This window comes from Paraburkholderia ribeironis (assembly GCF_900019265.1).
Taxonomy (GTDB): Bacteria; Pseudomonadota; Gammaproteobacteria; order Burkholderiales; family Burkholderiaceae; genus Paraburkholderia; species Paraburkholderia ribeironis.
On the sequence record NZ_CYGX02000053.1, the window covers coordinates 1 to 57,671 of the forward strand.

Here is a 57,671-nt window from a genome sequence, read left to right on the forward strand (position 1 = left end):
TCCTCCGCGCCCACGCGCAACAGCACGAGAAACCGACCACTGTCAGATTTAGTCTAGGCTATTCCAATTCATTCTTCATATGCCGGTGGGAAGCCTCCTGCACCTGCACGGGCGAAGTCTCGCTCAATAAGTGCCCTCTTCTCCATATCGACATGGTTTCGCACTACGTTCGACGCGCGCTGCCTCGGCGATATGCCTCCGTGCACAGTGATCCGACCGTGGCCATCAGGCTCCATCGAGGCCCAGTGATGCGCCGAAGTTTATGCGCATAAATTTCTCGACCCAGGCAAAGCATTCGTTCAGGATCTACCGCCCTGCGGTAATCATTCAGTCAATAACCTTACCTGGCGCGCTGACACAGTCATTCGAAGTAACGCCAACTTTAGCAACGCCCGATACCCGCGCACAGACATCGATCAACGGCAAACCCCGTTACGGTCATCTACCGCCGTTGTGACGTGACGTTCCCCTCTCGCGCACCTCCCACCACGCGCGCTTTCTCAATCACGCCCGGTCGCTTCTTCAGCTCTGTGCTTTATGCGCATAAACCTATCCCGAACGGCTAATTCTTCTCTCAATTACACAAAATGATTGAAATGAGATTTCATCCAGGTAAAATCCAACTGCGTCTAAAAGAGGAGGTGAAATTTGGCGGCAGAAATCATCGCGGTAACTCAGCAGAAGGGTGGGGTCGGGAAGAGCACAATCGCGATGCATCTCGGCGCTGCGTTTCATGAGAAAGGCAAACGCGTCCTCGTCGTAGACGCAGACGGCCAAAACACGCTGATCCACTGGGCCAGTGCATCATCAGATGGCGACACGGGCATTCCTTTCCCGGTCGTCAACCTCTCCGAAGCGGGTAGCCAGATCCATCGCGAGATCAAGAAGTTCGTGGCTGACTACGACATCATCGTTGTCGACTGTCCCCCTTCCATTACAGAAAAAGTCTCCGGCGTCGTCTTGCTCGCGGCGAGCGTCGCGGTGATCCCGACGTCGTCATCGCCTGCCGACTACTGGTCGAGCATCGGTCTGGTCAAGCTGGTGCAGCAGGCTCAGGTGATGAACGAAGATCTGCGTGCCGTTTTTCTGCTCAATAAGACCGAAGAAAAGCGAATGTTGACGCGCGAGCTGAAGCGCGCGTTGGAAGAACTCGGCTTCCCGCTGCTCAAGACCCAGATCCCGACACGCGAAGCCTACAAGCAGGCCATGGCGTTGGGGCAGACGGTACTGCAAATGAACGACCGCGGCGCCAAGCTCGCCGCAATCGAAGTACGGGCGTGCGCTAATGAGATCGCCGCGTTGCTCCCGTGAAATTTATGCGCATAAAGGACCCTGAATGAAACCCTCCCAATTCGCCAAAGGCTTTCAAGCACGTCCTGACACGACCAGCAGCGAAAAGCGAACCGCGCTCGACCGTCTGAATGCCATCGATGGTCTGGTCAAGAACGACGCCAAGCTCAATAGCGCCGCTGGCCGCGCCATGTCGGTTGTCGTACCCCAGAGCGAGCCGGAAGTCGACACTGCAGACACCGCCAGCGAATCGGCGGCCTACCGTGCATGGAGGATCGAGCACGGTTATCGTTCCGGCCAGGTCATCGAGCTCGCGCTCAAGACCATCAAGCCGAGCCCATTCAATCCACGGCACTTCTATCTGAAGTCGTCGATTGCCGAACTCGCCGTCAATCTGGCCAAGCAGGGGCAGCAGCAGGCCATTCACGTCATTCCCGACCACGACAATCCCGGCACCTACTTTGTCAGCGACGGCGGCCGGCGCGTGCGCGCGCTGAAAGAGGCCAACAAGGAGTCGGTGAAGGCGATCGTCATCGATTTGCCGATCGGCATGCAGAGCTACAAGCTCGGCTACGACCTCAACGTCCAGCGCGATTCGCAAACGGTATTCGACAACGCAGTCGTCTGGAAGCGCTTTCTCGACGAGCGCCATTTCCAGAGTCAGAAGGAGCTTGCCGAGCATCTCGGACTCGACGAATCGACCGTGGCGGTTGCATTGTCCATCGCCAAGTTGCCGGAGCCCGTCATGCATGAGATGGTCGCGCGCCCCGACCGCTTTGGTTCGAACATGGCGTACCAGGTGGGTCGTTATCACACGGCGCGCGGCGCCGACGCGACGCTGCGTCTGATCAACAAGATTCTGTCGGACGATCTGAGCACGCGGCAGGTCGCGGACATCGTCAAGGGCAGGGCCAATGCGCAGGAAAGCACGAAACCGGCGGGGCGACAGCGCTATGCGCAGCGGCTGGAAATCAAACTCGACGGCGTGTCGGTTGGCGATCTCAAATCGTATGGAGATGATCGAATCGAGCTGCGCCTGAAGGGGCTCACGCGTGAGAAGCGCGACGACATCCTGCGGCAGATCGAGAAGATGCTGAAGTGACAGCGCAGCGCTAGCCGCAATACGGCGTCGAGCGGCACGAGATCGCGCCCGCTTGCCCCCTGACGATCAAGCCGCCCGCGATTGGCTCAGCGTGAAAGCCAGCAGATCACCATCGGTCGGCTCGCCCCAGGTCTTGCGAGCCAGCCAGTCGAAGAAGGCGGTTTCGACGATCTTCGAATCCAACCCACGGCGGCGCCAGTCGTCCCGCATGTGCGCGCCGAGCCCGGGCAGTTCGTCTTCCTCGAACGACTGCCGCGCGATCTCCCGCTCGGCATCACCCTGTTCGTTGTACAACGCGTACGCTTCCTTGCGACGATACGCCGAGTACTCGCCAAGCAGGCGGGCTTTGAGATCGTCGGCCGGCGCGGCAACCGCAGCCTTCCCGCCGCCGCCTGAGGGCAGCGCTTCGACGGGTGGCGCGTAGCCTTTTTTCAACGCGTCCTTGAACAACGCGGGCGCGCTGCGCACCGGCGGCAACGACGTGCTGCGCATGCGTTGCTCGGTCATTTGCAACGCGGCGCGAATGCGGTTTTCTTCGCTATCGGCATACAGCGTTTGCGCTTCTTTCAGCGGGATGCCGATCTTCACCATCCGGTCGACCAGCGTGCTGTCGAACACATTCGGATGTTCATCGAGTGCCAGCATCGGCTGCTTGCGCTCGGTCACGCGGAACTGGATCTCGGCGACACGCCGCCCTTCGCGGTGCTCGATCAATTCGACGAAGATGTTAGTGACAGCGTTGACCTCAGCGATCGCCGGGCGCAGGTAGTCGCGCTTGAAGTACTTGTATTCGCGCTTCGCTTCATCGCCCGCTTCCGTGTCCGGCGTGCCCGACAGGATCGGGCGCCACCATTCCCACGTTTCGCGCATCGTCAGATGACTCGGGTTGGTCAGATAGCGCACGCAAATTTCATACAGCGCGAGGCCCGCGCTACTGCGCAACTGGCTCTGGAACTGCAGGCTCAGGCGCGCATACTGGACCGGATCGAGCAGCTTCTTCTTGATCTTCGGCGCAAACGAAAATTCCACCCACACGCGGCGGGTGGTGGGGTCTTCGAGAATTTCCGCGTCGGCGATCAGCGTGGAAATGCCCCATTTGCGGCCCGGCTTCTGACTGGACGTGCCGGTGCTCCATTCGACCTGGACCGACACCATGCGCCGCAGGTGCTCCTTGACGAGCGCGGTGTCGTTGGAATCGAAAGCCGAATTGGCGACGATATCGGACAGCAGCGCCCGATACGTATCACCCGATTCGTCAGCCTGCTGAGCCACGGCAAGCAGCACGTTGAACAGCTTGCGGGTCAGCAGCGTGATTTTGCCGCTCTTGGGCTGAATGGCGATCGCCTCGACCGCCTTGCGCAATTCGGCCGAGCTCGGGCTGACTACATCGGTCTTCTTCGCGCGCTTCGTGGCCATGCGTCTGGTGGAGGAGGGATTTCGCGAGAGCATACCGGCTGTGGTGATACGCGTCTATAGCGTGAATCTCACCGTTGCCGGTGAAGTGAGTTTACGAAGCGTGACTCACCTCGAGCTACTCCCGAAAACCCTCACCTCAACCATTTCGCGCCAGGTTCGGGGCGTCCTTACAGGTCGCGGCCTGCGCCACTTCCGACTTTTGCGAGTCTCGCGGGAACGGGGAGTATTCGATCCCGAATCTTCTCACCTCAAAAAATTTCGTTGGTTTTGACGGCTGTGCGTAGAAAAGGGGACAGGGGGCGCGTCGAAATGAGCCGGTGGAAGGGCGTCGCTCATTCAGCTGGCAGCGAACGGCGAACTGCGGCATCGGGAATAGCATCAATGGGGCGGGTTGGCGCGCGCCTCCGAACAGGGGCCGCCAAGCGGGGTTACGAATCGTGCCTCACAAACAGGCGGCCATGAGCAGCAGTTGCACAGGCGAAGCTTCGCATAGAGCGCCGAATGAAACGTGGGGTCGGCCCCGCCGGTAGGGACTCTCACTACGCTGAACGCGCGTCTGCACGATCGCCCGGGCGCCGGCGACGCGCATTTCCGGCCCGCGTCCCCCAAGCCCTCACTCCACCGCGGTTCGCCGACATGTCGAGATAGGTGGGGCACAGCCTGGCGAGCTTCGCCGCAATTGCACGCGTCGCCTGAGCCGAGACCACCTGTGCAGCGGTTGTCCAAACCGCACTAGCAGTGCACTTGACGAACGAATGACGCATGGCCCATCGGACGCCCCCGAAAAAGCTCACCTTTCCGTCCCGCGGCGCTTGGCGCGACACGGGCTCCAGCGGTATGAGGCCCGACATCCACCGACAAAACTTCCCGAAAAGCCTCACCTTTGGACCGGGCGGCGCATTATGCGCACTGCTGAAAAGCATTCCCGAAAAGCCTCACCTTTGCGAAGATCAGTGCAATAACTCAATTATTTCAAAGACTTATCGCGGTAGAAACCACACCGTCGCAAGCCAATGCTCCCGTATATCCTCACCTTAAGCCGCGTTCTGGGTGAAATTCGACATGTCCATTTGCCGTCCCAACGGTCCCGAAAATCCTCACCGATCGAATTCAACGACCACCTGGTAAGCGCAACACAGGCTGCGTCGGTGGGGCTTTTCCGGCCGACATATGCAGTTATGGTCCCGCAAACCCTCACCTCAGCAATCAGATGCCGCGCCAAAGTGTCCCGAAAAACCTCACCTTTGGGCAAAATCGGGCGATCCGGCGATCCCCGGAGGGGATACATCGGGCAGCTCCCGAATTTCCTCACCTTTCCCGCCACCGCACCGCCAAACCAGTCGACGCGAAGCGTCAATTCTGAATCCGATACGTCTCCCGGCTCCCGCAAAGGCTCACCTTAGGCCCCGGATGTCCCGCAATGACAGTAAAAATGCCCTCTGGCCCCCGAAAAATCTCACCTTCGGTTCGCGTTTTCTCCCGACTTGACTCACCGATCGGGTTAACAGGCTCAAAATAAGGTCAAAAATTGGCGATCAGCACGATCCCGAAATCGCTCACCTTTGGCCCCGCGGCCATCCGAACAGTCCGTCGAGCGCTGCCGGGCACTTTACGGGAATTAGGACCCGTAAAATCTCACCTTTCGCTAAACCGCCTATTCGCGGTGTCTCCTGAACCCGCTCACGTCCTGTCCCGGACCTGCTCACCGAGCTCCCCGAACCTCATCACTCGACTTTCCCGCAAGACCTCACCACGTCTCCCGCAAAGTTTCACCTTGCTGGGCTGAAACCCTTGTCTGGTAAGGGTTTGCGGTGGCGTTAACGTTTTTAACAAGGGTTCAAGGGTGTTTACTTTTACTACTCTCTAGACTTTCCCCCGTGTGTCCTTCGGACAACGCCTTCAACCACGTCGCCATCACAGGTATCTCGTGAAACAGTGCGCAATCAGTCTATAAGGATTAAAAATCCTTTCACCACAATGACTTATTCGCTATTCTTCGTTTTGTTTCACGAACAGCAAGGGCTCGAACGACTCAAATGAGGTCGTTAACGCCCAAAAACACATCAATTCGCAAAATGCTACGCGGAGCGAACAAACAAGTAGCAAACGCTACGTAAATTGTTATGATCAATCCAATTCGAGCGACATCGAGGTTGACATGAATCTGGACCAGGAACGACAGGCCATCCGTGATGAGCTTGAAACGATGCGTGATCAAGGGGCCAGGCGACAGGATCTGTCGCTGCACGCATGCAAACGGCTTTTTTTCGACCTGGGGATCCGACCGTCGATGGCCGCAGTACGCGACCTGACGCAAACCGGCAGCGCAAGCGACATTCCGAAAGACATCGACCATTTTTGGGAACGCATCCGCAATGCGTCGCGTGTCAAGGTCGGCGCGGGTGCCATCCCCAAAGCGCTGGAAGATCGCGCCGGTGAGCTGCTGGGCGCGCTATTTGAAGAAGCCGTCGCACACGCGCGGGTGACACTCGACGGCGAACGCGAAGAAATCCGCGTGCAGGTCGCAGCTGCTGAGCAACGTACACGAGACGCGGAAATTCGTCGCGAGGCAGCGGACGAGACGATCAAGCGCAGCGAATTGCGCGCCGAAGCCGCGTGGGAACGGGTTCGCACGCTCGAAGCCCAGCTCTCGAGCGCCACCACGCACGGCAATGTTCATCAGGAAGGCTTGCAGGCAACGGTGCGTCGGCTCGATGGCGAAAACGACGCGCTGCGCCAGCGTCTCGACAGCGAACTCGCGAGCAACGCAACGCTGCGCGACCGGATCGACGCATTACACGTCGAACTGCGCCAGAGCACTGAACACTATGCGCAACAGATCAAGGACGCCGTCGCCGAAGCCGAGCGGCGCGTCAAGCCGATGCTGGTCGAACTCGATTCGTTGCGCAGTATGGCGGCCACCTATCAGTCGGGCGTGCGTGACGCGAGCCGCAAGGAATTCGACTTCATTCAGCAAATCGCCGCCGCCAAGGCGCGCGGCGATCGGCTCGACGCTCAATTGCGCGAACAATCCGACGAGGTGGATGCGTTGACCAAGGAAGTCGCGATCCTGCGCGGTCAGCGGGGGATCGACCCGGCGATTGGCAGCCTGCTTTGCTCGTTAGTCGAAGCGGGTCGGCTCACGAGCGACGAATTGAGGGTGATCGGCAGTGCGGCGGACGGCCATGTCACTTTGCCGGCGCGCTGCCCGAAATGTGACGAAGGTGAGCCGGAATTGTCGAAAGTCGATCACCGCTTCGAACTGCTCTGTCCGGAGTGCGAGCACTCGTCGGGGCTCGGCGAATCAAGGCTGGCGGCGCTTGGCCAGTTTCTGTCGGGCGACTCGAGCGTGTCCCCAGCACGCCGGGTCGACACGGTGCGATAGCGGTTCAGGCCTCAAAGGTGAGGAAATCCGGGACCTCAAAGGTGAGGTTTCTCAGGACTGATCCGCTCCCGGTTTCCTCGTCAAACGCCCATCGCGCCGGGGTGCCGGCAAAGGCTGGGCCGCCGGGTCTGGAGCCTCGACGACGGGCAAATCCTGCTGGTCCATCCACGTTTGCCACGCGCGATACAAACGGTTCGCCGACACCGCCTGCACAAAACCCAGCCATTGGCCGACCAGTTCCGCCTCCACCCCACTCTCGAACAGATCCGCAGCAAAAGTGTTGCGCAATGTTTGCGGACTGGCGCGAGACTTCCGAGATGCGGCAATGCCGGCGCCGTCGATCAACGCGTCGACCGCTCGCAGCATGGTGGCTTTGTGCATTGGGCGTCCGGAAGGTGACGCGGGAAAAACCAGATTGCCGGCCAGTTCCGTGAACCGCCGTTCGGCGAGCCACGCGTCGAGCACAGCCGCGGAGAACGGCGCAAGCCGGGTACGCCGCGTCAGCATCGGATTGGCTGACTCGATCGTGACCCAGGGCGACCCCGCGCTCACGCAACTAACTGTAAGCGCTGCCGCTTCACCGGTCTTCAGTCCGCCGCCGAGAAACACTGCGATCAACGCACGGTCGCGCCGCTCTCTCCAGCGCTGTGCAGTGGATAAAGCCGGCAACGGAGAAAACAGCCGCGCAACCAGCGCGGTCCGCTCGGCGTGCGTGAGAAACCCGGTTGGTTCGTTGTCGCTCGCGTTTCGCCAAGCTGCTTCGCCATCCTGAGCAATGAAGCGCGCGGGGTTGGTCGATGCCGATTCGATTTCGCGCACGTGATCGAGGACCCGTTCGATCAGCCGCAAATACCTGAGCCGCTGAGGTTTTTTGATGTCGAGTCCGGCGACGAATTCGGCGATCGTATGCATATCGACCGTGACCAGACTTTTCTGCCGCATGCCGAGCCAGTCGAGGAAGAGCCCCCATTGCGCCTGGTAGACTTCAGCGGAAGAACGTCTGAAATGCTGCTTCGCGAGCCACGCGTCGAAAGCGATTTGCGGGTCGCGACGCCAGTCCTCGCGTTGTTGATCGAAAAGATCGGTCAACGGCGCGGGACGCGGGACAGGGTCGGACAGATGAGGAGGCGACATGGGTTATCTTTCCGTTAGTTGCACTGATTGTAGGTGACAACTGATCGGAACGCACTGTTTTAGCCGCCCCAGGCTCGCGTGCGTTTCGGGGGCGCACCTTCCGGCGCCGGCGGTTGCGTGGCGCGCCGTGCAGCGGCCTCTTCGTATGCACTCACGGCGAACGCGAACACTGCCGGCAGCGCGGTGGACGTGCCGAAGTTCACGGCTTCGTCAGTTTCCGGATAAGGCAGATCGGATGGGCGTTGGAACAGGCCCAGCATCAGCGCGTCATGTCGGCTGGCAAATCCGAGGTCCGCGAGCGCCTCGGCTTCGATCGCATGCAGCAAACGCCACGTGAGCGGCACCTGCTGCACGATGTAGCGCGCGGCAATATTGCGCACGATATGTTCGAGATCGCGCGCCGCGGTTTGATAGCGCAGCGCGGCCAGAGCTTGATTGGTAGGGTCGGCTTTCAGATTGTTCATTATCGGCTCCAGTCGATACCCGATACTGTACAAACATACAGTATCGGGTGCAACCTCGGCAGAAGGGCCGATTCCGCCAACTGCTAGCCGCCATGCGCCCGCAGCCGTGCGCTGCGCCTAGCCGTGAATCACCACCAGCAGCGCTTTCGCCTCGGCCTTACCGGCATTGCGGATCGCGTGCGGTTCGTCGGCGACATAGCGGGCGGTGTCCGCAGCCTTGAGCCGTTTCGTTGTGCCGGCCGCTTCGATTTCGATCGAGCCATGCAGCACGGTCAGATGCTCGCGCGTGCCGGGCTCGTGCGCGTTCGAGACCAGCGCTCCGCCGGGCTGCAGCGTCAGTTCGTACCACTCGAACTTGCCGGCCAGTTCAATCGGCCCCCACACCCGCAACTGGTATTTGGCCTCGTGTCCGCTCAAGGTGGGAATCTCGTGCGGACCGGAGACAGCGATCGCCTCCGGCGCCTTGGGCGCGGCGAACAGCGAATCGAGGCTGACGCCGAGCGCATTGGTCAGCCGCCAGGCGACCGCGATCGTCGGATTGGCCTTGTCGCGCTCGATCTCCGAGAGCATCGATTTCGACACGCCGGCCGCACGCGACAGATCGTCGAGCGTCATGCGCCGTTCGGCGCGCAGCCGCTGAATCTGTTCGCCGACGCGCGGCGCCGCCGCGCTTGCCGGCACCGGGACTGCGCCCGAAGTGGATGCCGCGTTGGCCGCGGCGCGGCGGATACCCGAACTTGCCATTTCCTGACCCATCGTTTAGAGTTGTTCGATATATCGGATTTTAGTTCGAAAAAACGAAAATATCCGATAGAACTGACAGCCGACTATAACAGCCCGGTTCATTGCCTGGTTCATAGTCCGCTTCATAGCCCGCTCGCCGTCGCGCATCCCGAATACGCTGACGCGACGTCATCACCTCATCCAGGAGTCTGGTTCATGCGCGACCAATACCTTGCCCATCTGCGCGGCACGCTCGAGCAGATCCGCGCCGACGGCTTTTACAAGAACGAGCGCGTGATTGCCAGCCCGCAATCGGCCGACATCCGTCTCGTCGACGGCACCCACGTGCTGAATTTCTGCGCGAACAACTATCTCGGCCTCGCCGGCGACGCCCGGCTGATCGAAGCCGCGAAGCAGGGGCTCGACAACGATGGCTTCGGCATGGCGTCGGTGCGTTTCATTTGCGGCACGCAAACCGTGCACAAGGAACTCGAGCACGCGCTCGCAGCGTTCCTGCATACCGACGACTGCATTCTCTATTCGAGCTGTTTCGATGCGAACGGCGGCCTGTTCGAAACGCTGCTCGACGAGAACGACGCGATCATCAGCGACGAGCTGAACCACGCGAGCATCATCGACGGTGTGCGGCTTTCGAAAGCGAAGCGCTTTCGCTACCGGAACAACGACCTCGCCGATCTCGAAGCGAAGCTGAAAGAAGCAGACGCTGCCGGCGCGCGCTTCAGGCTGATCGCAACCGATGGCGTGTTCTCGATGGACGGCATCATCGCCGACCTCGCCGGAATCTGCGATCTGGCCGATCGTTACGGCGCGCTGGTGATGGTCGACGACTCGCACGCTGTGGGCTTCGTCGGCGAACACGGGCGCGGCACGCCGGAACATTGTGGCGTGCTGTCACGCGTCGACATCGTGACCGGCACGCTCGGCAAGGCGCTGGGCGGTGCCTCGGGCGGCTATGTCGCCGCGCGCAAGGAGATCGTGGAACTGCTGCGGCAGCGCTCGCGTCCCTATCTGTTTTCGAACACGCTGACGCCGAGCATCGCCGCCGCGTCGCTCAAAGTACTCGAACTGCTGGCAAGCGAAGAAGGCGCGCAACTGCGCACCCGTGTGCGGGAAAACGGCGCCCACTTTCGCCGCGCGATGATCGCGCTCGGCTTCACGCTCGTGCCGGGCGAACATCCGATCATTCCGGTGATGCTCGGCGATGCGCAAGTCGCTTCGAACATGGCCGATGCGCTGCTGAAGGAAGGCGTCTACGTGATCGGCTTCTCGTTCCCGGTCGTGCCCAAGGGGCGCGCCCGCATCCGCACGCAGATGAGCGCCGTGCATACGCCCGAACAGATCGACCGGGCCGTCGATGCATTCGCCCGCGTCGGCCGCGAACTGGGTGTGATCTGAAACGGAGGCGCAGATGAAAGCATTGGCAAAACTCGAACGCGCACCGGGCCTCACGCTCACCGACGTCGCGAAGCCCGAAGTCGGCCATAACGACGTGATGATCCGCATCAAGCGCACCGCAATTTGCGGCACCGATATTCACATCTGGAAGTGGGACGACTGGGCGCAAAAAACGATTCCGGTGCCGATGCATGTCGGTCACGAATACGTGGGCGAAATCGTCGAGATGGGTCAGGAAGTGCGCGGCTTCGCGATTGGCGATCGCGTGTCGGGTGAAGGACATATCACATGCGGCTTCTGCCGCAACTGTCGCGCGGGGCGTCGGCATCTGTGCCGCAATACGGTCGGCGTCGGCGTGGATCGTGAAGGCGCGTTCGCCGAGTTCCTGGTGATTCCCGCGTTCAACGCGTTCAAGATTCCGCCTGAGATTTCCGACGATCTCGCGGCGATCTTCGATCCGTTCGGCAATGCGACGCACACCGCGCTGTCGTTCAATCTGGTCGGCGAAGACGTGCTGATTACCGGCGCCGGACCGATTGGCATCATGGCGGTGGCGATCGCGAAACACGTCGGCGCGCGTAACGTCGTCATCACGGACGTCAACGACTATCGCCTCGAACTCGCGCGCAAGATGGGCGCGACCCGCGCGGTCAACGTCTCGCGCGAAACGCTGCGCGACGTGATGGCCGAGCTGCATATGGCCGAAGGTTTCGACGTCGGGCTGGAAATGTCCGGTGTGCCGAGCGCGTTCACCAGCATGCTCGAGGCGATGAACCATGGCGGCAAGATTGCATTGCTCGGCATTCCGCCCGCGCAGACCGCGATCGACTGGACCCAGGTGATCTTCAAGGGCCTCGAAATCAAGGGCATTTACGGGCGCGAGATGTTCGAGACCTGGTACAAGATGGTCGCGATGCTGCAAAGCGGTCTGGATCTGTCGCCGATCCTCACGCATCATTTCAAGGTCGACGACTACCAGCAGGCGTTCGCGACGATGCTCTCCGGCGAGAGCGGTAAAGTGATTCTCGACTGGACAGCCGTGTGAGTGAGTGAATGCGGTAGCGTGCCATTCACGCCGTTGCAGCGCGCGTAACTCGACCGGTCAGGAACGGCTAATGCAACGCACTGCGGCAACGCACTGCGCAACACGCGATGCACCACCAACGCCCGCAGCGCTCACGCGCCTGCGGGCGTTTTTACGAACTCGGCCTGAATGCGCACGTGAATGTCGTCGCCGACGGCCGGATACCACGTCGACAAACCGAACTTCGCGCGGCTGAAACGTCCCTCCGCCGAGAAGCCGAGCGTGTCTTTTTTCGTCAGCGGATCGGGCGCGAAACCATTGAACGTGACGTCGAGCGTGACCGGTTGCGTGACGCCGCGAATCGTCAGATCGCCGGTTAGTGTGCCGTGTGATTCGCCGGTTCGCTCGAACCGCGTGCTCGCGAAGCGGATCTCCGGATAGCGCTCCACGTCGAGCATGCTGGCGCTTTTCACCATTTTGTCGAGCAGCGGTACGTTCGTGTCGATGCTGGCCGCGTCGATCGTGATCGACGCCGTGCTGTGGTCCAGACCGCCGTCGTGCCAGTCGAGCTGCCCGTGCTTGCGACCGAAGCGCATCGTGAAGCGCGAATATTTGAAGTGATCGATGTCGAAGGTAATGCTGCTGTGGTCCTGATCGATTTCGTACGGGCCGGTCGGCACGCGCGCCTCGTTCTGGCTGACCGAATGCGTGAGCACCTGCAGCGGCGTGCAGGCCATCGCCGAGAGCAGGGTTGTGGCTAGCAGCGCGCGCAACAGCGCGGCGCGGACAGAAGACGAGCTCATGAAGTGCGTTCCGGTTGACCAATTGCCATCACGATAGCAGCTTGCGCATCCAGCCCGCCACAACGAAGACTTGACGAAGGAGAATGATCGTTCTACCTTTCGTCCATGACAGTCGAAACTCAAGCTGAATCGACCGCGCCTGGCAGTGCGCGCGATCGTCTGCTAGACGCTGCAGAAGCGCTGATTTACGCGGGCGGCATCCACGCCACCGGCGTGGATGCGATCGTCAGGCAGTCCGGTACCGCGCGCAAAAGCTTCTACGCGCATTTCGAATCGAAAGACGCGCTCGTGGCCGCCGCACTCGAACGGCGCGACGAACGCTGGATGAACTGGTTTATCGCGGGTACCCAGCGGCGCGGCAAGAGCGCGCGAAAACGTTTGCTCGGTATGTTCGAGGTGCTGCGCGAATGGTTTGCATCGGCGGATTTTCACGGCTGCGCGTTTCTGAATGCGGCTGGTGAAATCGCTTCGCCCGAGGATCCGATCCGGATCGTCGCGCGCCAACACAAGGCTCGTCTGCTCGACTTCGTGCGAACCCAATGCGATGCCTTTGCCGCGGAGTCGCAGATGCCGGCGCGTCATGCCGCGCGCCTGTCGCGTCAGTGGCTCGTTCTGCTCGACGGTGCGATCGCGGTGGCGCTGGTGAGCGGCAACGCCGACGCCGCGCTCGATGCGCTGACCGCGGCGCGCGCCTTGCTCGACACCGAGGCCAAGGCCGGCGCCGACGCCAAATCCGCCAGCGATTCAGGCCCTTCCACGCGTGGCGCGTCCAGCCGCTCTGCCGTCCGCAAGTCCACAAGTGCTTCCACAAGCTCTTCCACAAACCCGCGACCACCATCGCGGCGTAGCGCAACCTGACCGAGGAACCATCATGGCCGACCCGCTTGAAAACCGCCCGCCGCTGCCGCCGTTCACGCGCGAAACCGCGATCCAGAAAGTGCGCGCCGCGGAAGACGCCTGGAACACCCGCGACCCCGAACGCGTGTCGCTCGCGTACACGCCCGACAGCATCTGGCGTAACCGCGCCGAATTCGCGCATGGCCGCGCGGAGATCGTCGGCTTTTTGCGCCGCAAGTGGGCGCGCGAACTCGACTACCGTCTGATCAAGGAGCTGTGGGCGTTCACCGATAATCGCCTCGCCGTGCGCTTTGCCTACGAATGGCACGACGATTCGAACAACTGGTTTCGCTCGTACGGCAACGAGAATTGGGAGTTCGACGAGCACGGACTGATGGCGCGCCGTCATGCGAGCATCAACGATCTGCCGATCCGCGCAGCCGATCGTCTGTATCACTGGCCACTCGGCCGACGCCCCGACGACCATCCGGGCCTGTCGGACCTCGGTCTCTAACGTTCGTCAACGATGGCGGCCGGATGCGCGCCGCGCATTCACCGCTTTGCCATCGGTTCTCCGTTATCGTTCGTGGTTCGAGGCCGCGGCGCACGTCCTGTGCCTGGGCGTCCGAGCGCATCTACAACATCGCGTGGGCGGGTTGAGGTACAGTGCGCGGCGGGCGCCACGCGCAAAACCAGAACATAGCTGAACCCGGCGCTCGACCGGTGACGGAGAAGACATGCACTTTCGGCAGATCAAGAAGAACATCCGACGTACCATGGTGGCGCTCGTCGCGAGCCTGGCGGCGGCCTCGGCCGCGCAGGCGAGTAGCTGGTGCGGGGGCGGCGTGTGGGTCGATGCGATGCTCGGCTCGTATCACATCAACCCCGATCCGAATACCGATTTCGAACAGTTCAATCCGGGCCTCGGTGTCGAATGCTGGCTCAACAATCAATGGGCACTTACCGCGGGCGGCTTTCGCAACTCACTGCGCCGGCCTTCGTACTATGGCGGCGGTGTCTGGTCTCCGGAGTTCGCGCATTGGGGCATCGTGCGGATCGCGGCGATCGCCGGGATCATCTCGGGCTATAACTATGGCAACTGGGGACTAGGCCACAACCATACGATCGGACCGGTGGTCGCGCCAATCGTGATGGTCGAATACAAACGCGTCGGCGCGAACTTCATCGTGATTCCGCCGATTCCGTCGGACAATCTGCCGTTTACGATCGGGTTCCAGGTGAAGGTGAAGTTCTGATCGAGGTCTCACGACAGTTGGTCTCATGACACCGGCTTCTCGCCACCGTCTTCTATCCGATGCGCACGCATAAACCCCTTTCCCGATACCTCGAACTACCGCTCGACCAGGCTGGGAGTCCGGTTATGGTTCGAAATCAGGTTGAAAAGTCGGCTTGAAAAGAATGCCTTATACGTCGTGTTTAACGGCCCCGTTCGCGCCATGACGATGAGCGACAATACGGTTTCTTCCGAGCCGCTTCGCTTCATATAGTGCATCGTCTGCTTCTCGAAGCAGGCGCTCAGGTTCAAAGCCTTCCTGATTGGCAGTATGCGCGACGCCGATGCTGAGCGTGATCTTGCCAAAGGGGCTTGCCTCATGCTTCATCGAAGACGCCGCGACATTCTCGAGAATCCGTTCGGCGGTCGCGATGGCAGGCGAAATCTCGCAGTCTTGCAGAAGGACGACAAACTCCTCCCCGCCATAGCGAGTCAGAACGTCAATGCGCCGAATGGTGGTCTCTATGTATCGCGCGATCGCTCGAAGACATGCGTCGCCCTGTTGATGCCCGTACTTGTCGTTGTAATTCTTGAAAAAGTCCACATCGATATACAGGACCGCCATCTCCGCGTTGCGACCGCTCTGTAACGCTGCCTCGCATCGACGTCCGAACTCCAGGTCGAAGTAGCGTCGGTTTTTCAGGCCAGTGAGACTGTCGACATACGCCAGGTCTTCGAGCCGTCGTTGCTCGGCGTCGCGCTTCTGCTCAGCGCGGAACTGCTCGTCGATATCCCTCAGCGTGAACACCATGGATGGCTTTTCTTCGTTCGGCCCCACTGGCATGGAGGCGACATAGCTGCGCACCCATATCACGCGGTCGTCCTTACAGCGGATGCGATATTGAAGCGAGCCGCTTGCCTGCAGATCGGCTGCGTCCTTCATCGCGTGCTGGACACGCGCTCTATCGGCATCAAGCAAGAGGGCGGATATGCCAGCACCAACCAGTTCATCCGCATCAAACCCGAGAACCGTCTTCACGCGAGGAGACACGTACTCGAAGAGGCCATCCGCGCTCAGTTGCATGATGACTTCTTCCGCGTGCTCCGCAAGCGCGCGGAATCGTCGATGACCGTCGATAAGCATGGCGACGAGTCGATTGCGCTCGACTTGCGACGCTGTAATCGGAAGGACGATTGAGAGTGCGGCCAGCGTGAAAACCTGCAGTGCCAGGATGCGGTCTTGCATGTTCGCGAACTGAGGCAATGCGAGCGGGCCATGTCCCCGGACAGTGAACGGCACCGCTATCGCGATGAACAGGAGGATGCCGAGCACGACCGTCGACAGCTCCGCATTGAATGCAAGCAGCGCAAGCGGCGGCAGCGTCCAATACAGCAAGGAGGGGGCATGTTGAGCAAATATCAGCGTCGTGACGCCTCCGACGAGTCCGAGCAGAGCCAGCGACTTCGGACGGTTGCCCGGCGCGAGGAAACTGCGCCACTCGCCGGATATGACATTCAGGGTCACTGGCGTGAAGATGATGAAACCGAGAGAGTCTGAGATGACCCAGTTTGAAAACGTGGAAAAGGGATGCGTCGTAAAAACGCCCTGCAGAAGCAGTACGGCAACCGCACCCGAGGCAAGCGGCGCGATGATGCCGGCACAAATGATGAATCGCAACAAGGTCCTGGGGGCGATCAGCTCCTTCGCTGACTGAATCTGCGGCAGCAGCAGGGCCGCCGTGCATACCTCGATCATGCCGCTGCCAGTGTATGACAGCGATACATAGAGGCTTTCTCCGCCTATCAGATTCGCTATCAGCTTTCCCACGAAGCCGCCGGCAAACACGAAAGCCTTTTTCCGCCCGGGTACGGCCAGCAGGTGTCCCAACAGATAGCCATCGGCCAACCACACAGCGACAATTTCGCCGGCCATGGTTTTGAGTTGACCGCTCACGACGAGCAGAGCGAATGACGCGACAGCAACGGCGAATGCGAGGGCTAGCTCGTTACTTTGGATGGCACTGCGGGCGAGTCTGGTTATTCTGGTCGAAGGTGACCCGGATGACGTTGCCCCGTTTTTTGTATTCATTCTTGGTCAACCGTGAGTTGGCTGCCTGCACGGTGTCTCTCGTTTTTAGTTCTTTAAGCCGGCTGCGCCAATCAGTGAGTAACGGCATGGCCGTGCTTCTCTGAAGAGTGCCGGGGATGTTACTTCGACTGTCGCTGCATGCAGCGCAATAGACCGATCGAGTATACACGTGGCGATGCAACCTGAAACGCATCGCATCGCGTGCTCCCCTGTTAATCCTGTTTGCTGCAGCTTCATTGCAACCCGAAAGTGTGGCTCGCAACATTGACGCACTAATATTTTAGTGTTTTAATGCTTCGAACAAGGCCGCGGCCCAGCGTTGCGCGCGACGCCTGGCGCGTCATTCGAGGGACACCCGTCAATCCTGAGAGGAACTTCGCCCGCCCATACAGTCGGCGGGGGAGCGGAGCTGTCCGTCGTTTCGCTTGTCGCTTGCCGCTCGTCGTCAGCGCCTGCTCGCTCCTTGCCGTACCGCATCCTTCCCCGCATTTCAGACGTCACCATGAAAATCACCCGTGTCACCGTGACCCCTATCGCGTTCAAGGACGCACCACTGCTAAACGCAGCCGGAATCCACGAACCGTACGCACTGCGCTCCATCATCGAGATCGAAACCGACTCCGGCCATATCGGACTCGGTGAAAGCTATGGCGACGCGCCCGCGCTCGCGGTGCTCGATGCGGTCAAGCGTGAGCTGATCGGCCTCGATCCATTTCACCTGAACCGCTTGCGCGAGATAGTGCGCGGCGTCGTCGCGCGGATGTCGCCGGCCAGTGCCGCACGCGCGGAACTCGCGCCGGGCTCGCATGCGAGCAAGGCGGTCAGCAACGCTTACTCGGCGTTCGAGGTCGCGTGCCTCGACGCGCAGGCGCGCTACCTGAACGTACCGCTCGTCGACCTGCTGGGTGGCGCGGTGCGCAAGGAGGTGCCGTTTAGCGCGTACCTGTTCTTCAAGTACACCGAACATATCGACAGCCCATACGCGCCGGACACGTGGGGCGAAGCAATCAGCGAGGCGCAGATCGTCGAACAGGCGCGGCGCATGATCAACGACTACGGCTTCGAGAGCATCAAGCTGAAGGCCGGCGCGCTCGAGCCAGAGCATGAAGTCGCATGTATCAAGGCGCTCAAGCGCGCATTCCCGGGCGCGCCGCTGCGGATCGATCCGAACGGCAACTGGTCGCTCGACACCGCGTTGCGAATGGCCGAACTGCTGGGTAACGATCTGCAGTATTACGAAGATCCGACGCCGGGTCTCGAAGGGATGGCTGAACTGCATCGCCGGACCGGGATGCCGCTCGCGACCAACATGGTCGTCACCGATTTCGACGAATTCCGCCGCAGCGTCGCGCTGAACAGCGTGCAGATCGTACTCGCCGACCATCACTACTGGGGCGGACTGCGCGACACCCAGCAGCTCGCCCGCATGTGCGACACATTCGGGATTGGCGTATCGATGCATTCGAATTCGCATCTGGGCATCAGTCTGATGGCGATGACGCACGTCGCCGCGTCGGTGGAGAACCTGTCGTACGCGTGCGATACGCATTACCCCTGGCAGGAACCGGACGAGGAGGTCGTCAAGGGCGGCAAGCTGCCGATCCGGGGCGGCTGCGTGCAACTGTCCGACGCGCCCGGGCTCGGGCTCGAGATCGACCGCGACCAGCTCGGCAAGCTGCATGAGCTGTATCAGACCTGCGGCATTCGCCAACGCGACGACGTCGGCCAGATGCGCAAGTACCGGCCGGACTGGCGCAATGTGAAACCGCGCTATTGAGCGCGCTTGACTGCCTGCGCGAAGGCACCGCGGCATGCGTTAGTGCATGTCGCGGCAGGCGGCAACGCCATCGCGATCAATATCAATTCAACAATGGAGACAAGACGTGCACACACGTAACCCAGGCGGTGCTGGCGAGCTGTCGACTCGCTACCGCTGGACCATCTGCGCGATGATGTTCTTCGCGACGACGATCAACTATATGGACCGCCAGACGCTCGGTCTGCTCGCGCCGCTGATGCAGGCTGACATCGGTTGGAGCCAGGTGCAGTACGCGCAGACGGTGATGATGTTCACCGCGGCCTATGCGGTCGGGCTGATGCTTTTCGGGCGCATCGCCGACCGGGTGTCGACGAAGCTTGTGTACGGCGGGGCAATGGGGTTGTGGAGCGTGGCCGCGATGCTGCACGCGGCGGCCATGACGGTGCCCGGCTTCGGGGCGGTGCGCGGGCTGCTCGGCTTCTCCGAAGCGTCGAATTTCCCGGTCGCGCTGCGCACGACGGCTATCTGGTTTCCGAAGAAGGAGCGCGCGCTCGCGACGGGCATCTGGAACATGGGCGCGACCGTCGGGGGGGTGGTCGCTCCGGCCATGATCCCGGTCATGGCGCTGCTCTGGGGCTGGCGCGTGACGTTCGTGGTGAGCGGTGCGGTTGGTTTCGTCTGGCTTGCCGCGTGGTTGCTGGTGTACAGGTCGCCGTCGTCTCATCCACGCGTTGCGCCGGACGAGCTCGCGTATATCTCCGAAGATGTAGACCGTGTGCCCGATGAACAAAAAATCGGCTGGCTGTCGGTGCTGCGTTACCGTGAGACATGGGCGTTTGCGGTGGGCAAGTTCCTGACCGATCCGATCTGGTGGTTTTATCTGTTCTGGCTGCCGAAGTGGCTGAACGAGGCGAACGGCATCGACATGCAGCACATGGGGCCGCCGCTCATCGTGATCTACGTGATGGCCTGCGTCGGCAGCGTGCTGGGCGGCTGGGCGTCGTCGCGGCTGATTGCCCGCACGCAGCGCGTGAACTATTCGCGCAAGCTGACGATGGCTGTCTGCGCGCTGTGCGTGACACCGATTGCATTGCTGTCGCATTTCCACACGCTGTGGTTTGCTGTGCTCGCGGTCGGACTCGCCGCCGCCGCGCATCAAGGCTGGTCCGCAAACCTGGTCACGACGGTCTCCGATGTCTTTCCGCGGCGCGCGGTCGGCACGGTAATCGGCATGGGCGGGGCAATGGGAATGCTCGGCTCTTTCCTGTTCTCCGGCGTGATCGGCGAGACGCTGCAACGCACTGGGCAATACTGGGCGCTGTTCGCGATCGGCGCGCTCGCGTATCTGGTCGCGCTCGCCATCATGCACTTGCTGATGCCGCGCATGACGCCGGTCGTGCTGACGGGTTCGACCGTAGATTCGGGCGTGCGCGCACCTGTGTGAAAACGAGGCGGGCGGCGTGAGCCGTCGCGCAAAGCGACCGGGGTAGTGTCGATCTGGATGATGGGAAATACCAGGTCGAACCGGCCTCGGGCGTGCTACAACCAAGGCAACGGACGTACTAGTATCTTAGCGATGGGGTGCCTGGTAAAATCCGGCCCATCCCATCGAGTCGAGTCATCCATGAAGTTCAGCGATGCCCCTCCTATGCCGACCCGCCTGGACCGTTCGCGCCACGCCGCGCCGCAGGTCTTCGAACGGCTGCGCGAAATGATTGTGTCGCTCGAATTGGCGCCGGGCACCGTACTGTCACGCGCCGAATTGGCGGCACAGTACGGCTTGAGCCAGACGCCCGTGCGGGACGCGCTGACGAAACTCGGAGAGGAAGGGCTGGTCGACATCTACCCGCAGCACGCGACGGTGGTGAGCCGCATCAGTGTAGCGTCAGCACTGCAGGCGCATTTTTTACGGCGGGCGATAGAACTGGAAGTCGTGCGCTCGCTCGCCGAACGACACGATGATGAACTGATCGATCGACTTCGTTCCACGATTGCCGAACAGAAGCGGCTGAGCGATCTGGAGAGATACGAGGAGTTCTCGCTCATGGACCAGGCGTTTCACCGGCAGATGTACGAGGCGGCGGCCGTGCCGCAGCTGTGGGATCTGGTCCGGCGCCTGAGCGGACATATCGACCGCCTGCGTCGCCTGCACCTGCCCGTGGAAGGCAAGACGATGGCCGTCGTCGCCGAACACACTGAACTTCTCGATGCAATCGAAAAGGGCGACGCTGAGGCTGCGCAGGTCGCGGTGCGCAAGCATCTCTCAGGCACGCTGAGTCAGATCGATCAGATCCGCGAGAGTCATCCGACGTTTCTCACTGATCATTGAATGACGCCGAGCCGCGCCCGACTATCATTCGGCACGTCGGTTCGAGCGGGTCCCACTGGTTCCACGAGTTGACCGGGTGCTGTTTTCGGACGTCCGATCCGGCGGCAGCGGAACGGTGACGTCTGGCTTGACCTGGCTGTCCATCGAAGATTCTGTCGGTTGCTTCTCAGCGGAACGAACTTGCGGCAGAACATCAGATGCGGTTTCGTCGGCCGGCACGGATGCCGCCCGGCGGGTCGACAGCAGGTGACGCGTCTCGGTGAGATGCCAGGCCAATAGCCCCGGCAAGCCCAGCGCGACGTCGGGTACCCGCTTGATCAGCGACAGCGACAGCGCCAGCGCCACCTCCGCCGGCAGCCCGTAGATCTGGCCGAGGAGGAGGAAGCCGCCCTCCTAGACGCCGAGCGCACCCGGCACCGGGAAGGCCGCATCGCGTATCGCCTGGCCGAGGCTTTCCAACACCAGCGCCTGCGCGAAGGTCGGCTCGGCGCCCATGCATGCGAGCGCGATCCATATCTCCGCCACCCCGAGGAACCAGGCCGCGAGGTGGACGAAGATCGAACCCAGCATGGCCGTCCTGTTCGCGTGGATGCGCTGCAGGTTGTGGTGCAGCCTGAGCTCGCTGCCGAACGATGCCTTCAACCAGCGGGCCACAACCAGCATGCCGCGCTCGATCAGATCGAACAGCCCGAAGCGCTGCGCGACGTAGAAGCCGCCGAGAGCCGCCGCCGCGATCAGAAGACCGGTCGCGAGCCACTGGACCATCGTGCCGCCGCGGCCGCCCGCGACGAGGAGCCCGAACCCCGCGACGGTAAACAGGAACTGGGCAAAAGCCTGGATCAGCAGGTCCACGAGGATCGACGCGCCGGCAAGGCCGCCCGCCACGCCCCAGAAGGTCAGCAGCCGCGTGCCGATCAGGTCGCCGCCGAACGAGGCCACCGGCAGCAGCACGTTGATCGCCTCGCGCACCCAGCGCAGGAACACGAACACCCCGAAGCCTTGCTGCGTCAGCGGACGGACGAGCCGGCCCCAGGCTACACCGGTCAACCCCATGATGACGACACGGATCGCCACGATGGCGGCGATGCCCCAGCCGACGCGAGCTACGGCATCCAGCACGAGCGTCGGATCGTTGGCGACGACCAGCGCAATGGCCGCGACGAGCCCGCACGAAGTAGCGACGACCGCGCCGATCGCGATGCTGCCGTTCTTCCTTGTATAGCGAATGTTCACGGATGCTCCCTGGCTGACGTCTGCTGGAACGGGAACGCTGCGGTGTTGATGTCAAGAGTACAGCGGGACATTCTGCTCCGTGCGCGAAGGTCGAAACATTTTTGTTCCGGGATACGAGGCGCGGTCAATGCATCCAAAGGTGAGCCGTTCCAGGATGGTGAGGATTTCCAGGGAATGACGGCATCACGATGAACGGTGAGGACTTCCAGGAGATGAGGGCGTTAGCGGCAAAGGTGAGGAGTTCCAGGAGATCGCATCGCCTGTGACCCATAGGTGAGGACTTTCAGGAGACGGCTGCCGGTTCGCCAGAAAGTGAGTGGTTCGCGGCATCGAATCGCACCGTGAAAGGCAGCCCCCGACAGGTCACGGTGAGACGTTCCAGGAGAGCGTCGACCAAGGTGAGTGATTCCAGGAGGTGAGCGATTGCGACGCTGAGTCCGCACCTGCGGCGAGGTGAGTTTTTCCAGGAAGTCGTTCGACCCTCTCCAATCGGTTCACGGCTGAAATCGATTCACTGCTGGCACAGGCGGCTGAGCGTTCGCGCCGAGCGTATCGGTGCCGAATTTCGATTACGGCAGCAACAATGCGTCGCTCGATCTCGCGAAGATCGACAAGCAGATCGACGTGGCCGACTACGAAAGCGCGATTCAGACCGCGTTCAAGGAAGTGTCGAACGCCGTGACGTTGTACAAGGTGCTGGGCGACAGCTGGGCGCATGGCTGAACGCCGATAGGTGAGAAGATTCGGGAGCTGGCGAGGTGAGAATATGGCCACCGGTCGGCGCACTTCAGATGCAAAGGTGAGGAAATACGGGGGCGCGGTTGAGCGCGCCAGTCCGCATGTTTTTCCTGCGAACCTGGGTGGCCGAGCTGAACGAATCCGCACAGATGCTCGTTTTGGAACTGGCGCCACTGGCCGACCAGAATGACGGCGTTCGAGCCGCAAAATCGAAGGCCATCTTTTAACGGCCATGCGCACAAAAACTTTAGAACTAAATTTAACCCCTCGGGTGCGTGCGAAAACCGCGTAGTCATCGCTCAGTAATATGGGCGGGCAATACTCGGTAGTTGCAAGTCAGACCATGTTTCGCACATAACGCGCCGCTCCGATCGAGGGCGGACGCAAAGACCAGCACCCGGGGGTTCAAATGACGATCCGTCATCGGATTACGCTATTGGTAGTTTTGATGTTCGTCGCGTTGTCGGCGATCGGCGGCTATGCCGTCTACCAGACGCGCGGCAGCGCCGCCGAAGTGCGCAAGGTGACCGAGGGCGTGGTGCCCAGCGCGCTCGCCTCTGCTGATCTCGTGTCGCAAGTCAAGGACGTGCAGCTCGCCACGATGACGCTGGTCGTCGCGCCCGACGCCAACATGGTCGCCCAGGCACAGGACGAGTTGAAGAAGAAAAAAGCCTCGCTGCAACAGGCGCTCGCGTTGCAGGCAGGCCAGGCCGCGAGCCACGCGCAGCAGGGTCTCGTCGCGCAGGCGAAGGACAGCCTCGAGAACTATTTCGCCGCGATCGCCGAGACCGCAAAAATGAAAGCGGACGGCAAGAACGAACTGGCGCAGGCGTATCTGTTCGCCAACGTCGCGCAGTATCGCGACGAACTCGAAGGCATCGTCGAGACCTTGCGGGTCGAGAAGAATCGCGAGAAGGACGACGCAATCACTTCGCTGAACGCCACGCTCGCGACGACGACCACGGCGATTGCCGTCGTCACCTGCATCGCGATCGTCCTGCTGACGTCGATCGGCGCGCTGCTCTATCGCCAGATCACGCGCCCGCTCAGCCGCATGCAGGCCATGATGAGCGAAATCGCGTCGAGCCAGGACTTCACGCGCCGCGTGCCGGTCGGTCGGCTCGATGAGATCGGTCACTCCATCGTCGCCTTCAACGGCATGATAGAGAAGATCCAGGAAAGCTCCGCGCAGCTCAAACAGAAGACCGCCGACATTCAGGCGATGTTGCAGAACATGCAGCAGGGCATTCTGACGGTGATCGATGGCGCGGTGGTTCATTCGGAGTACTCGGCGTATCTGGAAGATATCTTCGAGACCACGGACATCGCCGGGCGCGGCATGATGGATCTGGTTTTCGCGGACACCGACCTCGGCGCCGATGCGCTGTCGCAGATCGATGCGGCAACCCACGCGTGTCTCGGCGAAGATTGCCTCAACTTCGCGTTCAATCAGCATTTGCTGGTTGGCGAAATTTCGAAGCGCATGCCCGATGGCCGCGTGAAGATACTCGACCTGAGCTGGTCGGCGATTACCGACGAAGAAGACGTCGTGGTGCGCCTGATGCTGTGCGTGCGCGACGTCACCGAACTGCGCAAGCTGGCGGCCGAAGCGAGCGAACAACGCCGCCGGCTCGACATGATCGGCGAGATCCTCGCGATCAGCGAGGAGAAGTTCCATCACTTCATCGAAAGCTCGGCTGGCTTTGTCAGCGAGAACGAGCGCATCATTCGCAAGCACTCCGAGGCGGATCACACGGCGATTGCCGAGCTGTTCCGCAACATGCACACCATCAAGGGCAACGCGCGAACCTACAACCTGCAGCATCTGACGAACATCGTTCACGAGACCGAGCGCAGCTATCACGAACTGCGCCAGCCGGATGCGGATCGCTCGTGGGATCAGGAGCATCTGATGCAGGAGTTGACGCGGGTGCGCGAGGCCATCGAGAGCTACGCGAAGATCAACGAACAGAGCCTGGGCCGCAAAGGCAAGAGTCAGGCGAGCGAGGCGGGCAACGCGGGCCGCTATGTGATGGTCGACAAGGCGGAGATCCAGCGCACGCTGAACATGCTGGACGAGACCGAGGCCGGCGAACTCCACGAACTGCAATCGATGCGCGATGCGCTGCGCCGCACGCTGCGCGCGCTGGGCAGCGAAAGCGTGCGCGACGCTTTGTCCGGCGTGCTGGACTCGCTGCCGTCGCTCGCGAGCGAGTTGGGCAAGCCGGCGCCGGCTGTGCGGATCGACGATAACGGCTACCGTCTGCGCGGCGATGCGGGCGGCACGCTGAGCAATGTGTTCGTGCATCTGCTGCGCAATTCGATCGACCACGGTATCGAAACCGCGGACGCTCGCAGCGCCCAGGGCAAGACGCCGGCGGGCACGATCGATATCGAAGTGGGCGTGGACGGTGGCGCATTGCAGATCACGCTTAGCGACGACGGCCGTGGTCTCGCGCTCGAACGGATTCGCGGCATCGCGGTGGAGCGCGGCTGGATCGGCGATGACGACAGGCTTAGCGACGAAGCCATCGCCGACTTCATTTTCCGACCAGGCTTCTCGACCGCGCAAACCGTCACTGAAGTCTCGGGCCGTGGCGTCGGCATGGACGCGGTGCGCGATTTCGTGCGGCGCGAGAACGGCCGTATCGAACTGCGCTTTACCGATAGCCATGCTGGCGCGCCGTTCCGTCAGTTTCAGACCATCGTCTGCCTGCCGGAGCATGTCGCAGTCGATACGCTGGGTGGTCAGGCGCGCGGCGAAGCCGGTGCGCGGCAACTCGACGCGATCGCGGGCTGAGCGCTGATCGACGAAACTGGGTACGGACTTCGCAAGGAATGGTTGTGATTCGACAGTATTTATTGGCGGCGCTGGCAGGCGGCGCGTTGACCGCGCTGCTGGCATGGGCCGCGCACAAGCTGCAATGCGCGAAGTTGACGGCGCGTTTGCGCGCCGAAGCACAAGCGCGGCTCGACATGCTCGAAGCCGGGCAGACGGCGCATCGCGAAGCGATCCGCGAACGCGAGCAGGCCGAGCAGGCGTTGCACGCGGTGACCGCGCAGCTGCGCGAAGAGTTGCAGCAGCAGTCGGCCAGCGCCGACGCACTGCGCGCGACGCTCGACGCCGTGAGCGCAAACCGGCAACAGTGGATTGACCAGGCGAACCGGATCGCCGGCGAAGCCGCGCGTCTCAAGCAACTCGGCGCGGCGTTCGAGCGCTGGCACGAGCAGATGATCTCGCTGATGACGCAAAACCACGACATGCATGCAAAGAACCTGGAGCTGTCGTCGATCGTGCGGCATGTGGTGATCGTGTCGCTGAACGCATCGATCGAAGCGGCGCGTGCGGGTCCGGCCGGCCGCGGCTTCGCGGTGGTGGCGAGCGAAGTGCGTGCGCTCGCGGGGCGCTCCGAGGAGTTGTCGAAGAGCTATCGCGACAGCCTGCACCGCAACGACCTGACCACGACCTCGACGTTCCAGGACATCCAGGCGGGCGGCAAGATGATCGCGGCGTCGCTTGCCAGCGTCGAATCGCTCGCGAATCAGTTCCATGCGCAGCTCGATGAGGTGCCGATGTGATTTCGGCCCACGCAAAAGACAGCTTCGAGCGCATTTTTCAGAAGGCCGCGCAGACGCGTCTGCCGATGGATTCCGCCGACTCGTGCGAGATCGCGCCACTCGCCGAAGCGAGCGCCGACACGAGAGGCGGCACAACAGGCGGCACAACAGGCGGCACAACAGGCGACACGCAGGTGGTCGTGCTGACCATTTCTTCGATCGCGTTCCGGCTACTGCTGATTCTGCACTTCGACGAAGACGACAGCACGCGCCGCTACTACCTGGGCGATGCCGACGAACGGCCGTTTCGGGAAGCGTTTCTGGAAATCTGCAATCTGTGTTGTGGCGCGATGAACCAGGAACTGCTGCGCTATTTTCCCGACCTCGGCATGTCGACGCCGTATGTGTTGAGCGCGCGTTGTGTGCCGTATCTGCACGAATTGAAGCCGGGTCTGCTGTCGTCGTACTCGATCGTGCTCAACGGTACGGTGCGGCTCGCCGCGACCGTGTGCGTGTGCGCGCATGCGCCGCTCGACTTCATTGCGGACACGAGCGCGAGCGAAGAAACCAGCGGCGAGCTGGAATTGTTTTGAGCGTGACTGCGCGCACCGCCGCGAGCGGCAAGTGCAATGAACGTAAACGAGCCGGCCGGCAACATGCGGGCGCCGCGCTCCAACTTGAGTAGTGTCATAGGAAGCAGACAACATGTCGAAAATTCTGGTGGTGGATGACTCGAGCACGGTGCGCGACGAAGTGGCCGGCTTTCTGAAGAAGAACGGTCTGGCCGTCGACACGGCGGTGGACGGCAAGGACGGCCTCGCGAAGTTGAAGTCCAGCCCCGGCATCAGGCTGGTGATCAGCGACGTCAACATGCCCAACATGGATGGCCTGACGATGGTCGAGAAAATTCGCGGCGAACTCGCCAACACGACCGTGAACGTCATCATGCTGACGACCGAGAGCAGCCCGGCGATGAAGGAGCGCGGCAAGGCGGCCGGTGTCAAAGGCTGGATCGTTAAGCCGTTCAAGGGCGATGCGGTGCTGGAAACGTTCCGCAAACTGGCGGGCTAAACGTTGCGGGTTCGGTCCGACTCGCGAAAGGTGAGGGTTTCCGGGAGTGGTGCGCGCGCCGTGTTCAAAGCGCGGTTGCGCGGGCACAGCGACTGCGGAAACCCCCTATTTGCAGGCGTAAACCGCACGGCGCGAGTACAACGACACGTACCGACGCATGGGTCCGCTTGCTTAAGGTGAGGATATTCGGGAGTCTGCGCGGGCCGCGCGATACGTGAGTCCACGCAGGCTTTTTCGATCACCGTGCGCGAAGCAGGCCGCCCACAACGGCTTACCTGGGGATGCAGAATAGTGCGGCCGCTTCAAAGGTGAGGGTTTGCGGGAGTAGCCTGTTTCGAGCCCGTCGCTCCAGGCCCAGCTTGCCTTTGCGCCCTGCCCGCAAGCTCGAAAGGTGAGCGTTTTCGGGACATCTCCGGTCGGCGGCCTGCGCGCAACCGCGCCGCTGTGTGTCAAAGGTGAGGCTTTTCGGGAAGCGCGGGGGCGGCTCGCCAAGCCGCTCATCAACCGCTCATCAACCCGCTTTGGCGATCTCGCGAATGTCGGCGACCGGTATTTGTCCGAACGCATCGCTGAACGCGTAGTCGATCAGTTGGGTCGCGCATTGTTCAGGCGTCGACAACTTGCCGCTGCTTTTGAGGTCGTCGAACTTCGCGCGCAACGGGAACTGTTCTTCGCCGCTAGCGCGAATCTCCGCCTGCATGTTCGTATCGACCACGCCTGGCGCGAGACTGCAGATACGCAGCGCGCGATTCGCGTCGAGCGCGACGGCGCGCGCATGATGATCGAGCGCAGCTTTGGTCGCGCAGTAGATGCTCCAGCCCGGATACGCGTTGCGGGCAGCGCCGCTGGAAATGTGCACGATGCGCCGGTCGCTCGCATCGACGGCGGCGGTGGCGAGTGCGCTGGCCAGCATCAGCGGCGTCGCCACGTTGAGGCTCACCGCGCTCGCGACAGTGGCCGCGTCCTGCTGGGCGATCGGCCCGATGGGCTGCGCCGTGCCCGCATTGTTGATCAGGAGGACCGTTTGCGCGCCACTGACGAATGAGCGCAGCGCATCGGTCGCGATCCATTGCGCCACGCGCGTAGGGTCGGCCAGTTCCAGTTCAATCTCTTCGAGCTGTGCCGCAAAGCGCGCCTTGAGTGTGGCATGACGCGAGCGGGACAAGCCAAGCACTGTGACATTGCGCGCGACCAGCTGTTCGACGAGCGCCGCGCCCAGGCCGCGCGTGTGACCGGTGACGATCGCGCGAATCGGAGAAGTGGTGGTCATGTCGTTCCTTTGGTCGTTGGCTGGCGAAACGCGGTCATTCTCGCACACTGCATTTTTGAGAGGACATGCGTCGCGTGAGGATGCAAAGCAGAGCGAGAGCGGCGATTATTTCCGGCTGACGACGTGATCGCCAGTCCTGAAGCGCAGCACAGTCAAACAGTCACCGTGCTGGCGGTGCGCCATCAGCTAGAGGATGATTACCACTGACAGAACCTCTGGCGTCCTGCGATGGCAATCAAAAACCTGCTTCGAAAACTCGACCTCACCACGCTGCAACTCTTCCTCGCGGTCTACGAAGAAGGCACGCTCACGCGTGCCGCCGAGCGCGAGGCGATTGCCGTCTCGGCCGCGAGCAAGCGTCTGCTCGAACTCGAACAGGCGGTCGGTGCGACACTGTTCCAGCGCAACGCACGCGGCATGACGCTGACGCCCGCGGGCGAGACGCTGCTGCATCACGCGCGCCGAGTGATGCGCGACATCGAGAACATCGGCATCGAACTGGCCGGCCATGCGAGCGGCGTGCGCGGCTACGTGCGGATGATGGCCAATCTGTCGGCGATCGTCGAGTTTTTGCCCGAGGACTTGCGCGCGTTCCAGTTGCAGCACGAGCGCGTCAAGCTCGATCTCGAAGAGCGGCCGAGTGGCGGCGTAGTCGAAGCGGTCGACGACAGCCTCGCCGACCTCGGCATCTGCTCCGGCGACGCCGACGCCCGCGATCTGCACGTCGAGCACTATCGCCACGATTCGCTGGTGCTGGTAATGCGCGACGATCATCCGTTGGCGGCGCGCACCAGCGTGGCCTTCGCCGAGACGCTGGATGGCGATCACGTCGGCCTGCACGCCGCGAGCTCGATCAACGCCCGCACCCACATGGCCGCGCGCCTCGCCGGCAAGCCGCTGCGGCTACGCATCCACGTGCCGGGGTTCGACGCGGTCTGCCGGATGGTGCAGGCCGGCATGGGCGTCGGCGTGTTGCCGCACAAGGTGTATGAACTGATGGGCCGCCCGCTCGGACTGGTCGGCGTGCCGCTCGAAGACGACTGGGCGAGACGCAGTCTCGTGCTGGTGGTGCGCGATGTCGAGGCGCTCTCGCCGGTAAGCCGCCTGCTGTTCGACCACCTGCGCACGATTGAAGCGGCCGATGCCTCAACCGCTCCCGAAGCCCCGCCGGCCGCGGCCAGACGCTGAGCGTTCGCGGTTCGCGAACGGTCGTTGGCGATTTGCGGTTGGACGCTGCCGCCACGCCGCACCTAAGCTGTCTCCCAACACGAAACCAGCTTCGGAGACAGCATCATGGGTGGACCTCTTCAGGGTATCCGCGTCGTCGAGATCGGAACCCTCATCGCCGCGCCGTTTGCCGCGCGACTCATGGCCGAGTTCGGTGCCGACGTCATCAAGATCGAAGCGCCCGAAACCGGCGACCCCTTGCGCAAATGGCGCAAGCTGCACGAGGGCACCTCGCTCTGGTGGTATCTGCAGTCGCGCAACAAGAAGTCCGTCTGCGTGAATCTGAAATCGGCGGATGGCGTCGAGATCGTCAAGCGGCTTGCCGCCGATGCCGACGTGGTGATCGAAAATCTGCGGCCCGGCGCGCTCGAAAAGCTCGGGCTCGGCTGGGACGTATTGCACGCGATCAACCCGAAACTGACGATGGTCCGCATTTCCGGCTATGGCCAGTCCGGTCCGTATCGCGACCGACCGGGCTTCGGCGCAATCGGCGAAGCGATGGGCGGGATTCGCTATACGACCGGCGAAGTGGACGGCGCGCCGGCGCGCGTCGGCGTGAGCCTCGGCGATTCGCTCGCTTCGCTGCATGGCGTGATCGGCGCGCTGATGTCGTTGCTGCGTGTGAAGACGGGCCAGGGCGAAGGCCAGGTGGTCGATGTCTCGCTGGTCGAGAGCGTGTTCAATCTGATGGAAAGCCTCGTGCCCGAATACGATCTGCTCGGCCACGTGCGCGAACGCAGCGGTGGCGCATTGCCCGGCATCGCGCCGTCAAACACCTATCGCACCGAAGACGGCGGCTACGTCGTGATCGCCGGCAATAGCGATCCGATCTTCAAGCGCCTCATGCATCTGATCGGCCGCGCCGATCTCGCCGACGATCCCGCATTGGCGCACAACGACGGTCGCGTGCGTCAGTCAGCGATGCTCGATCAGGCGATCGCCGCGTGGACCTCGCACCACGCGACCGAAGACGTGCTGGCCGCGCTCGAACGCGCCGAAGTACCGGCGGGCCGCATCTATTCGGTGGCCGACATCGTTGCCGATCCGCACTACCAGGCGCGCGACATGGTGCTGCAAGCGCAACTGCCGGGCGGCGCGTCGGTGAAGATGCCGGGGATTGTGCCGAAGCTCTCGGATACGCCGGGCGTAGTGCGTTGGCAAGGTCCGTCGCTCGGCGAGCACACTGGCAGCGTACTGAGTGCGCTTGGCTTCGCCAACGAAGATATCGAGCGGCTGCGCCGCGAAGGAGCCGTGCAATGAACGCCACACTGAACGCCGCGATCGACGCTACCCGTTTCGACAAACTGATCGTGCAGGAAGTCGCGCCGCGCGACGGCTTGCAGATCGAGCCCACATGGGTCGAGACCGCCGACAAGATCGCGCTGATCGACGCGCTGTCGACTGCGGGCTTCACGCGCATCGAGGCAGGCTCGTTCGTGTCGCCGAAAGCGATTCCGGCACTGCGTGACGGCGAGGCCGTGTTCCAGCAGATCGTGCGGCGCGCCGGCGTGATTTATGTCGCGCTGGTGCCGAACCTGAAGGGCGCCGAGCGCGCGCTCGCGGCGCGCGCCGACGAACTGAACCTGGTGATGTCCGCGAGTCAGATGCACAACCGCGCCAACATGCGGATGAGTTGCGAGTCGTCGCTGATGGCCTTCGACAACATCGTGCGGCATGTGAAGGGCTCGGGCGTGCTGCTGAACGCGTCGGTGGCGACCGCGTTCGGCTGTCCGTTCGAAGGGCGGATCGACGAAGACCGCGTGGTCGGCATTGTCGATACGTATCGCGAGATGGGCATCGAGGGCATCACGCTCGCCGACACGACCGGCATGGCGAACCCGCGCCAGGTGGCACGGCTTGTTGCGCGTGTGCTCGAACGGGTGCCGGCCGCCGCGCTCACGCTGCACTTCCACAACACGCGCGGCCTCGGCCTTGCCAATGTGCTGGCGGCCTACGAAGCGGGCGCGCGCCGCTTCGACGCCGCGCTCGGCGGTCTCGGCGGCTGTCCTTTCGCGCCGGGTGCATCCGGCAACATCTGCACGGAAGACCTCGTGAATCTGTGCGACGAAATGGGCATCCCCACGGCAATCGACCTGGACAAGCTGATCGCGTTGTCACGCGGCTTGCCTGCGCTGCTCGGCCACGACGTGCCGGGGCAACTGGCGAAAGCGGGCCGCAATCGCGACCTGCATCCCGTACCTGAATACGTTCTGCAGATCTGATCCACCCCTAACCGATCAAACGACCGGACGGCATCGCCGAATCCGGCATTGGAGACAAGCATGAGTGACCTGGGCGCAGTCGCAAGCGGCGGCCGTGAGCATAGCGCGGATGAAGTCGCGGCCATCATCCGCAAAGTGGCGTGGCGGTTGATGCCGCTGATCATGATCTGCTATCTGTTCGCATTCTTCGACCGCATCAACATCAGCTTCGCGAAGTTCCAGTTGCAGAGCGATCTCGGCCTGTCCGATACCGCGTATGGTCTCGGCGCGAGCCTGTTCGTGATCGGCTATGTATTGTTCGAAGTGCCAAGCAATCTGTTTCTGTACAAGGTCGGCGCGCGGCGCTGGATCGCGCGGATCATGATCTCGTGGGGACTGGCGACCGCGGCGATGGTGTTCGTCAGTAACGAATGGCAGTTCTATGGACTGCGTTTCGTGATCGGCGCGATGGAAGCGGGCTTCGCACCCGGCGTGCTGTATTACCTGACGCTGTGGTTTCCGCCGGCCTATCGCGGGCGCATCACGTCGATGCTGTTTCTGGCGTCCGCGTTTTCGGGGCTGGTGGGTGCGCCGCTCGCGGGCCTCGTGATCGGGCACATGAACGGTGTGCTCGGCATGCCGGGCTGGCACTGGCTGTTCCTGCTCGGTGGCCTGCCGTGTGTGGTGCTCGGGTTGCTGGTATTGAAGCTGCTGAAGGATCGTATCGAGGATGCGGGCTGGCTGTCGTCGTCGGAAAAGACGATGCTCGCGGGGCAGATTGCGCGCCAGAGTCTTCATCCGGCCAGCGGCCATTCGTTGATGGGCGCAATCAGGACGCCGGGTTTTCTGACGCTTGGGCTGGTGTACTTCCTGATTCAGGTGGCGTCGTATGGATTGAATTTCTGGGCGCCGCATCTGATTCGCGTGGCGGGCACGCACAATCCGACCGTGATCGGCCTGCTGACGGCGGTGCCTTATGTGTGCGGCGCGATCTGCATGGTGGTGGTGGGGCGCCTGTCCGACGCGACCGGCGAACGGCGCAAGTTCGTGTTCGGGCTGCTGATGATGTCGGCCGTCGGCTTCTTCGCCGCAGGGTTCTTCGACAAGCAGACCACGTTGCTGGTCGTCGCGCTGGCCGTGATGGGGGCGGGCGTGGTGGCGTCGATTCCGGCGTTCTGGGCACTGCCGCCGAAGCTCCTGACCGGCGCCGGCGCGGCCGGTGGGATCGCGTTGATCAATACGCTCGGACAGCTTGGAGGGATCGTCAGTCCGATCATGGTGGGCCGCGTGATGGATCTGAGCGGGAGCACGACGCCGGCGTTGTATGTGATCGGTGCGATGAGCGTCGTGTGCGCGCTGATCGTGTTGTGTGGCTTGCCGGAGTCGCTGCGGCGCAGGGAAATGGCGCAGTGATCGTGCGTCGGATCACGCGGGCAGTTCGTCGACATGCGCAACGTCGATATGTGTGCAAGACAGGATGCGGCGAGGCCTGCTCGCGGCTGAGCCGGCGACAGTTAGGCCTGTGGCATCAATTACTTGGCAGCCCTGTGCGCAGGTTTTCCACAGGCTTGTTCCCAATTTATGTGGACAACTAGCGGTCGGATCCGTCGCGCGTCATACGGCGTCCTTGCTAAACGGATTTTCCGCCGTGACCGACCGCGTATGCTCGCGTGATGCTTACGCATGAGCCGCGCGAATATATTGTCGCTGTATCAACTACTTGGCTGCGATGTGCGACGGTTGTCCACAGGCTTGCCAACATTTTACGTGGACAAGTTTTGCGTTCGGCGCGAGCGTCTGACGATGCCAATCGTCACGACGCCACGCGCTTATCTTCTTCAGATGCCCTAAGTCTTCACCGGCGAAGCCGCCGCCGCTTCCTGCGATTGCACCTGCAAAACCGCATCCCGCTTGTCGAGCAGATGCTGCCGGAGAATTGCGCTGAGCTTCTTGCCGTCGCGCGCTTCGAGCGCCTTCAGCATTTCGTCGTGATCGTGAATCGCGCTGTCCCACTTGGGAGTCTGAAAGTTCGAGCGGAACCTGAGCGCCTGCAAGCGCCGGTTCACCGCGATATACATCTGCCGCAGCGCTGAGTTCCTCGCCGCTTCATTGATCTTGTCGTGGATCGCCTGGTTGCGGCTGTAGTAACCCGGCAGATCGTTTTGCGCGCGGCACGCGAGCATCGCGTAGTGCAACGCCTTGATTTCGGCAAGCTCGGCCGCGGTCATCCGCTCGGCCGCCAGTTCGCCGGAAAACGCTTCGAGCCCGCTCATTAATTCGAAGGTCTCCCGCAGCTCCGCCTCCGACATCTTCGACACCGACGCGCCCCGATTCGGCGAGATCTCGATCAGCCCCTCGGCGGCTAGCACCTTGAGCGCTTCGCGCAACGGCGTGCGCGAAATGCCGAGCGTTTCGCACAGCTCCCGCTCATTCAGTTTCTTGCCCGGCCCCAGCACCCCTTCGACGATGAAGCGGCGGATGTGCTCCACCACCGTGTCATGCAAGCGCTGACGCTCGACCTTCGGCATCAGCGGGGGAACGCTCATACCCGCGTTGAAATCCGAATTTTGCATACAAAAACCCTCGACATCGTGTAACTAAGGATTTTATCGGAAGGACCAGACTTAGTTAATAGCGCGGGTAAACACGGGGCCTCCGCCCGCAATTTTCGCCTTGGGACCGTCACAGTTCGTCTGATATAGTTTTTTGAATGCAAAATTCAATCGGAGGAGCGCAATGCTCAAGCTAGACTTCCACCCCGCTGGCCGCCACTTCCTGCAGATCCCGGGTCCGAGCCCGGTGCCCGACCGCATCCTCCGGGCGATGAGCTATCCGACCATCGATCACCGTGGTCCCGAGTTCGGCGAACTCGGTCTGAAGGTGCTCGACGGCATCAAGAAAATCTTCAAGACCCAGCAACCCGTGGTGATTTATCCGGCATCCGGCACGGGCGCCTGGGAAGCGGCGCTGTCCAACACGCTGAGCCCCGGCGACGCCGTGCTGATGTACGAAACCGGCCACTTCGCGACGTTGTGGAAAAAGATGGCGGAAAACCTCGGCCTGAAGCCGGAGTTTCTCGGTCTGCCGGGTATCGAAGGCTGGCGGCGCGGGGTGCAGCCGCAGATGATCGAGGAACGTCTGCGCGCCGACACGCAACACACGATCAAGGCGGTGTGCGTCGTGCACAACGAAACCTCCACCGGTGTCACTTCCGACATCGCAGCCGTGCGCCATGCGATCGATGCCGCGGGCCATCCGGCGCTGCTGCTGGTCGACACGATCTCGGGCCTCGCATGTGCCGACTATCGTCATGATGAATGGGGCGTCGACGTGACGGTATCGGGTTCGCAAAAAGGTTTGATGCTGCCGCCGGGCATCAGCTTCAACGCGATCTCGCCGAAAGCGATGGCCGCCAGCAAGCACGCGAAACTGCCGCGCAGCTTCTGGGACTGGACCGAAATCGTCGAGATGAACAAGACCGGTTACTGGCCGTACACACCGAACACGAACCTGCTTTACGGGCTGTCCGAGGCGCTCGAGATGATTCTCGGCGAAGGGCTCGACAACGTGTTCGCCCGTCATGAGCGTCTCGCCGAAGCCACGCGCCGCGCGGTGCGCGCATGGGGTCTCGAGATCCAGTGCGCGGACCCTGCCGTGTATAGCCCGGTGCTCACCGGCGTGGTGATGCCCGACGGCGTCGATGCGGATGCGGTGCGCAAGCTCATCTATGAACGCTTCGACATGTCGCTCGGCACGGGCCTCGGCAAGCTGAAAGGCCGCATGTTCCGCATCGGCCATCTCGGCGATTGCAACGACCTGATGCTGCTCGCCACGCTGGCCGGTTGCGAAATGGGTCTGCGGCTTGCGGGTGTGTCGCTAAAGGAGAGTGGCTTGCCTGCCGCTATGGAGTGGTTGAGCCAGCCGACCAAAGCCTCGGGTTTGAAAGCCGCTGCGTGAGTGTGGCGAGTGCGGCAATCGTCTGGCACACGCATCAGACGGCCGGTGGTCGGCCTTGAAACTGCAGCCAAAGAGCAGGCAAGGAACACGCAACACGCAACACGCAGTAAGCAGTACGCCGCAAGGAGATGGCGGGGAGCACTTCCTTGAAAAGAGCCGCGCATAGAACGGGGCACGACATGCAATGCGCCCACAGCATGTGCCGCTGGCGGGCAACGACGCAGCGCGTCACTTCAGGCGCGCCGTCGACACATGCAATGGAGAGAGACGATGAAGCGGTTTCGATTGACCAGTGCGACCAGTATTGTTCTTGTGATGCTATGCATCATGTACTTCATCACCTACCTCGACCGCGTCAACGTCAGCACTGCGGCGGCCGGTTTCGGCAAGGAATTCCAGCTCACGCATACGCAGGTCGGCCTGGTGTTCTCGGCCTTCGCGTATCCGTATCTGCTGTTCCAGGTGATTGGCGGCTGGGTGAGCGATCGCTTCGGCGCGAAACGTACGCTGCTCTTTTGCGGCGCGATCTGGGGCGTTGCCACGGTGTTGACCGGCTTCGCCGGCGGCCTCGCGTCGTTGCTCGCCGCGCGGCTGTTGCTCGGCTTTGGCGAGGGCGCGACGTTTCCCGCCGCGACGTCGGCAATGTCGCGCTGGGTCGCGAAAGAAAAACGCGGCTTCGCGCAGGGCATCACGCATGCGGCTTCGCGTGTCGGCAATGCGGTTGCGCCGGCGCTGATCGTGCTCGTGATGGCGAACTGGGGCTGGCGTGAATCGTTCTATATCTGCGGCGCGCTCAGCCTGTTGTGGGTCGTCGTGTGGGCGGTCACCTTCACCGAGCATCCGAAGGATCATCCGCGTATCACGCCCGAAGAACTGGCCGTGCTGCCCGCACCCAAGCCGAAGGCCGCGGGCGTGCCGTGGAGCAAGCTGTTTCGCCGCATGGCGCCGGTCACGATCGTGTACTTCTGCTACGGCTGGACGCTGTGGCTGTTCCTGAGCTGGATTCCACTGTACTTCCTGCATAACCATCACCTGCAGTTGCAGAAGTCGGCGATCTTCGCTTCGGTGGTGTTCTTCGCCGGCGTGATCGGCGATACGCTCGGCGGCATCGTGACCGACTGGATCTTCAAGCGCACCGGCAGTCTGAAACGCGCACGTAGCTGGATGGTGTCGGTCTGCATGCTGCTCTGTCTGCTCTCGCTGATTCCGCTGATGTTCACGCATGACCTCTATCTGTCGATCGCGTGTCTTGCGTCGGGCTTCTTCTTCGCCGAAATGACGATCGGTCCGATGTGGGCGATCCCGATGGACATCGCGCCGCAGTTTTCGGGCACCGCGAGCGGCATGATGAACACAGGCTCGGCATCGGCCGCGATCATCTCGCCGGTGGTCGGCGGCTTTCTGATCGACCACTTCGGCAACTGGGATTTGCCGTTCGTCGGCAGCATGCTGTTGATGGGCGTCGGCGTGGTGCTCGCGTTCCGCATGCAGCCGGAAAGCAGGTTCGCGCTGGATCCGGCGGACAGCGCGAAGGTCTCCGCCAGCCTGGGCGTATAAGCCCTGCACCGTTCCTTTTCTGTTTGCGATTGAAGCCATGACTCCATCACTTAGCCGGCGTCTTGCCGACGCACGCCGCGACCGACTCACGCTCGACACGCTGCCGCCGGAGCAGAGCCCGGCCGACGCCGACGCGGCCTACGCGATCCAGCACGACATCCTCGCGCTGTCGGGCGCGCGGATCGGCGGCTGGAAGATCGGCGCGAAGTCCGCGACCGGTCCGATCCAGGGCGCGCCGTTGCCGGACGCCGATCTGCATGCCGACGGCGCGCGTCTTTCGCGCCAAGGCTTCGCGCCGCTCGGGCTCGAACTGGAAATCGCGTTTCGCTTTGGACGCCGCTTCGAGCCGTCCACCACGCCCTATGGCGAAGACGAAGTGCGCGCGGGCATCGGGTCGATCGGCGCGACTATCGAAATCGTCGCGAGCCGTTATGCCGCGTGGCCCGACATCGACAAGCTCGCGCAACTTGCGGACTTGCAGAATCACGGCGCGCTGATCGTCGGCGAATTTGTGCCGTATCGCGAGGATTTTCCGTTCGTCGCGCCATTGTTGCGTTTCAACTTCGACGGACACGATGTGGTTCAGATGACGCCCGCCAATCCGGCCGGCGATCCGCGACGCCTGCTGACGTGGCTCGTCAATCACGCGAGTTCGCGTGGCATCGCGGTGACGCCGGAGATGGTCGTCACCGCCGGTTCGTACACCGGCATGTTTTTTCCGGCTACGGCGGGCACGGCGAGCGGACACATCGAAGGGCTCGCACCGGTCAATCTGACGTTGTACTAAACGTTTTTTTGGCCGCTTTCCGACAGACGACGATATGACGAACCCTAGTTCCACTTTACTCGTCAAGCCGATCCATCTGGTGCGCACCGGGGCTACGTCCGCCGCGCGCCTGACGAGTCCGCTTGCGCAGCATCTGCGCAAGTCGCTGCGCGGCGATGTGCTGTTCGATGCGGCGAGCCGTGGCCGTTATGCGACCGATGCATCGATCTATCAGATCATGCCGGTCGGCGTGGTGGTGCCGCGCGACCAGGACGATCTGCGCATCGCGCTGGAGATCGCCCGCAGCGAGAAAGTGCCGTTGCTCGCACGCGGCGCGGGCACGAGCCAATGTGGCCAAACGGTCGGCGAAGCGCTGGTGGTCGATACCAGCAAGTGGCTGAACAACATCGTCGCGTTCGACGCCGACGCGCGCACGGTGACGGTCGAGCCGGGCGTCGTGCTGGACCATCTGAACGCATGGCTCAAGCCGCACGGGCTATGGTTTCCGGTGGACGTGTCGACGGCCGCGCAGTGCACGATCGGCGGAATGGCCGGCAACAACTCGTGCGGCTCGCGCTCGATCGAGTACGGCAACATGGTGCACAACGTCGACGCGATCGACGCGATTCTCGCCGACGGCAGCCAAGCGCGTTTTGCCTCGTTGCGCGAGGCGCCGCAAGGCACGAGGCTGCAGCAGATACTCGCGGGCGTGACTCGAATCGCCCAACGCGAGCGCGACGAAATCGTCGCGCGTGTGCCGAAGGTCCTGCGTCGCGTGGCGGGCTACAACCTCGACCTGTTCGATTGCCAGAACCCGCGCGCCTATACCGACGACGGCGTCGCGAACCTCGCCCACCTGCTCGTCGGCTCGGAGGGCACGCTGGCATTCAGCCGGCAACTGACGCTCAGGCTCGCGCCGCTGCCCGTGCATAAGACGCTTGGCGTGGTCAACTTCCCGACCTTCCAGCAGTCGATGGCTTTGACGCAACATATCGTCAAGCTGAAGCCGGTGGCGGTGGAACTGGTCGATCGCACGATGATCGATCTGGCGATGAGCAATCCGGCGTTCCGTCCCGTGATCGGCCGCGCGCTGGTCGGCGAACCGCAAGCGATCCTGCTGGTGGAGTTCGCGGGCGAGGACCGCGGCGCGCAACTCGCGTCGCTCAAGCAGCTCACGGAGCTGATGGCCGATCTGGGCTTGCCCGGTTCGGTCGTCGAGATGCCGGACGCGAACCAGCAGAAAGCCTTGTGGGAGGTCCGCAAAGCCGGGCTCAACATCATGATGAGCATGAAGGGCGACGGCAAGCCGGTCTCCTTCATCGAAGATTGCGCGGTGCCGCTCGAACATCTGGCCGACTACACTAGCCGTCTGACCGAGGTGTTCCATCGGCACGGCACGGAGGGCACATGGTATGCGCATGCGAGTGTCGGCACGCTGCACGTGAGGCCGATTCTCGACATGCGGCGCGACGGCGCGGCGAAGATGCGCGCAATCGCCAACGAAGCGGCGGCACTCGTGCGCGAGTACAAGGGGGCCTATTCGGGCGAGCATGGCGACGGCCTGTGCCGTGGCGAATGGGTGGCCTGGCAATACGGGCCGAGGCTGAATCAGGCGTTCAGTGAAATCAAGGCGCTGTTCGATCCGGATAACCGCTTCAACCCCGACAAGATCGTGCGTCCGCCGAAGATGGACGACGCGCGCAACTTCCGCTTTGCACCAGGCTACCGCGAGCAGCGGATCGACACGGCGCTCGACTGGTCGGCGTGGAATGTCGAACGCGATCCGCTGACGGGCGAGGAGTCCTTGCCGGGCACCGGCAACGATCTGTCCGGCGGTCTCGCGAAGGCCGTCGAGATGTGCAACAACAACGGCCACTGCCGCAAGTTCGACGCAGGCACGATGTGCCCGAGCTATCGCGTCACGAAGGACGAGCAGCACGTCACGCGAGGACGGGCGAACACGTTGCGTCTTGCGGTGTCGGGTCAACTCGGCGAAGCCGGCCTCGCGAGCGACGACGTCAAGGACGCGCTCGATCTGTGCGTGTCGTGCAAGGGCTGCAAGCGCGATTGCCCGACCGGCGTCGACATGGCGAAGTTCAAGATCGAGGCGCGCGCAGCGCGCGTCAAGCGGCACGGGCTGCGCCTGCGTGACCGGCTGGTGGCCTTCATGCCGCGCTATGCCGCGCCGGCGAGTCGCGTCGCGGGGCTGATTGAGTTGGTCGACAACGTGCCGGTGTTATCGGCGTGGCTCAAGCGGACCGTGGGATTCGCGCCGCAGCGGCATTTGCCGCGCTTCAGGAAGTCGTTCCTGTCGGGCGCGATTGCGGGCAATGCGGCGGGCAATGCGGCCGCAAGCGTGGCGGGAAGCCGGGCAGAAAGCGGCGCGCTGAAAGAGGTGCTGCTGTTCGTCGACACCTTCAACGACAACATTGAGCCCGACAACGCACGCGCCGCGCAGCAAGTGCTGGAGGCTGCGGGCTACACGGTGCACTTCAACAAGCGCGACGGCGAGCGGCCCGTATGTTGCGGCCGCACGTTCCTCGCCGCGGGCCTGGTCGATGAAGCGAAGCAGGAAGCGCGGCGCATGCTCGATCTGTTCAGGCCGTTCGTGGAGCGTGGCGTGCCGGTGGTTGGGCTGGAGCCGTCGTGTCTGCTGTCGTTGCGCGACGAGTTCCTGCACTATGGCTTCGGCGAGGAAGCGCGACGGCTTTCGCAGCAAGCGTTTCTATTCGAGGAGTTTCTGGTGCGCGAGGAACAGGCCGGCCGCTTGCAACTCGCGTTGAAGCCGTTGGCGACGCAAGAGGCGCTCGTGCATGGTCATTGTCATCAGAAAGCGTTCGACGCGTTTACGCCCGTGCAGACCGTGCTCAAATGGATTCCCGGGCTGAAGGTGTCGACGGTGGAGTCGTCCTGTTGCGGCATGGCCGGCAGCTTCGGCTATGAAGCCGAACACTACGCGACTTCGCAGGCGATGGCGGAACTATCGCTGCTGCCGGCGGTGCGCAAGATCGACGGCAACACGCTGATGGTTGCCGACGGCACGAGTTGCCGGCACCAGATTCACGATGGCGCGGGTGTTGAGGCGATCCACGTGGCGCGCGTGCTGGCGATGGCGTTGCAATAACGCGCAGTACGCCTGGCGCTCCCCACGCTCAGCCGCCCACGGCCTGCCGATACGCGGTCGGCGCCACGCCGACACTCTCGCGAAAGCGGTGGCTGAAATGGCTGGCGTTCGCATAGCCGCATTGCTCGGCGACTTGCGCGAGCGGCAGCGCGGTGGTGCGCAACAGCGTGCGGGCGCGTCCGAGCCGGCGCTGCGCGATCCACGCGGCGGGCGGCAATCCGAACGACGTATGGAACATCCGCGCGAGATGAAACTCCGACAACGCCGCGACGCCGGCGAGCTCACCAAGCGTGAGCGTCTGCGCGAGATGGCTTTCGATGTAGTCGCGCAGCCGGCGGCGCGTCGCCACCGACAAGCCGCCTTTGAGCGATGCGCCGGCGCGACGCACGCCTTGCGCATGCAGCAGCAGACTCAGCACCTCGTGCGCGGTTTCGTTGGTGCGCAGCAGACCATCGGGCTGTTGCCAATCTTCGTTGACGAGCGATTGGCACAAGCTGGCGATGCGGGCGTCTTCGAAATAGGTGCGATCGGCGAGCGTCAGTTCGCGCGGCTCGCGGTCGAGTTCCTGAACGGCGCGCTGCGTGAAGTGCTCGGGCAGGAAATACAGATGCATGAAATGCATGTAGCCGCGCACCCACCAGCGTGACTCGTGTTCGCCAGGCAGCGCGCAAAGCCGCGACGGCGCGCCATAGTGGCCCGGCATTTTTTGGCGCTCGGTGCGATAGCCGCCATCCAGATAGCACGACAACGTGTGATGGCCGGGCCGCTCGTAAACGGTCTCCGCTTCCTTCGTGTTGCGCGTCCAGAGGGCGATGGCGAGACCATCGCCGAGCCACGCGAAGCGGTCCAGATTCGCGTTGGCGCTGCTCAGCGTATGACAGACCGACTGAAGGCCGAACGGCGTTCCGGTAGCGGGCATCACGGGGGCGGGTGGACTGGCGTTCACGGAAAACGGGCGCAATGCTTGGTGTGACGGAATGAGCGTCAGTATACGGCGAGCGCTGTGCGATGGCTCGTCGACACGAAAAAGTGCGCAATCCTGGACAAGTGCGACGGGCTTCGCTGTCGCATAGTCAAGTATCCGTATTCCCTGCCGCAGGTTCGACCATGAATCTTTTGCTTTATGCCACCACCGTTCTGATCTGGGGCACCACGTGGATCGCGATCAAATGGCAACTCGGCACCGTGCCGCCGCCGGTATCGATTGCATGGCGGTTCTGGATCGCCGCGTTATTGCTGTTCGCGTTGCTGCGCATCATGCGCCGGCCGATCTGGCCGCCGCGCGCCGCGTGGCGCCTGCTGGCCGCGCAAGGCGTGACGCTTTTCTGCGTCAACTTTCTGTGCTTCTACTACGCCGAACAGGTCGTGCCGAGCGGCCTCGTCGCAGTGGTGTTCTCCACCGCGCCGCTGCTGAACTCCATCAACGGACGCCTCTTCATGGGCCGGCCGCTGCAACCGACCGCCATTGCCGGCGCGTTGCTGGGGCTCGTCGGCATCGTCTGTCTGTTCGTTCAGCAGATGGCGGGACACCTGGGCGATCACGCGGCATGGCTGGGTCTCGCGGTCGCGTTTCTCGGGACCTTGTGTTTTTCGGCGGGCAATTTGCTGTCTAGCCGCATGCAATCCATGGGCTTGCATCCGTTTGCCACCAACAGCTGGGCGATGTTGATAGGCGCCAGCATCCTGACGCTGGGCAGCGCGCTGGCCGGCATGTCTTTCGCGGTCGAGCCGTCCGTGCGTTATCTCGGCGCGCTTGCCTATCTCGCGGTGTTCGGCTCAGTGGTCGGCTTTACGGCATATCTGATGCTGGTCGGACGCATGGGCCCCGAACGGGCCGCTTACTGCACGGTGCTGTTTCCGATCGTGGCGCTGGCGGTGTCGACCGTGTTCGAAGGGTATCGATGGTCCGCGCTGGCAGTGCTCGGGCTGTTGCTGGTGGTGGCCGGCAATCTCGTGGCGTTCGATTTGACGCGGCGCATTTTTGCGCGGCGCGCCGAGGCGGGCTCGTGACGCATGGCTTCGCTGCGGCTTCGCCAATGCATGCCACGCCACGCGTTTGCAAATCGTAGCCTTGCGTGCGCGGCCGCTGCAGCGGCCGCTTTTGGCAAGCTTAAGGTGAGCGTTTTCGGGAAGTCCAGAACATAGCAAGACCGCGACCGGTGAGTCTTTGCGGGAGCCGTTCTCGAACAACCAGGCCGCCGGAACTGCTCATGAATTAACCACGTGGGTAGACGAACCCACCCGACGCCCGTATAATCGCTCGCTCACTAACCGCGAAATCGCAGCCAAATAGGCTAAGTTAGAAGGGGTTGGATGCAAACTGGCAGCACATTGCATTCCTCCCGCCGCCGGTGAAAAACCGGTTTCCCAAGGGGCCCCAAAGCCCTGCCGGACAAGCGATCCAACACCGCTGTCCACATCATCGATGGATCTGGCGCCAGTTTGCTGACTGGCAAGCCACCGAGGGTTCGAGCAACGCATCGCCCGTTACCCTCGTGCCGGGCAAACAACACCCGTCCGGCACCACTCGGTTCACCTCGCGGCACCTGCCGCGTCCCGAACTTCCCATTCGCAGCGTCGTCACGACGCCTGTGCGGCGTAGCCATTGGCGCGCGTCGCTCGAACAAGGAGGCGCATCTTCATGATTCATCGTTCTGCCAGACTGATTGGCAGTCTTGTCGCCATCGGCATTGTCGTCGCGTTGCTGTGCCGCGCGATCGACCCCGGCGCATTGCAGCAGTACGCGCCCGATCTCGTCTACTACACGAAGCGGCACTTGCTTCTAGTCGGCTATTCGATGGCCTGCGCGTTGCTGGTCGGCATTCCCGCCGGCGTATTGCTGAGCCGGCCATCGTTCGCGCATCACGCCGAACGCTTCATGCAGATCTTCAACATCGGCAACACGATTCCGTCATTAGCAGTGCTTGCGATCGCGCTCGGCATCTTCGGCATCGGCGACATTCCGGCGCTCGTCGCGCTGTTCCTCGCGTCGCTGCTGCCGATCACGCGCAACGCGTACGAAGGCATGAAAAACGTCTCGCCCGCGCTGCGCGAAGCGGCGCGCGGAATCGGCATGACAGGCTGGCAATCGCTCACGCGCGTCGAGTTGCCCAACGCGATGCCGATCATCATCGGCGGCGTGCGCACGGCGCTCGCGATCAACGTGGGCAGCGCGCCGCTCGCGTATCTGATCGGCGCGGACAGTCTCGGCACGCTGATTTTCCCCGGCATCTACCTGAACAATCAGCAACAACTTCTGCTCGGCGCGGCGGCGACAGCGATTCTCGCGCTGGTGCTGGACGGCATCGTTTCGGCCGGCAGCCGCTACCTGCTGGCACGTCGCGGGGTGGCGGCATGATGAATCTGTTCAAACGCAGCCGCTGGATCGCGGCCGGCACACTGCTCGTCACGAGCTTGCATGCGAGCGCGGCGACGCTCGTGCTCGGCGGAAAAAATTTCACCGAGCAGTACGTTCTCGCCGAGATCACCTCGCAATACCTGAGCTCGAAGGGCTACACGATTGACGTGCGCACGGGACTTGGCAGCACGCTGTTGCGCAGCGCGCAGGAGAACGGTCAGATCGACGTGGTGTGGGAATACACCGGCACCGCCGCAATTGTCTACAACAAGATCACCGAGAAGCTCGATCCGAAGACGATGTATGAACGCGTGAAAGCGCTCGATGCGAAGCGTGGCCTCGTCTGGCTCGATGCATCGCCGCTCAACAACACGTACGCGCTCGGCTTGCCGCAGCAGGTTGCGCAGCAAACCGGCATCCACACGATCTCGCAACTCGCCGCGAAGCTCGCGGCGGAGCCGAACAAGAAGCACGTGTTCGCGATGGATGCGGAGTTCGCCAATCGTCCGGACGGTTTGAAGCCGCTGGAAGCCGCGTATGGCATGGATTTCAGCCGTGCCGAAACGCGTCAGATGGACCCGGGCCTCGTCTACACCGCGTTGCATAACAATCAGGTGCTGATCGGTCTGATCTACACGACGGATGGCCGCGTGAAGGGCTTCAACATCGTGCCGCTCGAAGACGACCGTCACTACTTCCCCGCGTACAACGCCACGCCGGTCGTGCGCAAAGCGATACTCGACCGGAACCCCCAACTCGCGACGCAGCTCGACGCGCTCTCCGACGCGCTGAATAACGACACCATGCTGGAGATGAACAAGCAGGTCGACATCGACGGCAAGCCGGTGCGGGAAGTCGCCGCGCAATTCCTGCGCACGCACAAGCTGCCCTGAGCGGAGACCTTTTATATGACTGTATTCGACTATCTATCGGCCAACTGGCCCGAACTGCTGCAACTGACCGTGCAACACGTGTGGCTGGTCGGCGTCGCGGTGGGCTGCGCGATCATCGTGGGCGTTCCATTGGGAATCCTGATCAATCGTCATCAGTGGCTTGCCACGCCGTTGCTGAGCATCGCGACCGTGGTGCTGACCTTGCCGTCGATCGCGCTGTTCGGTCTGATGATCCCGGTGTTCTCGCGCTTCGGCCAGGGGATCGGTGCGGTGCCGGCGATCACCGCCGTGTTCCTCTATTCGCTGCTGCCGATCATGCGCAACACCTGCCTCGCGCTGCGCAACGTGGATACCGGCATCAAGGAAGCCGGCATCGGCATCGGCATGACCGTCTGGCAACGGCTGCGTCTGGTCGACTTGCCGCTCGCCGTGCCGGTCATTCTGGGCGGCGTGCGTACGGCCGTGGTGATGAATATCGGCGTGATGACGATCGCCGCGGTGATCGGCGCGGGCGGCCTCGGCACGCTGATCGTCCGCGCAATTGGCCAGAGCAACATGATGAAACTGTTGGTTGGCGCGGTGCTGGTGAGCCTGCTCGCAATCGTCGCCGACCTGATGCTGCAGGCGCTGCAACGCCTGCTGACACCGAAAGGAGTGCAAAAGACATGATCGAACTCGACAAACTGACCAAGACGTTTGCGCAGAAGGACGGCCAGCAGGTACGCGCGGTCGACTCGGTGAGCCTGACGGTTGGCGCCGGAGAGATCTGCGTGTTTCTCGGGCCGTCGGGCTGTGGCAAGACCACCACGCTGAAGATGATCAACCGCCTGATCGCGCCGACCTCGGGCCGCGTGCTGATCAACGGCGAGGATACTTCGGGCCTGAACGAAGTCGAACTGCGGCGGCACATCGGCTATGTGATCCAGCAGATCGGTCTGTTCCCGAACATGACGATCGAGGAGAACATCACGGTCGTACCGCGTCTGCTCGGCTGGGACAAGAAGCGCTGCCGCGAACGGGCCACGGAATTGATGTCGATGGTGGCGCTCGATCCGAAGCTATATCTGAAGCGCTACCCGCGTGAACTGTCGGGCGGGCAGCAACAGCGGATCGGCGTGATTCGCGCATTGGCCGCCGATCCGCCGGTGTTGCTGATGGACGAGCCGTTCGGCGCGGTCGACCCGATCAATCGCGAGTCGATCCAGAACGAGTTCTTCCAGATGCAGCGTCAATTGAACAAGACGGTGATCATGGTGAGCCACGACATCGACGAGGCGATCAAGCTTGGCGACCGTGTTGCGGTGTTCCGTCGTGGTCAACTCGTGCAATACGATCATCCGGATACGCTGCTCGCGCATCCGCGCGATGAGTTCGTCGGTGCGTTCGTCGGTCAGGACAGCACGCTCAAGCGCCTGCTGCTGGTGAAAGCCGGCGACGCCGCCACGCAACCGGACACTGCGCGCGCCGACATGCCGGTGGCGCGCGCATTCCAGATGATGGACGACAGCGACAATCGCTATCTGACCATCGTCGACGACAACCAGCAGGCGCTCGGCTACGTGACGCGCCGCGCGGCGCGTGCGGCTCAGGGCGTGTGCGGCGACCATCTCACCGCGTTCAAGGCGACGGCCAACGCCGACGAACATCTGCGCATCGTGCTGTCGAAGATGTACCAGTTCAACTCGTCATGGATGCCGGTGCTGGATAGCGACGGCCGCTATATCGGCGAAGTCACGCAGGACTCGATCGCGGACTATCTGAGCTCCGGGCGTTCGCGCCGGCAGACAGGCCAGGCGATCGTGTCGCCCGCCGTTGCGGCGGCGGAAGCGGCTGTTGCCTAAGCGGTAGCGCAGCGCGCAGGCCTTCGCTTCACTTCGCTTCGTCGTGAAGCGAAGGCCATCCACCTCACCCGAGCCGCTTGCCGTGCTCGCATGCTTTTCCCATTCGCATCCCGCCACTCGCGTAAGCGCCGTCGACACACGCAGCGCTGTGCTGAATGCATACGCGTAAGAATCCAATAGCATTCCAATTCAGCCTAATTATATGCGCGTCGAATTATTTAATTCGAATAACGCGTATTGCGAATTTTTTATCAATAAATTTCCGCTTTTTCTATGCGAGCATAAAACGTCAACATTCACATATGCGCGCTAGCTGACCATTGCGCGTACGTGCGAAAGCGCGCCGGAACCGCTGACCGTGCGCGTTTCACGCCTCGCAAGGAATGACCGTCGTGAAACTTTTCTCTCGCCTGGGCGTGGCTGTGGTTTTAATCCATAGTCTCGTTCCGCTGAATGCGTCTGCGCAATCACAACTCACTTACACCACGTCCTGGATTGGCAATAGTTTTGGGTTTGGCGATGGCAAATGGATGCAGCAGGATATTCAGGCGATTAGCGTTGGCGCCGACGGCACCGTCTATACCAATGCGCCGTGGGACGAGAGCGGCAGCGAAATCGCGGCCTATCGCGCGGGCGACAAACTCGCGGTAGCCGGCTCGACGCATGGCTGGGGCGCCGCCGGCGGCGATGCGGTCGCGGTGAATCACACGTACCTGTATGCGGCGATGTCGATCGGCAACAAGAGCAACGCGCTGGTCGGCGCGGACTATCCGCCGGCCAATCAGACCTGGTACGGCATCACGCGCCGCACGCTGACGAATCTGGCGACCGGCGCGCCGTTCAGCGGCGGCATCGGCAACAGCGCCAACGCGACGAAGAACAGCTTTCTGTCGCTCGAAGCGGTGCCGACGGGAACCGACGCGAGCGTTCGCGGGATCTCCGCCACCGATCGCGAACTGTATGTGGCCGACACCTACGGCAACCGGATCGCTGTGTTCGACGCCGTGTCGATGCAGCCGTTGCGCTCGTGGACCGTGACATCGCCGGGACGCATTGCAGTGGATACCGATTCGACGCTGTGGGTGATGAGCGGCATTTCATCGGGAAACCTAACTATTCTGCACTATGCCGCTGACGGAACCGCGCTTGCCAGCGCGTTGACCTTGCCCGCCGGCACGGTACCGGCCGATATCGCGGTCACGCCGACAGGGCAGCTCCTCGTCGCCGACAACGGGCCGTCGCAGCAGATTCTCGTATTCAACAAGGACGCCAACGGTCGACCGCAGGCCGGCACGGCGATCGGCACACGCAACGGCATCTTCCACTCAATCAAGGGCGTGCCGGGCGACGCGCGTTTCAACGGCATCACCGGGATCGGTGTGGATACGGCGGGCAATCTGTATGTCGCGCAGAATGGTGAAGGGCCGCGCGCACTGGGCTCGGCATCGGTCGGACAGGGCGCGGTGCTCGAAAGTTATGTGTTTGGCTCGCGTACTGTCAACTGGCGGCTGTACGGACTGATGTTCGTCGATAGCGCCGCGTTCGATCCGGCCACGCCCAATTCGGTCTATACGGGCTCGAAGCGATTCACGCTCGATTACAGCCAGCCGGTCGGCCACGAATGGTCATATACGGCCTTCACGCTCGACCGTTTCGATTATCCCGACGACCCCGCGTTCCACCAGCCGCGCGGTGTGCGCGGCGAACCGATGGTGCGCAGAATCAACGGTCAGCCGTTTCTCTATACGCTCGATCCGGGCGCGCATTATCTGAACATCTATCGCTTCGACGCGGCGCATGGCGAGGTGGCGATTCCGTCCGGCCTGCTCGCGCAGAATCCGCTGCCGGGCACGTGGCCCGCGGCGCAGCCGACCTATGGCGAATGGCTGTGGCGCGACAGCAATGGCAATGGCACCGTCGACGCGAGCGAGATCAGCAGCAATCCCGCGACGGGCAGCACGGTCGGCAACGGCTTCTGGTGGGTCGATGCGCCGGGCAACGTGTGGCTCGCCACGCCGCTGAGTGGTATCCGCGAGATGCCGTTGCAAGGGCTCGACTCCGCTGGCAATCCGATCTACACGTACGCCAGTTCGAAGATGTTCGCGATGCCGCAACCGTTCACGCGGCTGGCGCGAATCGTCTACATCGCATCGACCGACACGATGTACGTATCCGGTTTCACGAGCGCGATTCCGTGGGACGCGACGCACTGGAAGGAAGCGGGTCCGGTGCTCGCACGCTACGACAACTGGAGCTCCGGCACGCCGACGCAGCAGTACGCGATCTCGCTGCCCTGGAATACCCAGAGCAATCCGCAAATCACCACAGTGGGGGTGGCGGTGGCGGGCCACTATATCTTCGTTGCGGAGTTGTACACGGCGAAGGTGGACGTATACGACGCACGCACGGGCCAGGCGGTTGGCTACATGACGCCAGGCGCGAGCGTCGGCAACACGAGCGGCTGGGTCGACGTGTATCTCGGCATCAGCGCGGTGCGGCGCGACAATGGCGAGTACGTGGTCCTGCTGGAAGATGACGCACGTGCAAAAATCCTGATGTATCGATGGACCCCTTAACGTGGATCGCGTTCGCGCCGAACACGAATAGACGGCGGCCCACGATCGGTATATAACGAAGTGAAGAATGGCTTGTTCACTGATGCATCAACAGGAGCGACGTTTCATCATGACGCAAGACGTTTCGCCAAAGCCGCCCACGGGCGACCGGCCCGAGCTGGAACACCTCGATGAAGCGCTCAGTCACGTCAATCAGCAGGTATCGTCCGGCGGCATCGCATCGGGCGCAGCGAAGGGCATTCTGTACAGCCTGATCGAAACGCTGGGCGCGCTGGTTGGCGATCCCGATCTGCCGGAGCACGCGCGTTCAGGTTACGAAGGGCTGCTGGAAGCCGCTCGCGAATTGCGCGCGAAGCTGGATCGCTGAAGCGCTCGCGCACCGCTGCCGCGCGAGCGGCACCGCATTGAGCGCGATGAGCGCGGGTTCGCGCGATGTCGTCACGCGTCTGCGTCGTCGACGGTGCTTAATGCAGCACGCCAATCTGCTGGCGCGGACGTGATGGCCAATTGCGGCGTGCCGTGCCAATCGGCGCAACGTTGCAGCGCGCGGCGCAGATCGTCGGCAAGCCGGGCGCTCGGACGCACACCCGGCTCGATATGCAGCGACTTCAGTTCGAACACGCGCTGCGCCCGATGCGCTTTCGCATCCACGCGGCCGACCAGACGGCCCCGGCTGAGCAGCGGCAACACGAAGTAGCCGTACTGGCGCTTCGCCGCGGGCGTATAGCATTCGATCGCATAATCGAAGCCGAATAGTGCGGTGGCGCGCTTGCGATCCCACACCACCGGATCGAATGGCGACAGCACTGTCGTGGCGGTCGACGCGAGCTTGCCGCTCGCAGCGTCGTCGAGCAACGACGCAAAGTCGCGATGGACGAACGTGTCCTGTTTCCAGCCTTCCACGTGCACGGGGATCAGTTCGCCCGCGTCGGCGAGCGCATGCAATTCGTCACCATAGGCGCGGCGCGGCAGCCGGTAGTAGTCGGCGACCCAATCGGCGCGTGCGATGCCGAGTGCGCGGCAGGTGCGGCGCAGCACTTCGGTGGTGACTGTGTGGGCCGGCGGTAAATCGCGTGCATCGTTCCAGTTCGGCAACACTCGCTCGGTCAGGTCGTAGACGCGCTGGAAATTGCGGCGCTCAGCCACCATCAGTTGCCCCAGCGCGAACAGCACTTCGAGGTGACGCTTCTCGGGCTTCCAGTCCCACCAGCCATTGCTCGTGCCCGCCTCGCGGACGAAATCCGCCGAGCGCACCGGGCCCGTCGCGCGAATATGCGCGAGCAGCGCGTCGATGTCCTTGCGATGCTTCTGGTGCCATTCGGCTGCGTATTTCCAGCCCATGCCGCTCGGGTCGAGCATGCGATGGCGCAGCAAGCCGTAGTCTTCGGTCGGCACGAAACAGGCTTCATGCGACCAGTACTCGAACAGCTTGCCTTCGGCGAGATGTTCGTCGAGCCACTGCTGCGGATAGGCGCCGAGGCGGCTGAACAGCACGAGATAAGGACTGCGTGCGACCACGTGGATCGTGTCGATCTGCAGTTGCGCCATGCGGCGGATCGTATCGAGCACATCGGCCTTGACGGCCTTGCGCCGCGGCGGCGACAGCAAACCCTGCGCGGTCAGATGCAGGGTACGGGCTGCGGAGAGCGGCAGAGTCTTCACGCGGGGGTCCGTCGGTAGGTGACTGCAATGAGAGCGGGCGTGCGGCGCGGCCGCGATCTGCCGCCGCTATTGCGGCGTGACTACGGCGTGACAGCGGCGCATGAACCGGCGTGCGCGCAACGCCTGCGAGACCTGCCATCCACACCACTAGCCATGCTACCAGTCACGCCCATGATGCCGCTCCCAGCCGCGATGCCGGCCGTGGTCATGATGCCAGTCGCGGCCGCGATAATAGTCGCCCCGATAGCCGTAGCCATAGACCGGTGCCGGCGCATAGACGACTGGCGGCGGCGGTGCGTAGACCACCGGCGGAGGCACGGCGTACACCGGTCCCGGCGCATTGAAGAACACACCGACGTCGACCCGCGCGAGAGCGGCTGTCGATGCGCAGGTGGTGGTAAGGCCGAAGGTGGCGAATACGATCGCGCGTTTGAGCATGCTTGTCTCCTGTCGATTGGAGTTAGCGCTTTAGCGCTTACTCCAATCCCATGCAAGGCGGTCGATTGGAGTTAGCGCTTTAGCGCTTACTCCAATCCCATGAAATATCGGCCATTCGTTGTCGAATGGCTGACAATCATCTTACGGGACAGAAAGCAATGCAGGTGCAACGAGTTGCAGGCGCATGTAACCGCAGGTTACCCGCCCGCCTTCGACCAACGCCAATGCGAAAGCCCGGCGAACCGTCAGGCGCCCAGCGCGACCGCTTCCGCTGCGGAAACCGCCAGCAGCTGGTGAATCTGCGCGACCACGGCCGCGCCTTCGCCGACTGCCGCCGCCACCCGTTTCGTCGACCCCGCGCGTGCGTCGCCGATCGCGTACACGCCCTCGACCGTCGTGGCGAGATCGCAGGCGGCGGCCGTACCGCCTGCGCCGATGCCGGTCAGCACGAAGCCCTTCGCGTCGAGCCGCACGCCGCACGTGCGCAGCCAGTCGGTATTCGGATCGGCGCCCGTGAAGAGGAACAGATGCCGCGTGTCGAAATGATCGACGCCGTCGGGCAGCGGCTGCTTCAGGCCGACCGATGCCAGTCCGCTTTCGTCGGCTTCGAGCCGGCCGATCTCCGAATTCGGATGCACGAACACATTCGGCAGCGAGCGGATCCGGTCGATCAGATAGCGCGACATGGTCGCTTCAAAGCCGCTACGGCGGATCAATACATGAACCTTGGCCGCATGCGTCGCCAGATAGACGATCGCCTGGCCGGCCGAATTGCCGCCGCCCACCAGCACGATTTCCTGGCGCTTGCACAGCTTGGCTTCGACCGGCGACGCCCAATAGTAAACGCCGCGTCCGTCGAAGCGGTCGAGTCCTTCGAGCGCGGGCCGCCGATAGACCGCGCCGCTCGCGATCACGATCGTGCGGGCGGTGATGTGGCCGCCGCACTTCAGTTCCAGCCGATACGGCGACGCCGCGCAATGCAGCGCCTTGACGTGGACCGGAATCGCGACACGCGCGCCGAACTTCTGCGCCTGCACGAACGCGCGGCCCGCCAGCGCCTGGCCGGAGATGCCGGTCGGAAAGCCGAGGTAGTTTTCGATCCGTGAGCTGGCGCCCGCCTGGCCGCCGGGCGCGCGGCTGTCGAGCACGATCACCGACAGCCCTTCGGACGCCGCGTACACCGCACTGGCGAGACCCGCCGGCCCCGCGCCGACGATCGCGACGTCATAGACATATGAATCATCGAGATCGGGCAGCAGGCCGAGGCAGGTGGCGAGTTCCGGCATGCTCGGATGACGCAGCACCCTGCCGTCCGGGCAGATTACGAGCGGCATGTCCTCGCGCTGCGCGGCGAACTGCTCGATCAGACGCAGCGCATCTTCGTCGCGTTCGTCGATCACCGAATGAGGATGGCCGTTGCGCGACAGGAAGCCTTGCAGCATCACGAGCTGCGCGTCGCTGCTATTGCCGACCAGGATCGGCCCGCCCGCGCCCTTTTCGATCAGCGACACGCGCCGTAGAATCAGCGCGCGCATGATGCGTTCGCCCAGCTCGGCTTCGGCGACGATCAACGCACGCAGCTTCTCGGGCGGAATCAGCAGCGCCTCCACGGCAGTGAGCGCCATGCCGTTCACCAGTGCGGGCCGCTCCGACAATTGCCCGACCTCGGCAAGAAAATGCCCGGCGCCATGCTCGCCGATCAAGACTTCGCGCCCGATGCCATCGCGCTGATAAATCTTCACGCGCCCTTCGAGCACCACGAACATGCCGGGACCGGTATGGCCGGTCTCGAACATCAGCTCGCCGGCCTTCCAGTGACCAATCTCGCCGAACCGGCGCAGCCGGCCAATTTCCTCGCAGGTGAGCGTGGGAAACATTTGATGCATGCGCGTCGAGAGCGACGAAAACGGCGCGTCGGCGACGACTGCCTGTTGTCCTTCGGCGTCCTGAGTCGAGACTTCCTGAGTCGAAAGCATTGAACCGCTCCTTCGGTGTTCATTGACGGATCGAACGGGAGGCGAAGCGGCACGGCGCGCACGCGCGCTGATGCGGGTGTGCTGCCGTGCTAGATGGCCTTCGGCGCGATATGGTCGACCGCCACTTCCGGCGGTGGCATGTCGGGCAGCGCCTCGACCGGCTTGCCCGAGTCGCGCCAGGCTTCCATGCCGCCGCGCAACGGCAGCACGTCGGAGAAGCCGGCTTCGTTCAACTGCTTGGCCATCCATGCCGCGGAAACTTCATTCGGGCACGAACAGTAGATCACCAGCTTCTGATCGTGCGGATAGGTCGCGATGATCTGGTCGAGTTGCCGCTCGTCGGCGAATTGCGAGCCCGGAATCACGAACGGGTCGAGCTTGCGCTTTTCCCGCGAACGGATATCGAACAGCACCGGCGTTTTGTCCGCTGCGAATAGCTTCGCGAGTTCGTCGACTTCGATGCGCGCGGACGCCAGCTTCGAAATCAGCTGACGGCGCCGGATCCACCGATAAGCCGCGTACATCACCAGCAGCGCGACGGCGACGAGTGCCGCCGTGCGGCCGAGGCGCCCAGCGATCGCAAACAGCATGTCGATCTGCCGCGCGAACAACGCGCCGATGATCAGGCCCGTGCCGGACCACAACGCGGCGCCGATGCCGTCGTAGGTGAGGAACGTGCGGTAGCGCGTGCCCATCGCGCCGGCCATCGGGATCGATACGATCGACAGGCCAGGAACGAACTTGGCGATGCCCAGCACACGCACGCCCCAGCGACCGAAAAAGCGCTCGGTCTTTTTCACGCAGGTGTCACGCGACAGTGAGAGGCGGCAAATCGTTTTCAGCGTATTGCCACCATAGATGCGACCGGCGAGATACCACGCACTATCGCCGATCAGCGTGGCGAATATCGACAGGACCAGCACGGGCAGCAATTGCGTACCGATCGAGCCGGGATGCATCGCTGCCATCGCGCCGAACAGCACCAGCGACGGCATCGCCGGCACGGGCAGCCCAAGCGAGGCGGCCAGCACGTTGGCGAAGACGAGCGCCGGCCCATATTGCTCGACGAGATCATGTAGCATCGGCTTACTTCCGCCACCCTTTCGGGTGCGGCGCTGGAAAGAAAAGCGGGAGAATTCAGGAATTATGGACGCATTTTCAAAGCGTGCAACTGCCTGAAGATTTACCCGATATTGAGGTGCTGAACGCGCTAATGCGGCGCGCTGAATCGCTCAAAGCGCGCACTACTGACATGCGCGGAATAAAAGAGAAAACGATCGAACCCGCGTCGCATGCGGGCGCGCGAATCAGGCGCGCTGCACGTGCCGGGCATATCGCGCGATCGCAATTGACTCACGGCGGTAAAGCAGACAAAGCACGCGGCATTCACGCGAGAGCGCGATACCGCAAGCGTCATTTCATTGACGGTGATTATGCTGTTCGCCCGGCAGTTCGGCGCCATGCGCGCGAATCGCGGCAATCAGCTCCGCAGGCGTGATTTCGTAGCGCACTTCGCGGTGTATGCCCGGCTTGCGCTCATCGACCTCGATCAGAAGAATGCCTTTGCCGTCTTCTGTCGATTCGAGGCGCAGCGTGCGGAGTTCGCGCGCCGTTGCGTCGTCGTATTCGGTGAGCAGGGCCATTGACCCGGAGGACCCGGTAATGCGCATCGAGGTTGTCCTTGTTCCGTTGTTGAACGAGCCATTGTACGGGCAGGATGGCGCGCCGTCTGTCACATGCTGGTCACGCGCCGTAGTGTCCAGGCATGGCAATCAGTGTAACGCGACTCCTCGCGGCGACAACCGCATTTTTCGTGCGCCGTGGCGGTGCAACCGTTTTGCCCGGTGTCACACGGCTGACGCACGGCCCGGTTAAGGACGCGCAGCTTGATGCGGCTCGCGCGCACGACTTCGACGATCGTCGACCACCAATCCGGTGCGCAAAAAAATAGCCCGTCTGAAGAAAGACGGGCCGTTAAACGCCGTTGTTACTCAGGTCAGCCTGCCCGTGCAACTGTGGGCACTGACGGCGCTATGGTCGTGTTTCAATAATGCGCTGTCGAGATGGGAGTAATGCCGATCTATCAGATCAATGTCGTTTCTGCCGGCTCGATGTCGTGTGCGCGTGCCCGATGGTGCTGCGCGCCCGAGCTCGTCAAGCCGGGCGCGACATGGTCCGCCGCGGCGGGTGCGAGAGCCCGCCGCGTCCGGCTCGCTGCACGCTGCGCGGGCGCGGCTTCGGCGACCGTGAACAGACGCACCGCCTCGTCGAGCACATCGGCTTGCTCCGCGAGACGTTGCGCGGTGGCTGCGGCCTGCTCGACCAGCGCCGCGTTCTGCTGGGTGGCGCCGTCCAGATGCGAGACCGCCTGATTGACCTGGCGAATCCCTTCTGCCTGTTCGCTGCTCGCGTTCGCCACCTCGACGATGATCGACGACACGCGGCCCACTGCTTCGTCGATCGCGCGCATCTGCGACGTGGTGCGTGCAACCAGTTCCGTGCCGGCTGCGACTTCGGTCGCACTTGCCTCGATCACCGATTTGATTTCCTTCGACGACGCCGCGCAACGTTGCGCCAGCATCCGCACCTCGCTCGCGACCACCGCGAACGAGCGGCCCGCTTCGCCGGCGCGCGCCGCTTCGACCGCCGCGTTTAGCGCAAGAATGTTGGTCTGGAACGCGATGCCGTCGATCACGCCGGTAATGTCGGCGATGCGCCGCGACGCTGCGGTGATGCCGGCCATGGTCTGCTCGACCTGGCCCGCGATCTTGCCGCCGACTGCGGCCGCCGCCTGCGCTTCCCGCGCCAGATCGAGCGCGCGCCCGCTGGCATCGGCGTTGGCTTGCACGGTGGTGGTCAGCTCGTCCATGGTGGCGGCGGTTTCTTCGAGCGAGGCCGCCTGCAACTCGGTGCGCCGTGCGAGATTGACATTGCCGCTGGAAATTTCGCACGCGTTGTCGAGCATGCCGGTGATCTGCGCGCGCACGTCGTAGACGATGGCCGCCAGATTCGCCTTCAACTGATTCAGTGCCTGCAGCACGTCGCCGAGATCGTCGTGACGCGCGATCTCCAGATCGGCGGTCAGATCGCCCGCGGCGAGGCGGGTCGCGAAGCCCGACATGTGGTCGATCGGCGCGCCGAGCTGGCGCGTCAGTACTCGCCACGACACGACGCTGATCGCCGTGGCGACGCCGAACGCAATCCAGAACGGCGCGGGCGG

46 protein-coding genes and 3 pseudogenes (1 of these 49 running past the window's edge) are annotated in these 57,671 nt (G+C 62.7%); 32 read left to right on the forward strand and 17 right to left on the reverse strand.

What is annotated here, in order from left to right; translation table 11 throughout:
* Positions 1-648 precede the first annotated feature (648 nt).
* From parA to BN2475_RS23110, 3 genes and pseudogenes are all read left to right on the forward strand, one after another.
* Complete coding sequence (parA, locus tag BN2475_RS23105; protein WP_094781809.1) at positions 649-1,311, forward strand: ParA family partition ATPase; 663 nt, start codon at positions 649-651, stop codon at positions 1,309-1,311.
* Positions 1,312-1,336: 25 nt separating this feature from the next.
* Positions 1,337-1,454 (forward strand): annotated as a pseudogene (locus BN2475_RS36575) (ParB/RepB/Spo0J family partition protein); the annotation flags it as partial.
* Between the two features lie 65 nt (positions 1,455-1,519).
* A pseudogene (locus tag BN2475_RS23110) lies at positions 1,520-2,392 on the forward strand (ParB/RepB/Spo0J family partition protein); the annotation flags it as partial.
* Between the two features lie 66 nt (positions 2,393-2,458).
* On the opposite strand, the gene BN2475_RS23115 reads toward BN2475_RS23110, so the two are convergent.
* Positions 2,459-3,808, reverse strand: coding sequence for a replication initiation protein (locus BN2475_RS23115; RefSeq protein WP_094781811.1), 1,350 nt, complete (start codon positions 3,806-3,808; stop codon positions 2,459-2,461).
* A gap of 2,158 nt (positions 3,809-5,966) precedes the next feature.
* Between BN2475_RS23115 and BN2475_RS23120 the strand changes: the two genes are divergently transcribed.
* Positions 5,967-7,193, forward strand: coding sequence for a DNA-binding protein (locus tag BN2475_RS23120; RefSeq protein WP_094781812.1), 1,227 nt, complete (start codon positions 5,967-5,969; stop codon positions 7,191-7,193).
* Positions 7,194-7,244: 51 nt separating this feature from the next.
* Here the strand turns inward: BN2475_RS23120 and BN2475_RS23125 are convergent, their stop codons facing one another.
* The 3 genes from BN2475_RS23125 to BN2475_RS23135 all read right to left on the reverse strand — a co-directional run bounded on the left by BN2475_RS23125 (position 7,245) and on the right by BN2475_RS23135 (position 9,547).
* The gene (locus BN2475_RS23125) at positions 7,245-8,327 is read right to left on the reverse strand and encodes a tyrosine-type recombinase/integrase (RefSeq protein ID WP_094781813.1); all 1,083 of its coding nucleotides are present in this window, start codon (positions 8,325-8,327) and stop codon (positions 7,245-7,247) included.
* A 59-nt stretch (positions 8,328-8,386) separates the two neighbouring features.
* Positions 8,387-8,791, reverse strand: a complete 405-nt coding sequence (locus tag BN2475_RS23130) for a DUF2471 family protein (RefSeq protein ID WP_094781814.1) — start codon at positions 8,789-8,791, stop codon at positions 8,387-8,389.
* A gap of 117 nt (positions 8,792-8,908) precedes the next feature.
* Positions 8,909-9,547, reverse strand: a complete 639-nt coding sequence (locus tag BN2475_RS23135) for a helix-turn-helix domain-containing protein (protein WP_094781815.1) — start codon at positions 9,545-9,547, stop codon at positions 8,909-8,911.
* Positions 9,548-9,730: 183 nt separating this feature from the next.
* Between BN2475_RS23135 and BN2475_RS23140 the strand changes: the two genes are divergently transcribed.
* Both BN2475_RS23140 and tdh read left to right on the forward strand, forming a co-directional pair.
* Positions 9,731-10,930 carry a glycine C-acetyltransferase gene (locus tag BN2475_RS23140; protein WP_094781816.1) on the forward strand — a complete coding sequence of 400 codons (1,200 nt, stop codon included), beginning with the start codon at positions 9,731-9,733 and terminating at the stop codon, positions 10,928-10,930.
* A 13-nt stretch (positions 10,931-10,943) separates the two neighbouring features.
* Positions 10,944-11,975 (forward strand): L-threonine 3-dehydrogenase, encoded by a 1,032-nt coding sequence (gene tdh / locus BN2475_RS23145; protein WP_094781817.1) that lies wholly within the window; start codon positions 10,944-10,946, stop codon positions 11,973-11,975.
* A 131-nt stretch (positions 11,976-12,106) separates the two neighbouring features.
* Here tdh and BN2475_RS23150 read toward each other — a convergent pair whose 3' ends face one another.
* The gene (locus BN2475_RS23150; RefSeq protein ID WP_094781818.1) at positions 12,107-12,757 is read right to left on the reverse strand and encodes a YceI family protein; all 651 of its coding nucleotides are present in this window, start codon (positions 12,755-12,757) and stop codon (positions 12,107-12,109) included.
* Positions 12,758-12,862: 105 nt separating this feature from the next.
* Here BN2475_RS23150 and BN2475_RS23155 point away from each other — a divergent pair, with 105 nt between their 5' ends.
* From BN2475_RS23155 to BN2475_RS23165, 3 genes are all read left to right on the forward strand, one after another.
* Positions 12,863-13,615 carry a TetR/AcrR family transcriptional regulator gene (locus BN2475_RS23155; RefSeq protein WP_094781819.1) on the forward strand — a complete coding sequence of 251 codons (753 nt, stop codon included), beginning with the start codon at positions 12,863-12,865 and terminating at the stop codon, positions 13,613-13,615.
* Between the two features lie 13 nt (positions 13,616-13,628).
* Positions 13,629-14,108, forward strand: a complete 480-nt coding sequence (locus BN2475_RS23160) for a nuclear transport factor 2 family protein (protein ID WP_094781820.1) — start codon at positions 13,629-13,631, stop codon at positions 14,106-14,108.
* Positions 14,109-14,331: 223 nt separating this feature from the next.
* On the forward strand, positions 14,332-14,850 hold the full coding sequence (locus BN2475_RS23165; RefSeq protein WP_094781821.1) for a hypothetical protein: 519 nt from the start codon (positions 14,332-14,334) through the stop codon (positions 14,848-14,850).
* 168 nt (positions 14,851-15,018) lie between these two features.
* Here BN2475_RS23165 and BN2475_RS23170 read toward each other — a convergent pair whose 3' ends face one another.
* Complete coding sequence (locus BN2475_RS23170; protein ID WP_094781822.1) at positions 15,019-16,917, reverse strand: sensor domain-containing diguanylate cyclase; 1,899 nt, start codon at positions 16,915-16,917, stop codon at positions 15,019-15,021.
* 502 nt (positions 16,918-17,419) lie between these two features.
* Between BN2475_RS23170 and BN2475_RS23175 the strand changes: the two genes are divergently transcribed.
* The 3 genes from BN2475_RS23175 (at position 17,420) to BN2475_RS23185 (ending at position 21,005) form a co-directional block, all read left to right on the forward strand.
* Positions 17,420-18,694 (forward strand): glucarate dehydratase family protein, encoded by a 1,275-nt coding sequence (locus BN2475_RS23175; protein WP_094781823.1) that lies wholly within the window; start codon positions 17,420-17,422, stop codon positions 18,692-18,694.
* Positions 18,695-18,866: 172 nt separating this feature from the next.
* Positions 18,867-20,120 carry an MFS transporter gene (locus BN2475_RS23180; protein WP_094781824.1) on the forward strand — a complete coding sequence of 418 codons (1,254 nt, stop codon included), beginning with the start codon at positions 18,867-18,869 and terminating at the stop codon, positions 20,118-20,120.
* A gap of 180 nt (positions 20,121-20,300) precedes the next feature.
* Complete coding sequence (locus BN2475_RS23185) at positions 20,301-21,005, forward strand: GntR family transcriptional regulator (protein ID WP_094781825.1); 705 nt, start codon at positions 20,301-20,303, stop codon at positions 21,003-21,005.
* 24 nt (positions 21,006-21,029) lie between these two features.
* Here BN2475_RS23185 and BN2475_RS23190 read toward each other — a convergent pair whose 3' ends face one another.
* Positions 21,030-21,350 (reverse strand): hypothetical protein, encoded by a 321-nt coding sequence (locus BN2475_RS23190; protein WP_094781826.1) that lies wholly within the window; start codon positions 21,348-21,350, stop codon positions 21,030-21,032.
* Between the two features lie 48 nt (positions 21,351-21,398).
* Positions 21,399-22,238 carry a lysylphosphatidylglycerol synthase domain-containing protein gene (locus BN2475_RS23195; RefSeq protein WP_094781827.1) on the reverse strand — a complete coding sequence of 280 codons (840 nt, stop codon included), beginning with the start codon at positions 22,236-22,238 and terminating at the stop codon, positions 21,399-21,401.
* Positions 22,239-22,742: 504 nt separating this feature from the next.
* On the opposite strand from BN2475_RS23195, the pseudogene BN2475_RS23200 reads away from it, so the two are divergent.
* The 5 genes and pseudogenes from BN2475_RS23200 to BN2475_RS23220 form a co-directional block, all read left to right on the forward strand.
* Positions 22,743-22,919 (forward strand): annotated as a pseudogene (locus tag BN2475_RS23200) (TolC family protein); the annotation flags it as partial.
* Between the two features lie 466 nt (positions 22,920-23,385).
* Positions 23,386-25,776 carry an ATP-binding protein gene (locus BN2475_RS23205; RefSeq protein WP_094781828.1) on the forward strand — a complete coding sequence of 797 codons (2,391 nt, stop codon included), beginning with the start codon at positions 23,386-23,388 and terminating at the stop codon, positions 25,774-25,776.
* A gap of 44 nt (positions 25,777-25,820) precedes the next feature.
* Positions 25,821-26,555, forward strand: coding sequence for a methyl-accepting chemotaxis protein (locus tag BN2475_RS23210; RefSeq protein WP_094781860.1), 735 nt, complete (start codon positions 25,821-25,823; stop codon positions 26,553-26,555).
* Positions 26,552-27,127 (forward strand): hypothetical protein, encoded by a 576-nt coding sequence (locus BN2475_RS23215; protein WP_094781829.1) that lies wholly within the window; start codon positions 26,552-26,554, stop codon positions 27,125-27,127. Before BN2475_RS23210 ends, BN2475_RS23215 begins: the two co-directional genes overlap by 4 nt.
* Positions 27,128-27,239: 112 nt before the next feature.
* Positions 27,240-27,605: a response regulator gene (locus BN2475_RS23220; protein ID WP_094781830.1), complete on the forward strand. Its 366-nt coding sequence runs from the start codon at positions 27,240-27,242 to the stop codon at positions 27,603-27,605.
* A 511-nt stretch (positions 27,606-28,116) separates the two neighbouring features.
* Here the strand turns inward: BN2475_RS23220 and BN2475_RS23225 are convergent.
* Positions 28,117-28,875: an SDR family oxidoreductase gene (locus tag BN2475_RS23225; RefSeq protein ID WP_094781831.1), complete on the reverse strand. Its 759-nt coding sequence runs from the start codon at positions 28,873-28,875 to the stop codon at positions 28,117-28,119.
* 228 nt (positions 28,876-29,103) lie between these two features.
* Between BN2475_RS23225 and BN2475_RS23230 the strand changes: the two genes are divergently transcribed.
* The 4 genes from BN2475_RS23230 (at position 29,104) to BN2475_RS23245 (ending at position 33,716) form a co-directional block, all read left to right on the forward strand.
* Complete coding sequence (locus BN2475_RS23230) at positions 29,104-30,063, forward strand: LysR family transcriptional regulator (RefSeq protein WP_094781832.1); 960 nt, start codon at positions 29,104-29,106, stop codon at positions 30,061-30,063.
* A 105-nt stretch (positions 30,064-30,168) separates the two neighbouring features.
* On the forward strand, positions 30,169-31,362 hold the full coding sequence (locus tag BN2475_RS23235; RefSeq protein ID WP_094781833.1) for a CaiB/BaiF CoA transferase family protein: 1,194 nt from the start codon (positions 30,169-30,171) through the stop codon (positions 31,360-31,362).
* A complete protein-coding gene (locus BN2475_RS23240) occupies positions 31,359-32,324 on the forward strand; it encodes a hydroxymethylglutaryl-CoA lyase (protein ID WP_094781834.1) in 966 nt (321 codons plus the stop codon). Before BN2475_RS23235 ends, BN2475_RS23240 begins: the two co-directional genes overlap by 4 nt.
* Positions 32,325-32,384: 60 nt before the next feature.
* Positions 32,385-33,716, forward strand: coding sequence for an MFS transporter (locus tag BN2475_RS23245; RefSeq protein WP_094781835.1), 1,332 nt, complete (start codon positions 32,385-32,387; stop codon positions 33,714-33,716).
* Positions 33,717-34,150: 434 nt separating this feature from the next.
* On the opposite strand, the gene BN2475_RS23250 is transcribed toward BN2475_RS23245, so the two are convergent.
* Positions 34,151-34,876, reverse strand: coding sequence for a GntR family transcriptional regulator (locus BN2475_RS23250; protein ID WP_094781836.1), 726 nt, complete (start codon positions 34,874-34,876; stop codon positions 34,151-34,153).
* A 163-nt stretch (positions 34,877-35,039) separates the two neighbouring features.
* Here BN2475_RS23250 and BN2475_RS23255 point away from each other — a divergent pair, with 163 nt between their 5' ends.
* From BN2475_RS23255 to BN2475_RS23270, 4 genes are all read left to right on the forward strand, one after another.
* Positions 35,040-36,260, forward strand: a complete 1,221-nt coding sequence (locus BN2475_RS23255) for a pyridoxal-phosphate-dependent aminotransferase family protein (RefSeq protein WP_094781837.1) — start codon at positions 35,040-35,042, stop codon at positions 36,258-36,260.
* 270 nt (positions 36,261-36,530) lie between these two features.
* Entirely contained in the window at positions 36,531-37,817 is a 1,287-nt protein-coding gene (locus tag BN2475_RS23260; RefSeq protein ID WP_094781838.1) for an MFS transporter, read from the forward strand.
* Positions 37,818-37,854: 37 nt separating this feature from the next.
* Positions 37,855-38,604, forward strand: a complete 750-nt coding sequence (locus BN2475_RS23265) for a 2-keto-4-pentenoate hydratase (protein WP_094781839.1) — start codon at positions 37,855-37,857, stop codon at positions 38,602-38,604.
* A 34-nt stretch (positions 38,605-38,638) separates the two neighbouring features.
* Positions 38,639-41,707: an FAD-binding and (Fe-S)-binding domain-containing protein gene (locus tag BN2475_RS23270; protein WP_094781840.1), complete on the forward strand. Its 3,069-nt coding sequence runs from the start codon at positions 38,639-38,641 to the stop codon at positions 41,705-41,707.
* A 28-nt stretch (positions 41,708-41,735) separates the two neighbouring features.
* Here the strand turns inward: BN2475_RS23270 and BN2475_RS23275 are convergent, their stop codons facing one another.
* On the reverse strand, positions 41,736-42,626 hold the full coding sequence (locus tag BN2475_RS23275) for a helix-turn-helix domain-containing protein (RefSeq protein WP_218023718.1): 891 nt from the start codon (positions 42,624-42,626) through the stop codon (positions 41,736-41,738).
* 188 nt (positions 42,627-42,814) lie between these two features.
* Between BN2475_RS23275 and BN2475_RS23280 the strand changes: the two genes are divergently transcribed.
* The 7 genes from BN2475_RS23280 (at position 42,815) to BN2475_RS23310 (ending at position 50,742) form a co-directional block, all read left to right on the forward strand.
* Positions 42,815-43,717 carry a DMT family transporter gene (locus BN2475_RS23280; protein WP_094781841.1) on the forward strand — a complete coding sequence of 301 codons (903 nt, stop codon included), beginning with the start codon at positions 42,815-42,817 and terminating at the stop codon, positions 43,715-43,717.
* 631 nt (positions 43,718-44,348) lie between these two features.
* A complete protein-coding gene (locus BN2475_RS23285; protein ID WP_094781842.1) occupies positions 44,349-45,065 on the forward strand; it encodes an ABC transporter permease in 717 nt (238 codons plus the stop codon).
* Positions 45,062-45,958 (forward strand): glycine betaine ABC transporter substrate-binding protein, encoded by an 897-nt coding sequence (locus BN2475_RS23290; RefSeq protein WP_425435562.1) that lies wholly within the window; start codon positions 45,062-45,064, stop codon positions 45,956-45,958. Before BN2475_RS23285 ends, BN2475_RS23290 begins: the two co-directional genes overlap by 4 nt.
* Before the next feature lie 15 nt (positions 45,959-45,973).
* A complete protein-coding gene (locus BN2475_RS23295) occupies positions 45,974-46,627 on the forward strand; it encodes an ABC transporter permease (protein WP_094781843.1) in 654 nt (217 codons plus the stop codon).
* Entirely contained in the window at positions 46,624-47,799 is a 1,176-nt protein-coding gene (locus BN2475_RS23300) for an osmoprotectant ABC transporter ATP-binding protein OsmV (protein ID WP_094781844.1), read from the forward strand. The genes BN2475_RS23295 and BN2475_RS23300 overlap by 4 nt, the downstream gene beginning before the upstream one ends.
* 383 nt (positions 47,800-48,182) lie before the next feature.
* Positions 48,183-50,375: an NHL repeat-containing protein gene (locus BN2475_RS23305; RefSeq protein WP_245841522.1), complete on the forward strand. Its 2,193-nt coding sequence runs from the start codon at positions 48,183-48,185 to the stop codon at positions 50,373-50,375.
* 109 nt (positions 50,376-50,484) lie between these two features.
* The gene (locus tag BN2475_RS23310; protein ID WP_094781864.1) at positions 50,485-50,742 is read left to right on the forward strand and encodes a hypothetical protein; all 258 of its coding nucleotides are present in this window, start codon (positions 50,485-50,487) and stop codon (positions 50,740-50,742) included.
* Between the two features lie 71 nt (positions 50,743-50,813).
* Here the strand turns inward: BN2475_RS23310 and BN2475_RS23315 are convergent, their stop codons facing one another.
* The 6 genes from BN2475_RS23315 to BN2475_RS23345 all read right to left on the reverse strand — a co-directional run.
* Entirely contained in the window at positions 50,814-52,037 is a 1,224-nt protein-coding gene (locus BN2475_RS23315) for a winged helix-turn-helix domain-containing protein (RefSeq protein WP_094781845.1), read from the reverse strand.
* Between the two features lie 156 nt (positions 52,038-52,193).
* Positions 52,194-52,475 (reverse strand): hypothetical protein, encoded by a 282-nt coding sequence (locus tag BN2475_RS23320; RefSeq protein ID WP_094781846.1) that lies wholly within the window; start codon positions 52,473-52,475, stop codon positions 52,194-52,196.
* Between the two features lie 245 nt (positions 52,476-52,720).
* Entirely contained in the window at positions 52,721-54,451 is a 1,731-nt protein-coding gene (locus BN2475_RS23325; protein ID WP_094781847.1) for an FAD-dependent oxidoreductase, read from the reverse strand.
* Positions 54,452-54,540: 89 nt separating this feature from the next.
* Positions 54,541-55,533 (reverse strand): DedA family protein/thiosulfate sulfurtransferase GlpE, encoded by a 993-nt coding sequence (locus tag BN2475_RS23330; protein ID WP_094781848.1) that lies wholly within the window; start codon positions 55,531-55,533, stop codon positions 54,541-54,543.
* A gap of 336 nt (positions 55,534-55,869) precedes the next feature.
* Positions 55,870-56,121 (reverse strand): hypothetical protein, encoded by a 252-nt coding sequence (locus BN2475_RS23340; RefSeq protein ID WP_094781850.1) that lies wholly within the window; start codon positions 56,119-56,121, stop codon positions 55,870-55,872.
* Positions 56,122-56,534: 413 nt separating this feature from the next.
* On the reverse strand, positions 56,535-57,671 hold the 3' portion of the coding sequence (locus BN2475_RS23345; protein WP_245841525.1) for a methyl-accepting chemotaxis protein. Its footprint extends 573 nt past the window's final position; 1,137 of the gene's 1,710 nt are visible here — the last part of the coding sequence; the start codon falls outside the window, past its right edge — the gene reads right to left on this strand; its stop codon occupies positions 56,535-56,537.

What these genes read in the sequence shown, in the direction of transcription:
- BN2475_RS23150 (WP_094781818.1), bottom strand. Translation starts at nt 12,757, where the DNA reads ATGAGCTCGTCTTCTGTCCGCGCCGCGCTGTTGCGCGCGCTGCTAGCC.
- BN2475_RS23220 (WP_094781830.1), top strand. Translation starts at nt 27,240, where the DNA reads ATGTCGAAAATTCTGGTGGTGGATGACTCGAGCACGGTGCGCGACGAA.
- BN2475_RS23230 (WP_094781832.1), top strand. Translation starts at nt 29,104, where the DNA reads ATGGCAATCAAAAACCTGCTTCGAAAACTCGACCTCACCACGCTGCAA.
- BN2475_RS23285 (WP_094781842.1), top strand. Translation starts at nt 44,349, where the DNA reads ATGATTCATCGTTCTGCCAGACTGATTGGCAGTCTTGTCGCCATCGGC.
- BN2475_RS23115 (WP_094781811.1), bottom strand. Translation starts at nt 3,808, where the DNA reads ATGGCCACGAAGCGCGCGAAGAAGACCGATGTAGTCAGCCCGAGCTCG.
- BN2475_RS23170 (WP_094781822.1), bottom strand. Translation starts at nt 16,917, where the DNA reads ATGAATACAAAAAACGGGGCAACGTCATCCGGGTCACCTTCGACCAGA.
- BN2475_RS23140 (WP_094781816.1), top strand. Translation starts at nt 9,731, where the DNA reads ATGCGCGACCAATACCTTGCCCATCTGCGCGGCACGCTCGAGCAGATC.
- BN2475_RS23320 (WP_094781846.1), bottom strand. Translation starts at nt 52,475, where the DNA reads ATGCTCAAACGCGCGATCGTATTCGCCACCTTCGGCCTTACCACCACC.
- BN2475_RS23330 (WP_094781848.1), bottom strand. Translation starts at nt 55,533, where the DNA reads ATGCTACATGATCTCGTCGAGCAATATGGGCCGGCGCTCGTCTTCGCC.
- BN2475_RS23310 (WP_094781864.1), top strand. Translation starts at nt 50,485, where the DNA reads ATGACGCAAGACGTTTCGCCAAAGCCGCCCACGGGCGACCGGCCCGAG.
- BN2475_RS23260 (WP_094781838.1), top strand. Translation starts at nt 36,531, where the DNA reads ATGAAGCGGTTTCGATTGACCAGTGCGACCAGTATTGTTCTTGTGATG.
- BN2475_RS23165 (WP_094781821.1), top strand. Translation starts at nt 14,332, where the DNA reads ATGCACTTTCGGCAGATCAAGAAGAACATCCGACGTACCATGGTGGCG.
- BN2475_RS23245 (WP_094781835.1), top strand. Translation starts at nt 32,385, where the DNA reads ATGAGTGACCTGGGCGCAGTCGCAAGCGGCGGCCGTGAGCATAGCGCG.
- BN2475_RS23130 (WP_094781814.1), bottom strand. Translation starts at nt 8,791, where the DNA reads ATGAACAATCTGAAAGCCGACCCTACCAATCAAGCTCTGGCCGCGCTG.
- BN2475_RS23295 (WP_094781843.1), top strand. Translation starts at nt 45,974, where the DNA reads ATGACTGTATTCGACTATCTATCGGCCAACTGGCCCGAACTGCTGCAA.
- BN2475_RS23250 (WP_094781836.1), bottom strand. Translation starts at nt 34,876, where the DNA reads ATGCAAAATTCGGATTTCAACGCGGGTATGAGCGTTCCCCCGCTGATG.
- BN2475_RS23120 (WP_094781812.1), top strand. Translation starts at nt 5,967, where the DNA reads ATGAATCTGGACCAGGAACGACAGGCCATCCGTGATGAGCTTGAAACG.
- tdh (WP_094781817.1), top strand. Translation starts at nt 10,944, where the DNA reads ATGAAAGCATTGGCAAAACTCGAACGCGCACCGGGCCTCACGCTCACC.
- BN2475_RS23125 (WP_094781813.1), bottom strand. Translation starts at nt 8,327, where the DNA reads ATGTCGCCTCCTCATCTGTCCGACCCTGTCCCGCGTCCCGCGCCGTTG.
- BN2475_RS23340 (WP_094781850.1), bottom strand. Translation starts at nt 56,121, where the DNA reads ATGCGCATTACCGGGTCCTCCGGGTCAATGGCCCTGCTCACCGAATAC.
- BN2475_RS23175 (WP_094781823.1), top strand. Translation starts at nt 17,420, where the DNA reads ATGAAAATCACCCGTGTCACCGTGACCCCTATCGCGTTCAAGGACGCA.
- BN2475_RS23180 (WP_094781824.1), top strand. Translation starts at nt 18,867, where the DNA reads ATGATGTTCTTCGCGACGACGATCAACTATATGGACCGCCAGACGCTC.
- BN2475_RS23160 (WP_094781820.1), top strand. Translation starts at nt 13,629, where the DNA reads ATGGCCGACCCGCTTGAAAACCGCCCGCCGCTGCCGCCGTTCACGCGC.
- BN2475_RS23185 (WP_094781825.1), top strand. Translation starts at nt 20,301, where the DNA reads ATGAAGTTCAGCGATGCCCCTCCTATGCCGACCCGCCTGGACCGTTCG.
- BN2475_RS23300 (WP_094781844.1), top strand. Translation starts at nt 46,624, where the DNA reads ATGATCGAACTCGACAAACTGACCAAGACGTTTGCGCAGAAGGACGGC.
- BN2475_RS23305 (WP_245841522.1), top strand. Translation starts at nt 48,183, where the DNA reads ATGACCGTCGTGAAACTTTTCTCTCGCCTGGGCGTGGCTGTGGTTTTA.
- BN2475_RS23280 (WP_094781841.1), top strand. Translation starts at nt 42,815, where the DNA reads ATGAATCTTTTGCTTTATGCCACCACCGTTCTGATCTGGGGCACCACG.
- BN2475_RS23235 (WP_094781833.1), top strand. Translation starts at nt 30,169, where the DNA reads ATGGGTGGACCTCTTCAGGGTATCCGCGTCGTCGAGATCGGAACCCTC.
- BN2475_RS23205 (WP_094781828.1), top strand. Translation starts at nt 23,386, where the DNA reads ATGACGATCCGTCATCGGATTACGCTATTGGTAGTTTTGATGTTCGTC.
- BN2475_RS23225 (WP_094781831.1), bottom strand. Translation starts at nt 28,875, where the DNA reads ATGACCACCACTTCTCCGATTCGCGCGATCGTCACCGGTCACACGCGC.
- BN2475_RS23290 (WP_425435562.1), top strand. Translation starts at nt 45,062, where the DNA reads ATGATGAATCTGTTCAAACGCAGCCGCTGGATCGCGGCCGGCACACTG.
- BN2475_RS23275 (WP_218023718.1), bottom strand. Translation starts at nt 42,626, where the DNA reads ATGCCCGCTACCGGAACGCCGTTCGGCCTTCAGTCGGTCTGTCATACG.
- BN2475_RS23155 (WP_094781819.1), top strand. Translation starts at nt 12,863, where the DNA reads ATGACAGTCGAAACTCAAGCTGAATCGACCGCGCCTGGCAGTGCGCGC.
- BN2475_RS23270 (WP_094781840.1), top strand. Translation starts at nt 38,639, where the DNA reads ATGACGAACCCTAGTTCCACTTTACTCGTCAAGCCGATCCATCTGGTG.
- BN2475_RS23240 (WP_094781834.1), top strand. Translation starts at nt 31,359, where the DNA reads ATGAACGCCACACTGAACGCCGCGATCGACGCTACCCGTTTCGACAAA.
- BN2475_RS23325 (WP_094781847.1), bottom strand. Translation starts at nt 54,451, where the DNA reads ATGCTTTCGACTCAGGAAGTCTCGACTCAGGACGCCGAAGGACAACAG.
- BN2475_RS23135 (WP_094781815.1), bottom strand. Translation starts at nt 9,547, where the DNA reads ATGGGTCAGGAAATGGCAAGTTCGGGTATCCGCCGCGCCGCGGCCAAC.
- BN2475_RS23265 (WP_094781839.1), top strand. Translation starts at nt 37,855, where the DNA reads ATGACTCCATCACTTAGCCGGCGTCTTGCCGACGCACGCCGCGACCGA.
- BN2475_RS23255 (WP_094781837.1), top strand. Translation starts at nt 35,040, where the DNA reads ATGCTCAAGCTAGACTTCCACCCCGCTGGCCGCCACTTCCTGCAGATC.